This window comes from Peptoniphilus grossensis ph5 (genome assembly GCF_000311825.1).
Classification (GTDB): Bacteria; Bacillota; Clostridia; order Tissierellales; family Peptoniphilaceae; genus Peptoniphilus_A; species Peptoniphilus_A hominis.
Window position 1 is genome coordinate 415,826 of record NZ_HE978567.1, and the last position, 57,671, is coordinate 473,496.

Genomic DNA, 57,671 nt, shown 5'->3' on the forward strand with positions numbered 1-57,671 from the left:
TTTCTCTCTAACAGATTTATTTTTTTATAGGAATACTCCGCCGTATGCAACAAATAGTGGTGCAAATACAAGGGATACAACAGTAATAAGTTTAATTAGAATATTAAGAGAAGGTCCTGATGTATCTTTGAATGGGTCACCAACAGTATCTCCAGTTACAGCTGCCTTGTGAGCTTCTGAACCTTTACCACCGTGTGCTCCACCTTCAATGTATTTCTTTGCATTGTCCCAAGCTCCACCAGCGTTTGACATGAAGATTGCCATTAGTACGCCTGTTATAAGAGCTCCTGCTTGAAGTCCGCCTAGGGCTTCTGTTCCAAGTAGTATTCCTACTAGTACTGGAACTATTACTGCTATAAGTCCTGGTACGATCATTTGCTTTAGTGCTGCTCCTGTTGAGATGTCTACACATCTTGCATAGTCAGGAGTTCCTGTGCCTTCCATGATGCCAGGTATTTCTTTAAATTGTCTTCTTACTTCGTCGATCATTTCTGATGCTGCATTACCTACTGCTGACATTGTTAGTGCAGAGAAGGCAAATGGTAGCATACCACCGATAAATGTTGCAGCTATAACTTCTGGCTTAGAAATATCAATTCCACTTAGTCCAGTTGCGTTGATATAAGAAACGAAAAGTGCAAGGGCAGTAAGTGCTGCTGAACCTATTGCAAATCCCTTTCCTATTGCTGCTGTTGTATTACCAACAGAGTCAAGTGAGTCTGTGATTTCACGAACGTCTTCTGGTAGGTCGCACATTTCTGCAATACCACCAGCGTTATCAGCGATTGGTCCGTAAGCATCTACGGCAATTGTCATACCAGTTGTTGAAAGCATACCAACAGCTGCTAGTGAAATTCCGTAAAGTCCAATAACTGGATCTGCGCTTCCGCCAGCTCCAAGGAAGGATGCTATAATTCCAATAGCGATAACAATAATTGGTCCAACTGTTGACATCATACCAACAGAAAGTCCAGCAATAATATTTGTAGAAGCTCCAGTTTCTGATTCTGCGCCAATTCTCTTTACTGGTGCATAGTCATCAGCTGTGTAATATTCTGTGAATTTAGAAATAATTAGACCAACTGCAATACCAATAATTACTGGTGCAAAAGGTGCAAAGCTTCCGAAAATTACATTTGATAAAATAGCTGAAGCAATCATAGTAACAGCTGCTGCTACATATTCTCCTGCGTTAAGAGCCTTTTGTGGGTTCTTGTCTCCCTTTACAAAGAAGGCAGCTACAATTGATGCTAAGATACCAACTGTTGCAACAAGAAGACCAAATTTAACTCCATCTTCTCCATAAGCTACTACTCCAAGAGTGATAACTGATAGAAGAGCTCCTACATAAGATTCAAATAAGTCAGCGCCCATTCCAGCTACGTCCCCAACGTTATCTCCTACGTTATCAGCGATAACTGCAGGGTTTCTTGGGTCATCTTCTGGGATACCAGCTTCAACCTTACCTACAAGGTCAGCTCCAACGTCTGCTGCCTTAGTGTAGATACCTCCACCTACTCTTGCGAAAAGTGCAATAGAAGATGCTCCAAGTGAAAATCCTGTAATAATTTCAGTTTGTCCATCTGTAAAGAAGTATGCGCAAGTAATACCAATGATTCCTAGACCAACAACGCACATTCCCATTACAACTCCACCTGAAAAGGCTACGTCAAGTGCTTTACCTAGTCCACCCTTCCATGCTGCGTTAGTTGTTCTAACATTTGCCTTTGTGGCAACTTTCATACCAACATAACCAGCAGCTACTGAAAAGATAGCTCCAACAACGAAACAAATAGCAGTTGGGATTGATTTAAGTCCTACTGCCAAGATAATTGCAAGTACAATGACAAAAACAACAAGAGCCTTATATTCCCTTGTTAAAAATGCCATAGCTCCTTCTGAAATGTAAGAAGAAATTTCCTTCATTCTTTCATTTCCGGCATCTTGTTTTGACACGAAGCTTGCCTTATAAAAAGCAAATAATAGTGCCAAAACGCCGACTATAGGAGCTAAATATAAAGTATTCATTATAATCCTCCTTAAATTTTAATTGCAATGTATTTATAAAAGACTCGCCAACAAAAATACAATTGCAATAAAGACCACTATAGGAAGTAGAAAAAATATCATTTCTATTTTCTTCCTAATTTTAATTAAATTGCAGCTAAAATAATAAGTGCAAGTGCAAAAACGATGCTTGAAATCATTACAATTTTATTTTGGATGTCTTTTTTACTAGAACCTTTATGTGAGCCCCACATAGTAGTTTCTTCACCTTGAAGAGTTCCAAGACCAGCTTGATCTGATTCCATTTGTGCTACTACAGCTATTATAATAATGCTTGTAATAATAATTATAATAGATAATAAAGTTTGCAAACAACTACCTCCCTTAAATTTCTATAACATATAAATTCTAACACAGCAAGCCATTCTTATCAACGAATTTATACGATTTTTGACGATTTTTGGCAATTTTTTAAGAGCTTAGCTCATTTTTTAAAGAATTTTCAATTAAATCTTCCCTATCTTGCATGGCAAGAAGAGTTTTTTCTATTAATTCATCAAGTTCCCATCCTAAATTTTCTGCTCCTCTTTTAATGACATCGCGAGAGCAACCTTCAGCAAATTTTTTATCCTTGAATTTTTTCTTCACACTTTTTAAATTCATGTCCTTGGTGCTCTTAGAGGGTCTCATGAGAGATGCAGCGTAGATTAAACCTGTAAGCTCATCTACTGCAAAGAGGACCTTTTCCATAAAAAGCTCTGGCTCAACACTTGAACATAGTCCGTGACCGTGAGATAAAATTGCGTGGACTAATTCATCACTTCCACCTGCGCCCTTTAAAATCTCCGGCGTGTTTTTTAAATGCTCTTCAGGATATTTTTCATAATCAACATCGTGAAGGAGGCCTGCCATCTTCCAAAAGTCCACATTGTCCTTGTCAAATTCCTCTGCAAAATATCCCATTACACTTTCAAGAGTTAAGGCATGTCTTATGTGAAATTCTTCCTTGTTGTATTCCTTTAAAAGTTTTAGGCCATCTTCTCTACTTATTCCACTATTCATATCGCCACTTCCTTTTTACCTATATTATCACAATAATTTTTGAATTTCACTTTTTTCTACTTGTGTTATAATGAATATAAGAATGCAATGATTACGGAGGTTTTTTATGAAAAAAAATGTTGGCATAATGGGATTTGGAAGAATTGGCAGAGATGCTCTTAGAATTTGGGCTCTAAGAGATGATTGTAACTTCGAAGTTACTCATGTAGCCGTTAGAAATTTAGAAAAAACTTTAAAGGAAAGAACTCACCTATTTAAATTTGATTCTATTTATAGAAGATTCCCTGGTGAAATTGAATTTACTGATGACGGAATGATTATAAATGGAAAGAAAGTTACTTTTGTTGAATCAAAAACTCCTGACCAAATGAATTGGAAGGAACTTGGCGTTGATATTGTCATCGACTCTTCAGGTGCCTTCAAAGATGAAGACAAGGCTAGGGGTCATCTTACTAGCGGAGCAAAAAAAGTTGTCTTAACTTCTCCAGGCAAGGGCGACATGCTTACTGTTGTTATGGGAGTTAACGACGACAAGTATGATCCATCTGTCCACGACATTATTTCCAACGCATCATGTACTACAAACTGTCTTGCTCCAGTTACTAAAGTTATTTTAAAAAACTTTGGCATCAAGAAGGGACTTATGTCTACAGTTCACGCCTACACTAATGACCAAAATATTCACGATGGCGTTCACAAAAAGGACATGCGTCGTGCAAGAATGGGCGCTGAAAATATTATTCCTACTTCAACTGGTGCAGCTAAGGCTGTTGGAAAAGTTATTCCAGAAGTTGACGGAATTTTAACTGGCTTTGCCCTAAGAGTTCCTGTTCCAACTGGCTCTCTTGTTGATGTTACTTTTGAACTTGAAAAGGAAGCTACTGTTGAAGAAATCAATGCAGCAATGAAAAAGGCAGCTGAAAATGAATTAAAGGGCATCCTTGAATATTCTGAAGACGAACTTGTTTCATCTGACATCATAGGCAACACTCACTCTTCTATTTTCGATTCACTTCTTACAACAGTTAACGGAAAAATGGTTAAATTAATTTCTTGGTACGACAACGAATGGGGTTATACTGAAAGAGTTATTGATTTGACAGAAAAAATTGCAGAATCTCTATAATTTTTAAAAAGGCTTGCTGGAGCCAGCCTTTTATTTTAAAAGGAGCCAAAGTTTTTACACTCTGGCTCCTTTTTTTAGTCTTTAATAACTGTTCCATGATTTCTAGGATTATTTGTGTTTAAAATTTTTATGGTAATATTTTTTTCTTCAACGGGCTTTATGGCATCGCCTTGGTAGACCTGGGCCCCCTTATCTATTATTTCCTTTAGCTCCTTAAAATTTAGCTTGTCAATTGTCTTAGCGTTAGGGTCCTTATTGGGGTCTGATGTCATTATTCCATTTACATCAGTCCAGTTTTCGTAGACCTTGGAATCCAGTGCGTAGGCTATAAGGCTTCCTGTGTAGTCGCTACCGCCCCTTGTGAAAGTTACAATGTCGCCATTGTTGTCGCTGCCATAAAAGCCTGGCACCACTGCCTTTTGGTTGTCGCCAATGTGGATTCTTATTGCCTCTCTTGATTTTTTTAAATCAACTTGTCCTTCCTCGTCAAAAATTATTATGTCCTTGGCATCTATGAAGTCGTAATCTAAATATTTTGACAAAAGTTTTGCATTTAAAAACTCGCCCCTGCTGACAATGAAGTCCTTGTTATTTGAATTTTTTATCTGATCAAAGACAAATTTTAATTCCTCATCCCAAAATTCTTCAAGCTTTAAGTCCTCTGCAATTTCAGAAAATCTTTTTTCAATTTTTTCCAGTTGGATGTCCCTATAGGCTCTTTGGGCAGCTAGCTCTTCTTCAAGAGACTTTATAATTTTTTCAAGGTCCTCAATTTTTGAATTTTTATCAGATAGAGAAATTAATTCGTCTGTTACCTTTGTGTCTTCTTTAAATCTTCTTCCTGGTGCAGAAACTACAATTACATCTCTGTCTTCTTTTGAGAAAATAATTTTTTTCACCTTGGCAAATTGTCCCGCGTCCTTTAAGGAGCTGCCGCCAAATTTTGAAACAGACTTGCCTTCTATTGTTTCAATGGCAAAAGGTGTCTCTTGATATACGCAATAGTTTAGCCAGTTGGAGAAGAACAAGTTTCCTGCAGACCTCCACCTGATTTTTATTTCCTTCTTAGGGTCATTGTCCTCATAATAATTTTGTGGTGGGGCAATTTTCTTGCCCTGAGAAATATCTCTAATGTATTCACTGTGTAGGGTGTCCTTATCATATTCCCAGTGGCCAAAGTTAAATACAAAGCGGTTGTCCTTTGTAGTGGCAAGGGAAACTCCAGTGTCAGGTCTTGCTGCAAGGACTTCTAAGTCTTCTATGTCCTCTAAATCTTCTGCCTTAACATAAGTGTGCCTTGATGTAGGAACTAAAAATGTGTCGTCAAAACCCTTGACGATTTTATTGTCCTTTAGCTTGTCAAATTCAAAGACGCCAAATATTTTTCCATCAGCCACCTTGTGGTCAATCTTGTAATAGTGATAGAGGGCTGCTTGAGCTGACCAGCATATAAACATTGTGGAGTAGACATTTTCCTTGGCAAATTCAAAAATTGTCTTTAATTCCTCCCAATACTTTATTTTTTCATAGGCAATAGTTTCAATTGGTGCTCCAGTTATTATCATTGCGTCATACTTCTTGTGCTTAATGTCCTCATAGGTTTTGTAGAAGGCCCTTAGTCTTTTCAAATCGCTATTTGCTGGATTGTAGGACTCCATTCTCACAAGGTCAATATTTATTTGAAGGGCTGTGTTAGATAACATTCTCAAAAGTTGAAGCTCTGTCTCTTCTTTTTTAGGCATTAAATTTACAATGGCAATGCTAAGGGGTCTTATGTCCTGCTCCTTGGCAGATGAATCTCTCATTGTAAAAATATTTTCTCTCTCTAAAACTTCTTCAACTATTAAATCTTTAGGTATTATTAAGGGCATTTTTTATTCCTCTCCTCTATAAAATTTGTACTTGTGAGTAAATTTAAATTTTTAGGTGTCTTTATAAAATAAAAAAAAGCTCCCGTCCCATAAGGACGAAAGCTTCGTGTTACCACCTTAATTCTCCCTTATCTCGCAATAAGGGACTCTTCAAGTACTAGCATACTCTATCGCTATAACGGGCGATCCCGTACTCATCTAAATATCGACAAGCACTCGAGAAAGACCATGTTCACTTATTTTTCTTCTACTTCTTTCACCAAACGAAGCTCTCTGTAATCAGTCCAACAAGTTACTCTTCTCTCTGTTGAGTTTAAATTTTATACTATGATAGCATCTAATATTATTTATGTCAAATAATTTGTTTCACTTTTGCTTTTAAAATTTTTGAGACCAAGAACTTCTTATAAAAAGTCAAAAAAAGAGAGACCGCAGTCTCTCTTAATAGTATAGTTAGATTTTTTTCTTTAAGCTTCCTTTTTAATTACATCAATTATAGAACCATCTCTGTATTCTACAACGGCAACTACTTCGTCAGAGAACTTAATTTCTTCAGGTTTACCTGTAAGTTTTTCTGCCATTTGTTGCAATTCTTTGATGTCTTTAATTTCAAGTCCAGCTTCTTCAAATTTTTCGATTAAATCTTTTCTCTTTGGATTAACAGCAATGCCGTAGTCTGTACATACTACATCAACAGATTCGCCTGGTGTACAAACTGTTGTAACCTTATCCATGATAATTGGATTTCTTGACCTTACAAGTGGTGCAAGGATAAGTGACATCTTTGCTCCAGGTGCAGTGTCTTGGTGTCCACCAACTGCTTGGTTGATTACTCCATCAGACCTTGTCATTACATTGACATTGAAGTCTGTGTCGATTTCTAATGCGCCAAGTAGTACGAAGTCAAGAGTGTTAACTGCAGGAGTTGGGTTGTTTGGATTTGCATAAGATGATGCTGTTTGTTCAAAGTGCTTTGGATTTTCACGAATTGATCTTACTGCATCAAGGTCAAAGGATTGTGTATCGTAAATACCATCAATTAAACCTTCTTCAAGCATTGTTACCATATATCCAGTGATTCCACCAAGTGCCATTGATGCCTTAATCTTGTCCTTCTTCATTTCTTCACGAAGGATTTTTGCAACTGCAAGTGTTGAACCTGCAGCTCCAGTTTGGAATCTAAAGCCATCTTTATAAAGTCCAGATGCCTTAATTGCCTTTACAGCATTATTTGCAATTAATAAATCTCTTGGGTTGTCGTTAAATCTAATTGAGCCAGAAACAATTCCCTTTGGATCTCCAATTGCGTCAACTTCAACTACATAATCAACATACATCATGCCTATTGATGCAGGAATGTTAGGGAAAGGTACAAGATTATCTGTGATTGCAATTACGCAGTCAGCATACTGTGCATCAACAATGGCATAGCCTAGTGAGCCACAAGCAGCTTTTCCCTCTCTACCATTCATGTTGCCATATTCATCACAAGATGGTGCAGCTAAAAATGCTACATCAATGTGAAGTTCGCCATCTTCAATTGCTCTTGCACGACCACCATGAGAACGAATTATACATGGTTTTTTAAGGATTCCTTGTGAGATTTTTTCTCCAAGTTCTCCCCTAAGTCCTGATGATTGAATGCCAGTGATTACACCTTTCTCAATTAGCGGAATTAGTTTGTCGTGGCAAGGTGATAGTGATGATGGAGCAAGAGTTAAGTCCTTAATGCCCATATCAGCTATAACTTGCATAACCATATTTACAACATAGTCACCATTTCTTAGGTGGTGGTGGAAGGAAATTGTCATTCCATCTTTAAGTCCACTTTTCTTTACGGCTTCTTCAATAGAGCCTAAAAGTTTACTTTCATCTCTTCTTCCATATCTAATTTTGGGAGAAGCCTTTCTATCAGTTCTAAGATATTTGCCTTCGCCTTTAAAAGGAACAAGTTCGCCAATGCCTTCAAGGTATTCAGGGATATCTCTTCCTACTGCATTTTTATTATAGTTCATCAATATCCTCCTTCTTTAGCACTCCACTTGCTACTGCAAGGTCAAGAACTCTTTGTGCTCCAGCAATAACTGGATAGTCAACCATTTTTCCGTCAACTGTAATAACTCCAGAGCCCTTTCTTTCAGCTTCCTTTGAACCAGCTATAATTCTTAGTGACTTAGTAATGTCCTTTTCAGTTGGTGTGTAAACTTCATTTACAACAGCAATTTGTTTAGGGTGAATAACAGACTTGCCATCAAAGCCAAGGTCCTTTATAAATTGAACTTCTTCTCTAAAGGCATCCATGTCGCTTAAGTTTGTGTTAACTGTATCGAAACAAGCAATACCTGCATTTCTTGCTGCAAGTACAATTTGACTTCTTGCTGCAAAAAGTTCCCAACCATGCTTAGACCTTTGTGTCTTTAGATTTGTAACATAGTCAGCAGCTCCAAGGGCAATACCCATCATTCTAGGTGATGCCTTTGCAATGTCAACTGCATTAATTACACCAGTTGGAGATTCAATGGCAGCCATCATAAGAGTTCTACCAAGACAACCCATTTCTTCTTCCACTTCTGTAATAATTTCGTCTACATCTTTTACATCTTGTGCAGTTTCTGATTTTGGTAATCTAATTACGTCTACTCCAGCTTTAACCACTGCCTTAATATCTTCGCGTCCAAAAGGTGTGTCAAGGGCATTTATTCTTACAACAACTTCAGTTTTTCCGTAGTCTAAAGTTTTAAGTGCATTGTAAACTAAAAATCTTGCCGCATCTTTTTGATTGATACTCGTTGCATCTTCAAGGTCGATCATAATTGAATCAGGGCCATAAATGTGAGCATCAGTGATGTTTGCAGGGTTGTTACCTGGAAGAAACATCATTGTTCTTCTTAATCTCTCTTTCAAAATATCAGCTCCAATTATATTCTGTACTTTCAGCTGCTCTAAAGCATGCTGCTTCTACTCTTGCTTTAATAGTGTAGTCCAAGGCTCCCTTGTCTACTGCTGTAACTTTTGCGTTTTCTACCTTTAATTCTTCTAAAGTTTCTCTAATAACTTTTTCAATTTGTTTGCCAAATTGTTTTTTCACTGAACTTTCTAGTTCAATGGAAATGCCTTCGCCGTTGTCAACTGTTATTAAAATATCATTTGACTCAAGAGTTCCAGCCATTGCTTCTTTTTTTAGTTTCAAAAATATCCCTCCTACTACATGAGCGTTCCAAAGAGTATTGATCCTATAACAAGTATTATTCCTCCACCAAGTCTTGATGAAAGTTGTGCATAAGAAATTAAATCCATTCTGTCAGCTGCTCCAAGAACTGCCAAGTCACCAGATCCACCTCTGTTTGCCATACAAAGTCCTGCAGTAACAGCAGAGTCAACAAAGAAGAATCCTACAAGGTGTCCAACAAGTCCTGAACCAATAACAGCGCCAACAACAATTAAAAATGACATAACAACATTTCCAAAAGTGATAGCGTCTCTTAGTTCAACTAAGTCAGTTTCAACACCAACCCCAACCATAATTAAGATTACAATGTTTTTTGTAAAGAAAGATTGAACTTCCTTAGCAGCTTGTCTAAGTGGTCCAGGAACAATTCCAAGTCCATTAGCAAGAGCAACAATAATAATCATAAAGGCAAAGGGATGAATTGGCACTGAAGGAACTAGTGGATCCCAAACTTTATCAGCTACAAGTCTACCTAATTGATAGAAAGTAAGAGCCATTAAAATTGCTCCAGCGTAGTCCTTTAATTGTGTTGTGAATTTTTCTTCATTTTGTTCAATTTCAGGAGCTGATCTCATAAGAGTTTTCTTATCTCCTGTAAGGCCTGGCTTACTGTTACCAATCTTATTTAAAATACCACCAGCAATAATAGCGAAGATATTTGCAATTGTAAGAATTGAAATAGCAAAACCATAGTAGTTTGCAGCGGCATCTCCAGTAACTCTTTCATAAATTTGACTTAGAGGAACTGCACCGGCACCGTTACCTCCACCCATTACAGGAAGAACGTATTTTTAAACAGTTTCAGATGGAGAAACTCCAAAGAAAAGTCCCCCAATAATACCAAGAATGGCAGCACCTAAAACTCCACCAAGGATTGCTGGAATATATCCTGCAAAAGACTTGATCATAAGATCTCTATTAAGTCCTAGAAGTGAACCAGAGATAAGCATTATGATAAAGAAGTTTAATAGTCCCATAGGCTTTGAGTTAACAGATGAAATAAGTTCTACATATTCTTCTGGTATAACATTTAGATAAACTAAAACTGCTGTACCCAAGAAGGCAAGAACAAGTCCACCACCAACATAAGTGTTCCAGATTGGAATAATCTCTCCAATTTCATATAAAATAATACCTATTGCGAACATAAGGGCAACGCCGCCCGCTAAATCTTTTGACAAAACTCCCGTGTAAGTTGCTATGAAAACAATTATTGCTAAAACCAATAACATTGGAAGATTAAGTCCAAAATATTTTTTCTTCATCGAAAAACCTCCTTTACATTTACTTTTATAATACCCTAAAAACTCATTGTTACGCAATAAGATAAAGCCTATTTCTCGCAGTTTTCAGCAAATGTTATGTTGTAGGTCCAACAAAATTATTTTGTGGTAACGCTTTTAAAGTACTAATTAATTTTAAAAAAGCAAGACTATAGCTTGCTTTTCTTTAAATTTATTAGCTTAATTTATTGAATTATTTTTAATTTAAAAAAGAAAGGGTTCTATAATAAAAGGAGTCCTTAAAAATTAAATTATTTTAAAAATTTTTTTACCTCTTCTATAAAAACTTTAGTAGCTTGAGACTTGTATATGTCTGGGATTGTTAGAATTGCAGTGTACCAAATATTTTCTTCTGTCCCAGATAAATTAAAGCTGTCATAATTTTTATCTTGGCTAAAGATGTTTAAATAGTCCTTGGGTATTATAGTAATCCCCATTCCATTGGCAGCAAGTCTTTTTGCAGTTTCAAAGTTTTTTGTAGTAAAGACAACTTCTGGGTTTATTCCATAAGATTTTATCGTTCTATCTTGAACCTTTCTTATGCCCTTATTAATATCAAGAAGTATAAATTTTTCTCCTTCAAGATCTCTCAAATCAACATAACTTTTTCCATCTTTTACTTTTATTTTGTCTGAATTCATTAAATAACTCTTAGGAGTTACTAAAAGAAATTCGTCTTCCTTGAGGATTTCATAATTTATTTTCTCATTCATTTCCTTTTTATGAACATGAGTGAGTGCAAAATCAACATTTCCACCTAGTACCAAGTTTTCAAGTACTCTTGTGTTCTCTTCTCTAATAATAATTTCGATATTCGGATAATTTTTATTGAATTTTGGCAGAATGTTTGGAAGAATATTCATCCCCATATATCTTGCTATGCCTATAACTAGTCTCCCAGCCTTTAACTCATTTATATGAGTAATTTCAGACTTGAAGTCGCTGTAAATATCTAGTATTTCCTTTGCCATGAGATAATATTTTTCTCCTGCATAGGTTAATTTCATTCCCCTTGGCTCACGAATAAATAAATGTGTGCCCAATTCCCTTTCTATTCTTTGAAGGGCTTGACTAAGACTTGGTTGAGCAATAAAAAGCTCCTCTGCCGCCTTAGAAATTGACTGTGTATCAGCTATTGTTTTTATGTAAAGAAGTTCTCTTTCGTTCATATTATCCCCCTTTTCATTCTACCATTATTGAATTAAAAATTCCCGTTTAAAAATTTCTTTAAAACAAAAGGACTGTGCAATAAAATACACAATCCTTTTCCATAAAATATTATAAAATTAACCCTAAAATAAAATTGAAAAGCGTAGATGATATTACACTTATTGGTACAGCAATAAATAAAAGTCTTGAGAACATAGTCTCTCTTTCTTCTTCTTCTGAACATGATCCAAGAACTAAACTTCCCCCTGATGAGAATGGTGAAATTGCAGAACTTTGAGCTCCTATCACTATTGCTGTGAATAATATCAATGGGCTTATTCCAGTTTCTTGTGAAATAATAGGAACTATTGGGAATAAAGCTGGACAAACTACACCCAAAGTTGAAGAGAAGAAACTCATAATAGCTCCAATCAATGAAAAAGCTAGAGGAATTATCCATACCGGTAGATTTCCACTTGCCCAAGAAGCTAACAAGTCTATAGTGCCTGCTTTTATAGCAATACTAATTAACATTCCAACCCCACAAATCATAATTATAGTATTCCAAGGCACCTTAGAAATGGCTTCTTTTTCGTCTGCCATCTTTGTGAATAGTGCTATTAGTGAGAATATTATCGCTACTAATCCTACATCCATTTTTGAATTTATGTAAGATATTAATTCAGAATTTGGTAGTAATATATTTAGTATAGGGAAAGAAAGTAGTATGATTATCATGAATATCATTAACCATAAATTTAATCTTTGTTTTTCAGTAAATTTTTCTGGTTTAGTGAAGTTTTCTGAATTAATTTCACCCATTTTCTTTTTACCAATAACCATAAATAAGGATATTAAGAGAAGAGAAAATATAACACTAGAAATAAATATTACTATGCTTATACTAAATGAATCATTTAGCAAACCTGTTTCGTCTATTAATCCTCTAAAAATTACTCCACTGCCACTTGTCATAAAATTGGCTCCCGAAAGAGCTCCACAATTAACTGCTACAGCTCCAATAAGCTCATCCATCTTGGCTTCTTTGCATATTAAAAGAGTTATTGGCGCCATGAATGCCATAACTGTGAAAAATCCTGCCCCTAATGCCGCAATTATAGCGCTTGCAAAATATAAAGCAAAGGGCAACAATGCTGGAAATTTTCTGCATGAATATAACAAAAATCTTGCCGTTTTTTCAAGAGTTCCATTCAATAATGCAAAATTATAGAATAGTGAAACTGAAAATATTACAAACATAGTTGTTATTGGCCATCCGGCTATTATTTCTTTTGGTTTAAGTCCCATTATAAATGCTCCTATTATGTAACTAAAAGCCATTGCGACTAAACCTGTATTAATTTTTGTTTTATATCCTACTATTACAGCTACTAATATAGCTAAAACTATTAATAAACTAAGCATAATATCACCTTTATAAATTTAATAATCTCTTTTGATTATTCCTTGTCATAGTAAAAATATCTTCCTCTGAAATTCCATTCTCATATAAATATGTTATATATTCATTAAGTGCAATTTCCCAATTTGGATTTTCAACTTGACCGCCATCTGTTGATACTATAACATTTTTTGCTCCAACCTCTTTAATACATTCTAGATTAGAAGGTAAATTGCTTTTATACTTACCTCCACCCATATTTGATGCATAACACCTTTCTAAATAAACATCATAGTCTTTTACGATTTTTATTTGATCTTCTAACGTCATGTCAACAACCCACCACTCAGGATGAGTAACTACAATTTTATCTAGTCCTTGTTTCTTTGCTTCTTCAACGACAACAAAGCATTCTTCTGGTGAAACATGTGCTGTTGCCAATACAGCATCATGATCCTTTATTAATTTAAATACATCTTTTAGTTCTTCGATTACTTTTCCATCTCTTATCACATCAACAGCATTTGTTAAATCACCCTTCATTTTATATATGTGATTTCTTGCAGAAGCTGTTGGTAACCATATGACCTTGGCACCTAATTTCAAACCGCTTTCTACAGCCCAAGGATTTATTCCACCAATTTGCCTATTTAGTGTAACACTCCCAAGCATTGTAAAGTCATCGCTATCTTTATAAACGATTTCCTTGTACTTATTACAAAGATATGCTCTATCCACTGTAGTGCCCTGATGTGTTTTTATTACTATAGCTCTAGCCCCAACTTTTACAGCAGCATCTGTTAGCTCAAAGTCGTCGTACCTTCTTTTTCTCAAGTCTGGATTAGAGTGAACATGCATATCTATAACACCCTTCATAAAGTCCATATAATTCCTCCTTTGTTACATAATATACTTTCATAAGAAACTATTAAAATATGTATTTTCAATAGTTCATATAAAATTATCCTATACATATAAATATTTTTAGCCTGCTCTCATAATTTATAGAGACTTGTCTAAAAATTCTTTTACCTTTTCTATAAATTCAATGTAATTTACTTTTACGTAATCTTTTTTATTATAACTTGATATTAAATCGCCTGTTATAAATCCATTTTCTATAGTGACTCTAACAGCTTTCTTTAATTTTACACCAAATTCTTCTAATTCTTTATTTCCATCAAGTTGGCCCCTCTTTTCAATGCCAGACGCCCAAGTAAATATTAGTGCAACTGAATTTGTTGAAGTGATCTCACCCTCTTGATATCTTCTGTAGTGATCAGTTACTGTTCCATGTGCTGCTTCATATAGATAAGTTCCGTTTCCAATTATCGAAGATTCCATCAGTGATAGTGATCCATAAACCGCAGAAATCATATCACTCATTACATCGCCGTCATAATTTTTTAGAGCCCAAAGAATGTTGCCCTTTGATTTCATTATTTGTGCTATGGCATTATCGATTAAGTAATAATTGTAAACTAATCCATTCTTTTCGAATTCTTTTCTATATTCTTCAAAAGTTTCGTTAAATATTTCTTTAAAAACAGAATCATAACCTGGAACTACTGTGTCCTTAGTTGAAAAAATTAAATTCATCTTTTTTTCAAGTGCATATTTAAAACACTCATGTGCAAAATATTTTATTGACTCAACTTTGTTATATTGAGTTAAAAATATTGCATCGTAATCTGGTTTATATGAATATTTATTTTCTCCATTAATTGAAACATTTAATTCTTCGCCTTTTTTTAGGCTAAAAGATTTTGAAACATAAATATCTCCAAAGGAATGCCTTGCTATTGCTATTGGTTCCTTCCATGTTGGGATTAAAATGTCCAAACAATCAAAGGTAATAGGTTCTCTAAACATTACTCCGTCAAGATATGCTCTTATTGTAGCATTTGGCGATGGATAGATTTTTTTTAGGTCAAATTCCTTTACTCTGTCTTCGTTGGCTGTGATAGTAGCACACTTAACGCCTACCTTGTGTTTTCCTACAGCCTTTGCAGAATCAAGCGTAATCTCGTCATCAGTGTCATTTCTATTTTCCATTGATAAATCATAGTAATCAAGATTTAAATCAATGTAAGGTTCAAGTAATTCTTTTTTTATGTCTTTCCAGATGACCCTAGTCATCTCATCTCCATCCATTTCAACTATTGGATTTTTCATTTTAATTTTTTCCAAAATATTCACCTCTTGTAAAAATTCTATCAAAACACCCCTTATAAAACTAATATTAAAAAACAAGTGTAGGTATAGAGTATGCCTATATGTATTTTTATTCCTTTGTAAATTTTCCTTCTTCATCAAATACTACAAGTTATTCCATTTCTATTTTAGGTTGTTATTTTCTTGAAAATATTTTTCTCTTTTTTATATTTATTAGCTTATTTTGTGGCATAAGTTTCTCAAATCACTTATACTAATATCAAGGTTTTAAGTGATTATTTTCTATTAATGCCCTTGAGTCTGGTAAAAATATTTATTTATATAAGTCAAATTTTAAGGAGAATTTAATGAAAAAATTTTGTAAAATCTTTTCTGTAATTTTGTTGTCTACAAGTCTTTTGATTCCAAGTTCAGTCCTGGCATCTGAAAGAAATGATAAAATTGATGCTTTAAAAAGTTCTGGCGTGGTGAAGGGTTATCCTGACGGAAGTCTTGGTCTAGAGAAAAACATTACTCGTGCAGAAATTGCTGTTGTCCTTACGCAAATAAAGGACGTAAATGCCAAGGCTAGTGGCAAGCAAGTTTTTAAGGACCTAGACATGGATCATTGGGCTAGGTCCTATGTTGAAGCTGCCTGTCAAATAAAAAATCCACAAGGCATTCCTGCCCTTGCTGGCTATCCCGATGGAAGTTTTAAAGCTTCTAATAATATTACCTATGCTGAAATTTTAAAAATTTTAGTTGCTGCTAACAAAGCTGACTTGACTAAGTCTGATGTGGATAAGGCAACATGGCCATCTTCCTGGATAAATTGGGCAAATTCCATGGGAATTATTGGACCAAATAGTGGCATTGGAAATTTTAATCCCAATGATTATGCTCCTCGTGGCGATGTATTCGTCATGATTTTTAATTCTTTATCAAATGAAGGCAAGCCTTCACAGTTAAATTCCTTGGAAAATTCTAAAAAGAATGGGAAGGAAACAATTGAAATAGACTTACCTGGATATATTGGCACAAATCCATCAGAAAATCCTAATCCTGTTACTAATAATGCTGAAAATAAAAAAACTGTTGGAAAAAGCAATATAGAAACAATAAATTCCTTTAACAGTGGCGAAAGTTTTAACCACGATAAATTTCATCAAGAGTTTTTAAGTCTGGTAAATGCAGACCGTCAAAGATTAGGCCTCAATCCTCTTAGCTGGGCTGATGATTTAGATAGGGGATGCATTGCTCGTTCTGAAGAGTTGGCAAAATATGGTTCCATTACTGTCAACGGAAGGAGTCATGTTCGCTTAGATGGAAGCAAGTGGGATACAGCTGTGGATTATTTAGAGCCTCAACTTAAAACAACTACTCGTGGTGAAAATCTCGCTAATCTGGCTTATTCCTATAGCGGCGATGAAATGATGGCAGATCTTAATAAGATATTGACTGATGAAAAGGCAATGGCAGAAAAGTTTTATACAAATTGGTGGAATTCTCCAGGTCATCGAGACAATATGATGGATCCTAACTATACTTGTCTAAGTGTTCAAGTCCGAGCAAGCAATAATATAAGAAAAGGCGGCCTTGGTAAAAATAGCTACTTTATTGTTGGGACAACTCTTTTTAGGGGAGACTATAGGGACTATGGTAAGAAGAATGACTTTGGCGACGATAATGGTTTTGGAAACTTTGACGGCTTTGACTGATTTGGAAATAGTAAATACTATATAGATTATTGATAAAAAACCCCCAAGATTATGTCTCTTATAATCTTTGGGGGTTGTTTTATTCTTTTTCACTTTTTAAAATTTCCCTTACTTTTTCCTTTAACTCATCTAGGCTGTGTCTTTCTTCCTTGATGCAGGTCCTTGCTATGTCATCACAAACTATGCACTTTCTCTCGGCAAGTCCCAGGCTTGACCTTGATATTTGTCTGAAGTCCCTGTCGTAGATGTCGATGTCGAGAAGTCTTCCGCCAAGGCTCTTTTCTTCAAGCTCAATCATTTTTTCTTTTATAAATTTTCCTTCTCCACCAAGGACTGCAAGGTATTCCATTCCAGTTTTTAGGTTTTGATATTCTTCAAATATAATTTTTATTTTGTTATCTTCTAAAAATTTTTTTATCTTCTTTATATATTTTTCATGAAAAGCCACTGCCTCATGAAAATTTTTTTCTTCGCCAGGAATATTAAGCATAAAGGATAGGACTGGCAGGTCATATTTTTCCGTCAAGGCTTTTATCTTGTAGTATCTCTTTTCCTTTGCCTCAAGCATTTCTCTCATGGCAATAATTTTAGAGTCTTTCATTTATTATCCTCTGCCCTTCCTCTGATTTTAGTGCCAAAATTGTGGCATCAGGCAAGTACTTATAGGCTTCTTCAAGTTTTCTCTCTTTTAAAAGTTTTCTAACCCGTGATGCAGAAATTACCTCGCCGCCACTTTCTATTCTAGGAATTTCTACCAACTCTACTCCATATTGTGGCAAAATTTTCTTCATTGTCTCATTGTAATGTTTTGTCACCACATCCTTGTCCTCTGTGCCCACAAATCTCTTTTTAATGTTTAAGGCTTTGACAAAGTAGCTTCCAAAAATTTTTGTGTCAAGCTCTGAATATGCCTTTAAAATTGTCTTCTCGTCTTTATAAAAATAGGTTGGGAAGGTGTTTTTTGAAATGATGTAGTCGTTGCCCCTGTGAAGAATTACATTATCAAGCTTAGAAACTTCCTCTGCCACGATTTTATAGCGAAATTCATAGGGAAAAGTTGACCCATCTTCTTCCACCATAAAAACATGGAGGAGGTCCGTCATCTTCCTGGCAGTCTCAATTAAGTAGAGGTGCCCCTTGGTCATGGGGTTTGCGTTTATTACTATTGCCCCAGACTCCCTATCATCTTTCATGCTTTTTAAAATTTGATGAAGTTCTTCTATTTTATTGTCAAGTAGCGCCACATCATCAGTCTCTTCCACAAGAGAAAAGCCGAAGTCAGAGAAAATTTTTATGTTTTTTGGCTTTGTGAAGATAAAGAGGTGACTCTCGCCCTTTTCATATTGATAAGCTATTAGCCTTGTTATAATTGCGTTGGTTATGCCCATGCCCTGGTAGGCCTCGTCAATGGCAAAGCACTTTAAGACTCTTCCAGCAGCTGAACCTGTGCCCACAATTTTGTCACCATCAAAGGCAGCAAGAGTGTAGTCCACATCTTTTTCATAATTAATGTCAAAGTCCTTTAAAAAATTTTCCACATTCTTTTTTTTCGAATTTCATCACTTGTCTATACTCAATCAATGTAATCCTCCAATAGATAAAAATAAAGACTTAAAATTAAAAAGTCGGCACAGCCACCTGGGCTTAAGTTTCTCCTTTTAAAGTCTCCATTAATTTTTTCAATCTCCCTCATGCCCTCTGAGGTCATGTAAAGCTTATTCCCAAGGACATACTTGGCACGTTCTTTTAAAAATTCAAGTCCTTCCATGCCGCCCCTCTTTATAATATTTGAGTCCTCAATAAAGGTCATGTAATAATAAAGGGTGCCTGTAAGGGCGTAGTCAAAGTTCACTTCTTTTTCAGCCTTCTTCAAAAATTCTAAGCCGAGAAGGGCCTTTGCAAAGCCCTCTTCAGCCTCTTCTCTTATGCCCTTGACGCCATACTTTTTAAAATTTTCTTCCCCATGACTTGTGGCAGATTTTTTATTTAACTCATCAGTAATTCCTCGGTTCAAATAGGCAACCCTGGCAATAATTTTTTCAAAGGAAAAATTTTCTTTTTTTATTTCTATGGCAGTGGCGTAGACCATAAGTCCCAGAGAAAAAATAATTCCCTTGTGGGTGTTGGCACCACCCGTCGCCCTTTTCATCTTCTCTTCATAAATTACTCCAAATTTTCTGAGCTCCCTATAGTCTTCGCCTGCCGACTTTTCGCCAAGCTCATAGGCGATTTTAAAGTAATCGTGAAGAACTAAAGCTGAATTTATAAAATCTATGTAATCCATGTCCACGTGGGCACCCTGATCTATTAAAGTGACAAGCCCAGGCTTTGGGCTGAGTGACACCTCATAGATGAGTGCATAGGTGGACAGTCTCGCAATAATATCTGAATTTATCATAAAGCCTCCAATTTCATTATAATAAATAAAAAAATTTTCATCTACCCTTTATTTTTGTAGGGTCGACAGCTTTATTTTGATAAAAAATTTTAAATTATATTTAATCAAATTTTTATGCCACAAAAAAACCGAGGTCGCCCTCGGTCTTAAATTATTCTTTTTAGATTATTTATGAATATTCTAATTTGTACTTATCAAGTTATAATTTTTCTAAATTTTTATAAAAGATTATTTAATTTCAATCTTTTTATTTTTCTTTTCTTCAGTTTTTTTAGGAATTGTAATTTCCAAAATTCCACCTTCAAGTTTTGCAGACATATTTTCTTCGTCTATATCTTTAAAGAACATCCTTCTCATCATCTTTGATGACTTTCTTTCTCTGTGAATGTAATTTTTTTCCTTGTTTTCTTCATTAACTTCTTCATTTTTTTCAGCTGTAATTGTAAGCTTGCCTTCCTCAAAGTCTATGTCGATTTCATCTTTAGAAAATCCAGGAAGTTCAGCTTCAACTTTGTAGTCCTTGTCTTCGTCAATAACATCAACCTTAAAAGTTGCAGCTCTCATTGCCTTTTGAGGTGTGAAGTCGTCGTTAAAGAAAGAATCTATCATGTCATAAAAATCATCAAATCTTGTATCTCTCAAATTATTTTTTTCATATGGTCTAATACTCATTTAAAAACTCCCCTTTATATTTAAATTATTAGCAGCCGATGAACTCATCTGCTAACTATTTATAGTATAGGGCATTGGTCAAAGAATGTCAATAGTATTTTTGACTTTTTTTGACCTTTCTTTAAAAAATTTTTTAACTTTTCTTGCAAAAGAAAAAAGAAGGCTCTCGCCCTCTTCCTCTTTAAGTTAATTTATTTAAAATTGTGTGTCGTTATAATTTGCCTTAAATACATAGAAGTCTTGGTTTAGGGCTGTGATTATTTGCTCTTGATGTGCCTTGTCCTTTGTGTCAATAACTAGGTTAACTATCATGGAATCAATTGTATCTCCAACTACATCTATGTTTTGACCAATTTTAACTATGTTTGCTCCTTCTCTTTCAAGAAGTTTTGTCATGCGAGTCATTTCTCCTGGTTGGTCATTTAATTTGATCTTAAGTTCCATTCTTCTGTTAGTCTTGTAAAGACCCTTTTCTATAACCTTTGAAACTCTTGTTACATCAATGTTGCCGCCAGAAAGTACGCAGCAAACTTTTTTGCCCTTGTGGTTAAATTTCTTATACATTAAGGCTGCTACAGTTGAAGCTGCTGCTCCTTCTGTTATAATTTTATTTTTTTCAAGAAGGGTAAGAATTGCGGATGAAATTTCTCCTTCAGTTACCAATACTATTTCGTCAACATATTCCTTAACTATGTCAAAAGTAAGTTTTCCTGGAGTTTTTACTGCAATACCGTCGGCAATTGTTGAGCCGCCCTTTACTGTTAAAATTTTTCCTTCTTTAATAGATTCATACATGCTTGGAGATATTTTTGTTTGAACTCCAATGATTTTTATGTTAGGGTTGATGCTCTTTGCTGCAAGGGCGATACCAGAAATAAGTCCGCCGCCGCCAATTGGCACAACTATAATGTCTGTGTCAGGAAGTTTTTCCAAAATTTCAAGTCCAATAGTTCCTTGACCTGCAATAACTTTTTCGTCGTCAAAAGGTGCTATAAAAGTGAAGCCTTCTTCCTTGGAAAGTTTTGCTGCATAAGCTGCTGCGTCGTCAAAGGAATCCTTAACAAGTTCTACTTCTGCTCCATAGTTTCTTGTTGCTTGAACCTTGGAAAGTGGTGCGTGATATGGCATACAAATGATAGATCTTATTCCTCTTTCAGTTGCTGATTTTGCAACACCTTGAGCGTGGTTACCTGCAGAGCAAGCTACAACACCTTTTTCTGCTTCTTCGTCAGTAAGTGTTGCAATTTTGTTATAAGCTCCTCTTAGTTTAAAAGAGCCTGTGTCTTGCAAAACTTCTACTTTTAAGTAAACATCTTCTCCTAGGTTTGGGGCATAAACTACTGGCGTTTCCTTAATGTGACCCTTTAATCTTTCCTTGGCATCATAAATTTCTTTTACATCCATTTTATTCTCCTTCTTTCTTGTGATGGATTATGCTAACAAATTTATCATCTTCTAAAATTTTTCTAACCCTTTTTTCAAAATCCATTCGGCTCATCCAAATGATTCTTTCGCAACCTAGGCACTTCAACTTTATGTCGGCGCCCTTTCTCACTATCTCCCATTTATTTTCGCCACAGGGATGTCCCTTTTTTAGCGTAACGATGTCACCCAAATTATAGTATAGCATCACTGTCCTCCCTTTGTATCAATTTATTTCTAATAATTGGCATTTTTATTTTTTCTCTTTGCATGGTTTTTAAAATCTCTGCTCTTATTGCATATTCAAGGTCGTATTGGTCGCCCTGCCTTGTATAGTAGACAAGACTCATCATGTAGGCGTCCTTGGCATTTTCAGTAACTCCCCAAAGATTTGGCCCCAATACCATGTCCTCGTGGTCCCTATATTTTTCTAGGGCTTCCTTTATTTTCTCACTTACCAAGGATGGGTCGCAAGAATTGTCCACATAAAAATCAATTCTCGTCCTCACATTTGCCCTTTCCTTGTTGGAGACAATGGAGATATTGCTGTTGGGAATTATGTGAAGAATTTTATTGAAGTCGCGAATCTTTGTAACCCTAAGACCCACATCTTCGACTACGCCTTCAATGTCTCCTATCTCAACTAAGTCGCCAACAGAGTACTGGTCCTCAAAGATAATAAAAAATCCATTGATGAGGTCCTTGACAAGATTTTGGGCGCCAACACCTATTGCCAGTGAAAAGACACCTAGAGTTGCAAGTATGGGCGCAATGGAAATTTCAAAGACGCTCATGATTATTGTTATGCCTATAAAAATTAAGACAACTTTTATTATTCTCTTTATTAAATTTGCAACTGTGACAATCCTGTTGTAGGATCCCTTTTCCTTTATCTTTTCCGAATTTAATTGTCTATTAATAAAACCATCTATAATTTGTAAAATTATAAAAATTCCAATAATTATGGCGGCAACTACAGCAAACCTCTGCCAAGAGCCCAGTCCTCCAAAGGTAGACTGAAGGGCTGCATCAGCTTCATTTGCAACAGCGCTTGTATTTTTCTCTAAATTCACCTTACACCTCTTTATAAGTGGTTTCTATTCTATTTTCATCTTCTCTCACTGTATTTGAATTGACAACGGAATAAAGATTTAGCTCGCCATTTCTAAGGGCGCCAATTAAAAGTCCGTTGATTTTTATTTTGTCAAGAGAGTAGCCAAGTCTCGTGTAAAACTCTCCACGATTTCCTATCTCTCCACCAACATCGCTAGGTCCATAGACATAAATTGAGCCAGAGACATTTTCCATTTTGTTGACATTGGCTGCAATTATTTTTTTCTCGCCAGGCTTTAGGGCATAATCATACTTGGTGATAATGCCTGAGTGAAGAAGATAAGTGTCCCTTCCCTCCACTAAAACATCGGAGACATTGGGGATCTTCGCCTCATATATTTTGCCTGCGTCCATAAACCTATAAATCGCCTTGTCTGTAAGGGCGAGGACAGACCTCTTGTCCTTTTTCACAAAAAATACTATCTCGTGATTTAAGACCTGGCTCTTTTTATTTCCCTTGTGGAGAGAATAAAGAAGGGAAGAGTAGCCACTGGCGTCATTTTTTATCTCAGCAACAGAAAGATTTTTTGAATCTAAAATGTCGTGAGTTAAAATTTGATTTCCCGTCCTGTAAATTTCTGTGAGAGTGGAGTCGTTGCCCATTAAGTATAAAATTTCATTATTCTCGTCAACTACATGAAAGATAATATTTGCATTTTCGTAGGAAATATTAAAAACTTCGCCCTTTACATCAGTTGTAGAAAGGAGCTCGCCCATTTCAGAATACATGTGGACCTTGCCCAAGTCCTTTTCATACAAAAAAGCGTAGTTGTTGGCAAAAAATGCCTCGATATTTTCGTCTTCTCTCTGAATTTTTTTTATAATGTTGCCGTCTCTATCTGTTATGTATAAAACAGGATCAGCCCACAAAAAAACTGACTTAGATGAAATGGAAAAGTCCTCTATGGGCTCATTGACACTTACACCCTTAAGCCTAACAATGGTTCTGTCCTTGGAAAAATTTTTGTGGTTAAAATATATAAATCCAAAAAATATTAATAATAAAACTAAAATAATTGCGTGATTTTTCTTTAATTTCAAAATATCACTCCCGACTTAATTATAACATTTATAAAATTATTTTTACATTTTTTTGCAATTAAAAAGAGATGCCTTAAACATCTCTTAATCCTTTATTTTTTATTTAAGACCACTGCGCCAAGTAGGACAAAAATTAGTCCAAGTATTATATATATTGTGAGCTCTTCACCGAGGACTAGGACAGATAAAATCGTCCCGAAAATCGGAATAAATAATTTATAAACTCCAAACTCACTAGCGCTGTGGGTCTGTAGGACTGATGTCCAAATTGTAAAGCTAGTGGCTGATATAAAGGCGCCGTAAGACAGCATGAGAAAGAGCTTAAGGTCAAAGTTCACAAGGGATGTGTGAGTCAAGGCACCAATGATTATAAGGGGAGTCGCTCCAAGGAGAAATTGTGTCCCCGTCATCAAAAAGGAATTTTGGTCTCTTCCATATTTTCTTATTAAAACTGACGCAAGAGCGTTAAGTGTTGTGGCGATTAAAATAAATCCTTCACCTGTAAGCTTAAAATGAAAGCTCCCTCTATCCTTTAGGTTTATTATGATTAAGCCAAGAGAGCCAATAATTAGGGCTGCAAGCTTTCTTCCCGTAAGTTTTTCGTCGGCAATTAAAATTACAGAAATTATTACAGTTATAAAGGCATTGGATGCCTGAATGACTGCTGCCAGTGATCCTAGTGTGTTGGAAAGACCAATGTAGTAGGTGCTGTACTGGAGTGTGGTCTGTATTAGCGCCAAAATTATTATGAATTTGAAATTTATTTTGTCCCTCTCAACTTTTTCCTTGTTGAAAATAAAAAAGTATATATAGGTCAAGAGTCCCGCCATAAAAAATCTAATTCCTGCAATAAAAATTTTTCCACCAGGATCATCGGGGAGGATGCCTGCGTGAAGGTAGGTCAGCTTTATGAGGGGAATGGCAGAACCCCAAAGGAGCATTGCCATAAGAGAAAAAATTATCGCCCATCTTTTTTCTTTAATTAAGTTCATCTTTACCTCTCAGTTTTTCCTAAATAAAAAAGGAGGTCGCCCTCCCTTTTATTTTTTATTTTAAAATTCTTCTATCTTTCTCTTAATATTTTCTGCTGTGAAGCCAAATCTTTCAAAGACTTCTGATCCCTTGCCGCTTGCGCCAAAGGTGTCAATGGCAATTGCCATGCCCTTTGTGCCAATGTACTTGTGCCAGCCAAAGGATGAAAGTGATTCAAGAGAAATTCTCTTTTCTATTTTTGAAGGAAGGATTTTTTCCTTGTAATCAGAAGATTGCCCATCAAAAAGTTCCATAGAAGGCATTGAAACCACACGCACTCCCTTAAGTCCTTCTGCTGCTTCTAGAGCAAGAGAAACTTCAGAGCCTGTTGCAATTACAATTTTTTCTAGGTCGCCCTCTTCTTCTTTTATAATGTAGGCTCCCTTCATGATATCCCTTGATGAATTTTCTAGTTGTGGCAAGTTTTGTCTTGAAAGGGCAAGAACAACAGGTGTGTTCTTAGAGTTGAAGGCAAGGTTAAGTGCTGCTGCAGTCTCTCTTCCATCAGCTGGTCTCAAAACAATGATGCCAGGAATTGATCTTAGCATTGCCAAGTGCTCAATTGGTTCATGAGTTGGTCCGTCTTCGCCAACTCCAATGGAGTCGTGAGTGAAGATGTAGACATTAGGCAAGTTCATTAGGGCAGCAAGTCTAATTGTTGGCTTTAAGTAATCGCTAAATACTAAAAATGTTGCCGCATAAGTTTTTAGTCCGCCGTGAAGTAGGATTCCATTAGTGATGGCTCCCATGGCATTTTCGCGAACGCCAAAGGTCAAGTTTCTGCCGGCTCTATTTTCTGCTGAAAAATATTCTTCGCCCTTTAACATAGTCTTATTTGATGGACCTAAATCTGCTGAGCCACCAAAAATGTGAATATTATCTTTTGCAATTTTATTTAAAACTTCTCCAGAAACGCTACGAGTTGCCATGTCCTTAGTGAAAGAATCGTAATAAGAATCTTCTAGTAGTTCCTTCTTTTCTGGATTAAAGGAAGCCTTGTAGTCCTCATATTCCTTTGGATATTTTTTAGCGTATTCTTCTTCAAGATTTTTCTTTTCAGTAGCTTTTCTTGTATTTTCTTCTACAATTTTTTTGAAGTGGTCTCTCACATCATCTGCCACATAAAAATCTTGGTCAGGAAGTTCAAAAAACTCGCGAGTTGACTTTCTATTTTCTTGACCAAGTGGTTCGCCGTGAGCCTTTGCAGAGTCTTCTCTAGGTGATCCGTAGCCAATTTTTGTCTTCACTTCAATTAGTGCTGGTCTTTCTGATTTTTTTGCCTCTTCAATTTTTTCATTTATTTCTTCTAAATTATTTCCATCTTCTACAAGGAAAGTATCCCAGCCAAGAGCTTGGTATCTCTTGCGAACATCTTCTGAGAAGGCAAGGTCAGTTGAGCCTTCAATGGAAATTTTATTTGAATCGTAAAGGACAATTAATTTACTTAATTTTAATGTGCCTGCAAGGGAAGATGCCTCGTTGGAAATTCCTTCCATTAAACATCCATCGCCAACTAGGGCATAAGTATAGTGATCTACAAGTTTTAAATCATCTTTGTTGTAAAGGGCTGCAAGTTTTTCTTCTGCAATAGCCATACCAACTGCCATAGCAATACCTTGACCAAGGGGACCAGTAGTTGCCTCAACACCCCTAGTGTGACCATACTCTGGATGACCTGGAGTCTTTGAGTCAAGTTGTCTAAAGTTTTTTAAATCATCAAGGCTTAGGCCATAATCAAATAAATAGAAAAGTGAATATAAAAGAGCAGACCCATGCCCTGCAGACAAGATAAATCTGTCTCTATTTTTCCAATCTAAGTCCTTAGAATCTCTCACTAAATGATTTTTAAAAAGTGCGTAAGCCATTGGGGCAGCGCCTAGTGGAAGACCAGGATGACCTGAGTTTGCACTTTCAATTTGATCCACTGACAGCATTCTTATAGTATTAACTGCTTTATTTTCGATATTCAAAATTCCACTCCTCACTCAACTGAATTTTTATCTCTCATAACTGCTAACAAAAACTTTGGCAAATCAATTTGCCTCTTTATCCTAGATGGATTTTTTATAAGCCTGTAGAGCCATTCCAGCCCAAGCTTAATAAAAATCTCTGGCGCCCTATTTGCCCTGCCAGATAAAATATCAAGGACGCCACCATTTCCAATAATAACTTTTGCCTTTAAATCATCTTTAAATTCGTCAATCCACTTTTCCTGACGGGGAAAACCAAAACCCACGAAGATGATGTCAATATCCTTTGAATTTATCTCTTCAATTATCTTTTTTTCTTCCGGCGAAGTTTCGCCATCTATCCTAGAGTTAAAATAACCATTGTGATAACCTGCCACATGAAGATTTTTATACTTTTCATTGACGGACTTTGCAGCATCCTCTGCTACGCCTTCCTTGCCACCTAAAAAATATAAATTAAGTCCCATCTCATCTGCCAGCTCAAGAAGTTTAATAGAAGTATCAAAACCTGTGACCCTTTCCTTTAAAGGCTTCTTTCTCATTCTCGATGCGTGGATGAGACCAATGCCATCAGCCAAAATTAAATCGCCAGAATTAATTAAATGCCTAAGCTCTTCGTCTCTCTTGGCTGCCATGACAATCTCAGTGTTTGGCGTGTAAATTTTTTTAAGACCCTCTGTCTTTAAGAAGTCCCTTAAAATATTTTCACACTCTTTATTATCAATATTAAAAATTTCAACTCCAAAAATTTTTACTTTTTCCATATATCTCTCCGCTAATAAGTTTATCACATAGGTAGCTCTATTTCTATAAATAAATAATTTTACAAGGATTATAAATTTTAAAGATTTTCTGTAAAAGAAAAAGGCTAGATCAAATGAGACCTAGTCTTTTAAATATGTATGCTGTTCAATATTTCATCGCTAAACTTACTTTTACTGCAGCGTCAACCTCATCCATAACGTCTTTGCCGAATTTACCGATTTTCTCTCTCAACCTCTTTTTATCGATTGTCCTCAACTGCTCCAAAAGAATTACAGAATTCTTTGGAAGCGGAACATCTTTAGCTCTCACATTAACATGGGTTGGTAACTTCGCCTTGTTAAGTTGAGATGTAATTGCCGCAACAATTGTAGTAGGCGAGTATTTATTACCAATGTCATTTTGAACAACAACTACGGGCCTTACTCCTCCCTGTTCAGAACCAATAACTGGCGACAGGTCGGCATAGAATATATCCCCTCTTTTTATCATCATAATTTTTCACCTTTTAGGCGAGAGAGATTTTAAAGATTGAACTATGAACAACCTTTATATTATTCTAACACAATTTTCGTAAATATATACTAATAATAGAAATTAAATTTATTTTTTACAAATATTTAATAATTTATTTCAAATACATTGGCATGACAAAATTTATTGCAATCATAATTAATAAAGGAATGGTATATTTCTTTGTTTCCTTTAAATTATATTTTGTTCCTCCTGGTAGGTAATGAACAATTGATGGCGCAAAAACTACTACAAACCAAAGCACTTGTACATAGATTGGTCCTCTAAACTGGTGAAAGAATTCTGCCACTCCAGTGATTGCAAGATATGTATAAAAAATATCTAGAGCAAATAAAATTATAAAAAGTATTTTTCTATTTTTAAACATAATAACTCCTTTACATTGACATCCTAACCATGCTAATTGTAAATAAAATTAAAACTACTACATAAATACCCATGGCTATCTTGTATCCCTTGCTCCAATTGTCCCTTTCTTTTTTTATCCAAATCAAATTTAAAACAAGAGCCAACAAACCTGGCAAGGCTACAATTATTGGACTTCTATGATTTTTGACAGACTCTGACATTGTAATTAGGACAAAAATGTTTAGGATCTGCCAAAAGGCATGGACCTTAAATGGATATGATTTCATAAAATTTCTTCATCTACCTTCACTTTTATAATAAATTAATTTTCGGCTCTTTTAATATTTACATGTAAACATTTAATCAGAGTTTAGGTTACATTGCTTTACTTTTATTATAAATCTAAAAAAAGGAAAAACAAATTTATTTTTCTTCAAAATTTTTAAAAACTGTGCTTAGGTTTTCTATTAAGTCCCTTGCCCTTAGGCTGGTCTTGGAATTTTTTCTTGCGTAGATATCGCCTGCAAGTCCATGAACATAAACTCCAAGCCTTGCCGCGTCAAATAGGTCATAATTTTTCATAAAGGCAGAAATTATTCCCGTCAAGACATCGCCTGAGCCTCCACTTGCCATGCCAGAGTTTCCTGTTTTATTTATATAGACTTTTTCTCCATCTGTGACAATAGTCTTGTGCCCCTTTAAAACTAAAATCAGCTTATATTTTTTTGCGAAGTCTACTGCAAGTCTCTTACGATTATTTTTTATTTCTTCAAGAGATAAACCAGTGAGCCTAGCAAACTCTCCCTCGTGAGGAGTTAAAATTGTAGTGAAGTCTTTTCTCTCTTCCAAGAGATTTAGGTTTTTCGACAAAATATTTAGTCCGTCGGCATCTATTAAGATATTTTTTTCTGTCTTTATTATTTTTTCAAAAACACCTTTGGCATATTCGCCAAGACCCATGCCTGGTCCCATGGCTATGGCGTCTATGCCATCTAAAAATTTCTCCATTTCATCTAAATCATCAAAAGTCTTTGCTATTGGCTCGATGAATTTTATGGACATGATATCAAAAATTTCTCTGGGCACTATGTTATAGACTAGACCTGCCCCTGCTTTTAGGGCTGCATTTGATGACAGATAGGATGAACCTGTCATGCCAAGAGAGCCGCCCACTATGGCTATCTTTCCGAAGTCACCCTTGTGAGTGTCCTCATCTCTATTTTTCCAAAGGGCTTTTATCTCTGCATCTAAAATCATTTTTTCCTCAAAATTTTTTCCTGCAAAATCATCTTCACATAATTTTGCCACAGCCACTGCATAATTTTTCTCGTGGCTAATGGATAAATAAAATTTTTTGTCAAAAACTTCAGCATGAGGAAGATTTTTTATGTATTTTATTTTTATATCATGAAAGGAAATTTTACCAATGCCCGTTGTCATTGCCTTTGCCACTGCTTCTTTTGCAGCGTACATGCCTGCTATTCTCTCGTAGGGATTTTTTCTCTCTTCTATTCTCTTTATTTCATCTTCATTAAAAACTTTTGCCAAGAAATTTTCATGGTCAGTCATTATTTTTTTTATTCGATTTACTTCTACTATATCTATGCCTATCAAAGTCTCACCCCATTTGACAATTTCTTTATTTTCGATTATTATATCATAAATAGTATGAATATAAGACGGTGAAGATATACAGTAAGCGCAAGCTGAATTACAATATTGGAGTCTAATAAGTTTTGAGGCCTCGGCGAAGAAAGGTGGTACCACGAATGCGTCCTTTCATCCCCTGGTCTCTTTTTATTTTTTTGGAGGAATTTATGGAAAATGTATATGATATTTTAAGTGAGAGAGGTTACCTAGACCAATGCACTTATGAAGATGAACTTAGAGAAATGCTTGGCAGAGAGCCTGTAACTTTTTATGTTGGCTTTGATGCAACTGCAGACTCACTTACTCTTGGTCACTTCATTCAAATTAGAGTAATGCAACACATGCAAAGAGCAGGTCACATTCCAATAGCTCTACTTGGCGGTGGAACTACAACTATTGGCGACCCATCTGGCAAGAGCGACATGAGAACTCTCATGGACAGAGAAACTATCGACTACAATGCCAACAGATTTAAGGAACAAATTTCACAATTTTTAGATTTTTCTGAAGGCAAGGGCTACATCGAAAACAATGCTGACTGGCTTTTAAAGTTAAATTTCTTGGAATTTGTTAGAGAAATTGGCGTTCACTTCTCTGTAAATAGGATGCTACAATTTGACTGCTACAAAAACAGAATGGAACAAGGACTTACTTTCTTTGAATTTTCTTACATGCTTATGCAATCTTATGACTTCTTGTATCTATATAGAAAGCACCACTGTAAGCTAGAAGTTGGCGGCTCAGACCAATGGTCAAACATACTTGGCGGCTATGAGCTCGTAAGAAAATTAGAAAATGACAAAGTTTATGCCATGACCTTTAAACTTCTAACTACTGCAGCTGGTATCAAGATGGGCAAGACTATGGCTGGAGCAATTTGGCTTGATCCAGAAAAGACTACTCCATACGAAATGTTCCAATACCTAAGAAACTGTGACGATCGTGATGTAATTAAATTTATGAAGCTTCTAACTATGCTTCCACTTGATAAAATTGCTGAATACGAAAAATTAGAAGGCGCTGAAATAAATAAGGCTAAAGAAGTTTTGGCTTACGAAGTTGTAAAGGACATTCACGGCGAAGAAGCTGCTAAGGCTGCCCTTGATGCTTCACATTCACTTTTTGGTGGAGAAAAAGATTCTGAAGACATTCCTGCAACAGAAATGCCAGCAGAAAAATTTGCTGAACCTGTTGGAATTTTAAATTTAATGACTGAACTTGGTCTCATTAAGACAAATTCTGAAGGCAGAAGACTAATTACTCAAGGCGGAGTTTCCCTTGACGATGAAAAAGTAAGCGACCCTAAGCTTGAACTTACTAAGGATGATTTCAAAAATGGAGAAATAATAATTAGAAAGGGCAAGAAAGTTTACCACAAGGTTATTTTAAAGTGAGGTTAATATGAATTTAGAACCAAAAAAAGTTTTTGATTATTTTGAAAAATTATCACAAATCCCTAGAGAATCTGGAAATGAAAAAGCTGTCTCTGACTTCCTAAAAAAATTTGGAGAAGATGCTTGCTATGAAGTTTATCAAGACGATTCTTTAAATATAATTATGGAAGTGCCTGCTACAAAGGGCATGGAAGATAGAGAAAAGGTGATCTTGCAAGGTCACATGGACATGGTTTGCGAAAAGGGCAAGGACTCAGACCACAATTTTTTAACTGATCCAATTGAACTAATAGTTGATGGCGACAAGCTTCATGCCAATGAAACAACACTTGGTGCTGATGACGGCATTGGTGTTGCAATGGCAATGGCACTTGCAGAAGAAGAACATGGTCCACTAAAAATTATTGTAACTGTGTCCGAAGAAACTGACATGCACGGAGCAAAGGACCTTGAGGCAAAATATCTTGAAGGCAAGTATTTAATCAACATCGACTCAGAAGAAGAAGGCATCCTAACAGTTTCATCTGCAGGTGGAAAATTACTTCACTCAAAATTAAAGCTTGAAAGAGAAGACTACTCAGGCGAAGCTTTTGCACTTAAGCTTCACGGATTTTTGGGCGGCCACTCTGGCATGGAAATTGCCAACAACAAGGGCAACATGATAAAAGTCATTGCAGAAATTTTAAATAAGCTTGATGATGCAAAATTAATTTCCCTTGACTGCGGCACAAAGCAAAATGCAATCCCAAGAGAAGGTAAAGTTTCTCTAGTATGTGACGAAGATAAATTAAAGGATGCCATAGAATTTGTAAAGGATAAGTTTAATGGCGTTGAAGGGGAATTAATTATAGAATGCGAAAAAATTTCTCATGAGGGAAAAGTAGTGACAGCAGAATATACTGAAAAGCTTGCAAAATATTTACTTGAACTTCCAACTGGACCTCACACATTTATTGACGAGGCTAAAAAAGTTCTTGAATCATCATCAAACCTTGCCATAGCAAAACTTCTTGATGACACAGTAGATGTTTTCGTTTCACTAAGATTTGCATCCTCATCACTTTCTGAAGACTTTGGAAATATTTATATGGATATAGTGAAAAAATTTGGCGCAGAAGCTGAATTTGAAAACCCATATCCTGAATGGGAATACAAAAAAGAATCTCACTTTAGAGAAATCGTAAAGGACATTTACAGGGAAATGAAGGGAGAAGAAATGGAAGAAGAGTTCACTCACGGTGGACTTGAATGTGGCGTCTTCTTCGAAAAGAATAGGGACCTTGACATTATTTCTATTGGACCAGACATTAGGGGAGCTCACTCACAAAAAGAAAATCTTTCAATTTCTTCAACAAAGAGAGTTTATGACCACCTTGTAAAAGTTTTAAAGGCTCTTTAATAAAAAAAATTATGGCTGTCATGAGGCAGCCATTTTTTATTGCCTTAAAATTCATCTAAGGGCAAAAAAAGAAAGCCCTAAGGGCTTCTCTGTAGTAAATATGTATTGGTTTATAATTTTTTTATTGCTATTACTTCGTTGTCATTTAAAATCAATTGGTCAGTAAGGGCCTCAACTATTAAAAGTCCCCTGCCATTGCATCTTTTTTGAGTACAGTCATATAGAGCCGTGTCGAAGTCCACGCCCCTGCCCTCGTCCTTTACAATTATTTTTAAAGAATCAGAATCTAAAATTAATTTCAAACAGACTTTTTTATCTAGGTCTTCTTTGTTGCCATGCATTGCTCCATTGACAACTAGTTCATTTAAAATAACTTTTATATCAAATAATTTTTCTTGGTCTCTTATATAGGGATTTAAATCCTTCATAGCTGAATCCAAAAAATTTTTTATTAAAGATAAATCGCTATTAACAAATCCTTTAAATTTATATAAAGTATCCATAGTTCTCACTCCATCTACCTAGAAATTACCCAATACTTCTTCCCTTTAAACTCAAAAGATTTTGTCTAATTTTATTAATTTTAAAATTTTACTGTATTATATTTATCAATTTGTTATAATTGAATTAGGCTTGAAAGAGCAAGAATTTTATTAGGAGGAAGATAGAATGAAAAAATACGAATGCTCACTTTGTGGATATATTTATGATCCAGCAGTAGGCGACGAAGACAATGGAATCAAAGCAGGAACACCTTTTGAAAAACTTCCTGAAGATTGGGTATGCCCACTTTGTGGAGCTGAAAAATCTGATTTTGAACCAGCTGAATAATAATATTAAAGGAGGCTCACGCCTTCTTTTTTTTGTGTAAGTTTTTACAAATTTATAAAATATTTTAGAGTTTTGCAAAAAAACCTCTTTACAACTAGTAAAGAGGTCCCTTATTAATCTTCTTCTAAAATTTTTTTCCACTTGTCTAGGCTGTCTAGTTCTTCCTTTGAAAGCACAGGAAACTGTGGATCCATTTCCCTTAGTTTTTCCACAATAACTTCGGACACCAAGTACCTTGAGAACCATTTTCTGTCGGCTGGCACAATATACCATGGCGCTCTCTTTGTAGATGTTTTTACAAGCATATCGGCATAGACCTTCATGTAGTCGTCAAAATATTTTCTCTCTGTTATGTCAGAGGAGGCGAACTTCCAATTTTTTTCTGGCCTATCAATTCTCTCCATTAATCTCTTCTTTTGTTCTTCTTTAGAAACATGGAGGAAAAATTTTACAATTGTAGTTCCATTGTTGGAGAGATAGTCTTCAAAATTATTAATCTCTTCAAACCTCTTTTCCCAAATGTCCTTAGTGACTAAGTTTTTTGGGAAGGGTTGATCTAGAACTAGGTTGTGAACTCTTGACACAAGGACATCTTCGTAATGACTTCTGTTGAAAATTCCAATTTCGCCACGAGGAGGAAGTTCCTTGGCAACTCTCCAAAGATAATCGTGGTCTAGTTCGCCGTCACTTGGCTTTTTAAAGGGAACAACCTTGGTGCCCTGTGGATTTACTCCCGTCATAATATTTTTTATGAGGGAGTCCTTACCTGCAGCGTCCATGGCTTGAAGGACTATGAGTAGAGATTGATTGTTTTCTGCGTAAAGCCTTTCGTGGTATTCACGCATCTTTGCAATATTTTCTGGAATTAAAACTTCCTTTACCTCTTCCTTTTGTAGTTTTCCATTGTAGGAAGTTGGCACATCGTACAAGTTTAATTTTTTCTTTTCACTTACTAAATATTTTTCAGTATTCATTAGAAGCCCGCCCTCTCCTTTGAAAATATAATTGCTGCTTCCAGCATTTGCGTCGTGATTTGATGGGAAGTCATGTCAAAAATTTGAAAGTCCAAAAGTTTTTTGTCGCTGTAAAATTTTTCGATTTCCCTTGCAAAGGACTCTTGCCCTCTTGGGTCAATTACATCGTCATCTTTCCCGTTGTATAAAACCATGGGTCTGTCCTTAAAAATTTCTGGGCTAGCCATGGGATCCATGTCTAGGAAAAATTCATTGATTCTAAATTCTTCTTCCTCTATCTTTTCTTGGTCCTTAATTTTATTTACTGAATCAACAAGGGCCTGCCAGTTGTTTACTCCATTAAAGATAAATGCCATCTTCAAATCCTTTTTAAAGGCATAGAGACCACCAGCAGTTATTGCTCCCATGGAGTGACCACCCACTGCAATTTGACTTTCTGGATATTTTTCCTCCACGAAATTAAAAATTGAGGGCGCCTCTTCAATATTGTGCATAATGACCCTTAAAATATATTTTGCCTCCATGGACTTGTCCTCGTAATCCAGGTCAATGTCATTTCTCTCTCCGTGATATCTTGCTTCAGGAAGGATTACCCTATAGCCATAGCTGGCAAGAATATTGCCGCGAAAAATTTGATTTTTCATGCATGAGCCCCAACCGTGATAAAAAATTATGGTCTTATTAGTTTTTTCCCTTGGCTCAATTATAAGGGCAGGCACATCGCCTATCTTTACCTTGTCTATATTTGAATAATTCATTTTTAAATACTCCATAATACACCTCACCTACATTATATCCAAAATATTCTTAAAATAAAATTTTTCCATATTTTATTTTAACCGCCCCCATTAAGTGATATATTATTAGCGGTGATACTTTGAAATACGAATTAAATTATGAAGAACTTCATGAAATGATAAAAGGCGGCAAAAAAATTATCTTTGTGGACATGAGAAGCCCCAAAGAATTTTGCGACTATAGAATTCCTGGGGCAATAAACCTTCCCATACTTGAGGATGATGAGAGAGAAGTTGTTGGAAGGACTTATGTAAAAGAAAGCGTGGAGAAGGCAAAGTACCTGGGCATAAATTATGCCAAGGACAAACTCCCAGCCTACTACGAAAAAATTATTGATTTGAAAAAATCTTGTGACGACCTAGTCCTTTACTGCTCTCGCGGTGGCTATAGGTCCAATGTGTTTTTTACTTTTCTTAGAGCTTTAAATGTTGATGTAAAAAAATTAATTGGCGGCTACAAGTCCTACAGAAAATATATACGCGAAAATTTAGATTCTTCCATTTCTCAAAAGGAATTTATAGTTCTCTGCGGCAAAACTGGCGTGGGAAAAACTGAAATTTTAAATAAATTAAAAGGTACTTATCCTGTCCTTGACCTTGAAGAGCTTGCCAACCACAGAGGCTCAAACTTTGGTGGCATAGGACTAGATCATCAGCCTTCCCAAAAATATTTTGAGTCCCTACTATTTGATACCTTAAATGGATTCGGTGAAGATGAAAAAATTATTTTCACTGAAGGAGAAAGCTCAAAAATTGGAAATATTCAGCTGCCAAAAACTTTAATTGAAAAAATTTCTTCTGGCAGAAAAATAATTATTGAAGACCCTATAGATAGTCGCATAAAAAGAATTAAGAGAGACTACAATTTATCAGATAGAGATGAAATTTATAAGTCCCTTTTGGAAATCAAAAAATTTATTTCTCCTGAAAGGGAAAAATTATATTTAGAAAAATTCCAGGAGGGCGACTACGATTTTTTAATAAGAGATCTTCTAATAAATTATTACGACCCCCACTACAAAAAAAATTACAGCAAGGATGACTTGCACTTGGCAAATGATTCTGCTGTAATAAAAAATATTTTAAATTTTAAAAATTCTATTTAACTTCCCATGAAGGTGGCGTAACTCCTCTCTCCAATAAAAATTTATTGGCACGGGAGAAGGGCCTTGAGCCAAAGAAACCTCTGTTGGCAGAAAGTGGTGATGGGTGGACGCCTTCTATTATGAGATGATTTTCATTATTTATAAATTTTTTGCGAGCCTTAGCATGATTGCCCCAGAGTATGTAAACTACAGGCTCTTTTTTTTCACTAATTTTTTCTATAACTGAGTTGGTAAAAATTTCCCAGCCGATTTTTGAATGGCTCATGGGTTCATGTGCCCTTACAGTTAGGGTTGTGTTTAAGAGCATGATGCCCTCATCTGCCCAGGACTTTAAGTAGCCCGTTTTTGGTATGGCTAGTCCTAAATCAGAATTTAATTCCTTATAAATATTTTTAAGTGAAGGTGGAATCTTCACTCCATCTTTTACAGAAAAGGCAAGTCCATGGGCTTGACCCACATTGTGATAGGGGTCTTGACCAAGTATTAGGACCTTTAAGTCCTTGTAAGAAGTGTAGTGAAAGGCGTTAAAAATATCCTGAGCTTGTGGAAATATTTGATGATGTCTGTACTCTTCTATTAAAAGTTTTCTCAGGTCCTTGTAGTAGTCTTTTTCAAATTCTTCCTCCAATATTTCTTGCCAGTCATTTTTAAAAATTTCCTTCACAAAATCACCTCCTGAAAAAATCAAAAATACTTTTCTTCAATGTTGGGTCGATGAGCTCTTCCAATTCCTTTCTGCTTTCATTAGTTGAGAAGATGACAAGTCTGTCGCCCTTTTCGATTTTTGTGTTGCCCCTTGGTATTACTGCCGAGTTGTCGTATCTGATTATTCCGCCAATAATAATTTCTTTGTGAAGATTGATTTCAGATAATTTTTTGCCAATGTATAAAAAGTCGTCGGGGATTTTTATTTCATAAACTTGAGCCTTGCCGCCAAACATATAATTTATTGAGACCTTCATGTCAGTGTTAATTGCTTTTATAATTTCATTTGCCACAATGACCTTTGGGTCCATGACCCTATAAATACCCATGCTCTCTAAAATGCTGTCGTAATTATTGTCACCTTGAATTATTATATTTCTTGAAATGCCATGGCTTCTCGCCAAGAGTCCAAGAACTATGTTTAACTCGTCAGAATCCGTCATAGAAATAAAAACTGCATCCCTTGAAATATTTTCTTCCTCAAAAATTTTGTCATTCTTCAAACTTTTATTGACGACAAAGGCTCTTGGAAGATTTCTTCTAAGGTCTTCAAATTTTTCTCTATTGGGTTCAATTATTTTTAAATTAATATTTTCAAGGTTGGAAATCATTCTGTTAAAGGTCATATCACCTGATGCAATGACTACATCGCGCACTTCTTCCCTTTCCTTTATCTCAAAGTGAGAGTATTTGAAGTTTCTTATGTCAGAAGAAAGGCCCATGAGATACATATAATCGCCGCTCTTTAAAGTAGTTTCGCCATCTGGCACAATTAAGTCTCCCTCTCTTAGTATTCCAACGACTAAAATCGTGGAAAGAGAGCCTATGTCCTTTATCTTTAAATTTTCAAACTCTTCGTCCATGTCAATGTAGTGGCCTGTGACTTCAATCTTGCCCTTGCCAAAATAATCTGCCTCATAATAATTTGAAGAGCCAATTAATTTTGTGGCAAGTTTTGCTGACTCAAGGCTTCTGTTAAAAATATTTACAACATTTGCTAGAGAATTTTTTATAATGCCAATTTCAGAAATATTTTCCATTTCGTCAAGACGCAAAATAATTTTTACATCAAGACCCTTAAAAAGTGATGCCATTATTAAATTTGTCTTGTCGCTATCTGTTGCTATAATTGCGTAGTCATATTTTTCTAAATCAAAATTTAACATAAAATTTTCGTCTAATACATCGCCTTTTATTTTTGTCACAGTGTTGGTGATACTTCCAAAATTTAATTCATCTCTATCAACTATATCTATGTCGAACTTTTCTAGGCTAAGAGTATTTGCAATTGTAGAGCCAACTTTTCCTGAACCGATAATTAAAATTTTCATTATAATTTAATAATTTCCTTTCTTCTTCTGCCCTTGGAGAATAGTGCGAGAATAGTAAAGAATTCAAGCCTTCCAAGTAGCATGAGAGCACTAAAATATAATTTAAAAAAGTCATTATAAAAAGCAAAATTTTTTGTTGGACCAATGTCGCCAAAGCCTGGTCCCACATTGGAAAGTGTAGTTGCAACAGAAGAAAATCCTGTTATTACATCTACACCAGAAAGTGTAACTACTGCAGTGGAAGCTAAAGCTATAACAAAGTAAGTCCCAAGATAGGCGTTTATGCCAAGGACAACTTCATCGGACAAGGTCTTTCCATCGGCAATAATTGGAAGGACTGCCTTTGGGTGTGTCGCCTTTCTCATTTCCCTTTTGATTAATTTTAACAAAATAGAAATTCTCGTAACTTTAATTCCACCACCTGTGGAACCTGCACAGCCTCCAAAAATCATGAGGATTAGCAAAATAAATTTAGAAAAACTTGGCCACAATTCATAATCTGCATTGGCAAAACCAGATGTTGATGATATTGATGTAACTTGAAAGGCTGAATCTCTAAAGGCCAATAAAAGTGATGGATAACCCTTGGAGTATAAATCAAGAGTAATAAAAAAAATGGCAGCAAGAGTTATTAAAATCCAAAGTTTTAACTCGTCGTTTTGTAAAACTTCCTTGAATTTTTTTCTCGAAATAAGAGAATAAATTGTAAAGTTTGTGGCACTTAAAAACATAAAGACGGCGAGGATAAAGTGAACTGCATTGCCCTCATAGGACATGAAGGAGTCGTTGTAAGATGAGAATCCTCCAGTTCCAAGTACGCCAAAGGTATGAACAAAGGAGTCAAAAACTGGCATACCTGCAATTTTTAAACAGGTAAAAAGTGCCGCTGATAAAATAATGTAGATAATATAAAGTCTCTTTGATGATTGAGAAATTGTGGACTCAATCTTTCCTGCCACTGGTCCCGGTGACTCTGCCTTAAAGATTTGAAAACCACCTATGCCAAGTTTTGGCAGTAGACCAACTGTAAAGACAAGTATTCCCATACCGCCAATCCAGTGGGTGATAGATCTCCAAAGGACAACTGACCTTGGGAAGGACGCTATGCCTGATATAACTGTGGCACCTGTTGTGGTAAAACCTGATACAATTTCAAAAAAGGAATCTACATAGGTCATATTAGCTGCAATAAAAAGTGGAATTGCCCCTACAATAGAAACCAATATCCAAGATGCTGTTACTATTAAGATTCCATCCCTTGGCGAAAGTGATCTGCTTTTAACTTTTAGGTTAATTAAAATTAATCCCAATAGGATAGCTATTGCCATTGGGATTAAAAAACCAGGGGCACTTCCATCCTTCTCCACTAAGCTAAGTATGAGTGATGGTGCCATAAAGGCTGTCTCTATTAATAAAATATAACCCAGTATTTTTGATATTAGTTTATAATTCATCTACTCTTCCTCGATTCTTAAAAGACATTATTGCGTCCTTAATTTTTCCTTCAGAGGAGAAAATCTTTTGCATTCTCGGTGCAACTTCGTGCATTGAGAATAAAATAATTCTGTCGCCTGCTTCAAGGACTGTCTTTCCATTAGGAACTAACATTTCATTATGCCTTATGACTGCAATAATTAAAATTCCCTCAGGAAGATTTAAGTTTTCAAGTGCCTTGCCGCAAACCAAGTGCTTTTCCTTTATAATTAATTCAATACATTCCACTTGTCCATTTAAGAGAAGATTAAGTGAAAGGGAAGACTTACCCCTAATTTCCTTTAATATTTCTGCAGCAGTTATATAAGCAGTGTTAAAAACTGCATCAATGTCTAATTTGTCCAAAATCTTGTCGTAATTAGTTCTGGAAATTTTTGCAACAGACTTATAAATCCCCGTTTGCTTTGCCACAAGACTCATAAGTAAATTTGCCTCGTCAATACCTGTAGATGCTACAAAGGCATCGTAAGTGTGGACCATTTCCTCTTCAAGAATGGCAAGATCTGTTCCGTCGCCATTAATTATCTCTGCACCTGGAACCATTTCCTTTAGCTCCAGACATCTCTCTCTATTTATTTCAACTATTGTGACGCGAATATTTTCCTTTAATAAAAGCATGGCTAGGTAAAGGCCAGTCTTTCCTCCGCCTAAAATCATTGTGCTTCTAAGAGTTTTTGTCTTATTTACACCTGTGTGCTCTTTGTCAAAAATTTCTATATTTTCTGACTTGCCCGCCAAGATTATTACATCATTTTCTTCAAGAACTGTACGACCATTTGGTATTATTGCATCTCCACTTCTTGAAATTGCTGAAATAAGTAAGTCGTTAATATTTTCAATGTCCATAATTCTCTTGCCAATAAAGTTTGGGTCCTTGCCAATGTTAAATTCAACAAGAGAAACTTTTCCGCCTGCAAATTCGTCGGAGTAAAGTTGGTATCTTTTCATGAGGTATTTTACTATGGACCTTGCAGTGGCATTGTCTGGGTTTATAATTTTATCTATCTCTAATTCTTCAGATATAAAGTCTAAATGCTTTCTGTATTCTGGGTCTCTGACTCTGGCTATGGCATATTTAGCACCAAGTTTTTTTGAAATTGTGCAAAGTATTACATTAGCCTCGTCATTAGTAGTAGTTGCAATTACATAATCAAATAGAGAGATGTCTAGCTCTTCCAAAACGCCAAAGTCTAGTGCATTTGCACATATGCTAAGGACATCTAGTGAGTTGGAAATATGCTCAATTACATCTTCATCATTATCTACTACAGTTACTTCGTAATCTTCATCTATAAGTGCAGCTGCAAGCCTATAACCTAATTTTCCAGCACCTACAACTAAAGCCTTCATATTCCCCTCCTAAAAAATCGCATCAAGAATTATTTCGAAATCATAATCCTTGTAAATTGATTTTAATTTATCAATAAGTTCCTTTTTCAGCGCGTCCTTTTCCTTTGCATTGGAAACAGCATCGGCATTGTAATCAATGTCGATGTAAATTTTATTATCTTCAAGCACTATGTCGTGAAAAGAATAAATATTTAAGCTACCCCTAATAATTTTTTTGAGGTCTTTAGAAACTGATCTAATAATATCTGAACTAGAGCCCAGTGGGTCAGCGTGAATAATGAGTTTTATGCCTAAAAGTTCAGATACTTCTCTTTCTACCTTATCTACTATATTGTGTGCCTCTTCCAGTGTCAAATTATAATCAAGGGCAGCATCAATTAAGACTATAATATTGTCCGGTCCAAAGTCTGTCACCATCATATTGTGGACATTGGATATTCCATCATAAGTTGATACCTTGGACTTTATCTCGTGTTTAGTCTCTTCACTTAAGCCTTTGCCAAGTATAATGGAAATTGTTTCGTAGATGAGAGAAATTGCAGTGTATAAAATAAATAGGGCAACCAAAACTCCCACATAGCCATCTAAAATTTTTCCAGTAAACTTTTCTATAACTATAGCGACAATTACAACGAGAGTTATAAGAGTGTCGCTAAGTGAATCCTTCTCCTGTGCCTTTAGGGTTGTTGAGTCAATTGCCCTTGCCACATGAGCATAAAATGAGGCTTGCCAAAATTTTATAAAAACAGTAATTATTAAAACTACTATTGTAGATTTTGGATAACTTATCTCTACGGGGTGAAGAATTTTTCCCACAGAAGTCCTCAAAAATTGAAAGCCAACGCTAAGCACGATTCCACTTACAACAAGTGAAATTAAATATTCAAGCCTGCCATGACCATAGGGGTGGTCTCTATCTCTTGGCTTTGCAGCAAGTTTTATGCCAAAAATTGAAATAATTGAGCTCACGCAGTCTGTAATATTATTTACTGCATCGGACAAAATAGAAATAGAGCCTGTAAAAGTATATAAAATAACTTTTAAAAGAGCTACCATTATATTTGATATAAGTCCAAGAAAGGAAGTCTCCTTGGCAATTTTTGACCTGTCATAGCCATAGGCGTTGTGACCTCTTTTTAAAATTAGCTTTGCTAACATTAATCCTCCATAAATAAAAACAGGCTATCCGCCCATCTTTAAAGATTTATTTTAGTTACAGTTATTATAACACTGAAATATGAGTAATAAAAGGAAAAGAAGACACTTTAGCTTTTGATAAAGTTTTATATTTGAAAGTTTTAAAAAATTTTTGCGAAAAAAATGTACCAAAATTTTTCTGGTACATTTAAAATATTTTTTTAATTTATTTTCGTCCCTTAATTTTAACTTGCAGCTTAAATAAATTTTTTAAGCTTAGGAAGAAGTAGTCCCTCTGAAACTTCTTCTGTCTTTTCCTTTGAGCCTAAAATTTCTACCAGCTTTACTCCAAGTAAAATTGCAAGGGCAGGACCCATGGCTGTAATTATATTATCTTCCACAACAACAGCTTCATCTAAGGGGTTATCTACCTTAAGTCTAGCTTCAACGCCTGGGTAGCAAGTGAACTTTCCACTCTTTAGAAGACCTGCTGCATCAAGAACTTGTGGACCTGCACAAATGGCAGTGACAATTCTTTCGTCGTCGTTAAATACATTGGCGCACTCAACAACTTTCTTGTCCCTCATTAAATTTGTTGCGCCAGGTTGTCCTCCTGGAATGTACATTGCCCTGTAGTCTTCAATGTTTATTTCGTCAAAAGTTTTGTCAGCAAGGACTCTTACATCGTGAGCTCCTCTCACTTCATTTCTGTCTGTTATTGAAACTGTATCAACTACTAAGTCAGCCCTTCTCAAAACATCTACAATAGTTAGCGCTTCAATTTCTTCAAAACCATCTGCCAAAAATACTAATAAATCTTTCATGTCGACCTCCTATTTATTCATAATAGAATCCACTGCATTTATAATTGCAGATCTAAAACCGTCTCTTTCTAAAGATTTTACGCCCTTAATAGTTGTGCCAGCAGGTGTAGTAACTTGGTCCTTTAACTCACCTGGGTGAAGACCAGACTCTCTTACCATCTTGGCAGAGCCTGCCACTGCTTGTGAAATTACCCTATATGCCATATCTCTAGTCATTCCATGAGACACTGCTGCGTCTGCTGCTGCTTCTATGTACATGTAGACATAGGCTGGCATGCAACCAGAAACTGCCTCATAAATTTTTATATTTTTTTCTTCCACGATTTCAGTTTCGCCAAAGGAAGATAATATTTTTCTGAGTTCACTTAGTTCATCTTCAGAAATATTTTCACCAGGACAAATTCCCGTCATTGAAGATAAAATTTTCGCAGGCGTATTTGGCATTGCCATTAAAAATTTTTTGCCTGGAAGTTTTTCTCCAAGTTTTTTCAAATCGTAGCTTGATGTAACTGAAATAATAATTTGATTTTTAACTTCATTTTTAATTTTATCTAGGACCTCGTCATAGACATAGGGTTTAATTGTTAAAATCACTGCGTCAGCATTTTTCACTACATCAACTTCTGAATCCATTATTTTTGCCTTTTCAAAATCCTTAAAGGCTTCTTTCTTTTCCTCACTCCTATCGTAAAGAAAAGTTTCTATATTATTATTTAAAAGACCATGGGCCATGGCAGAACCCATATTGCCAAGACCTATTATTCCCATCTTCATCTCTATCACTCCTTAAGTAGATTATACACGATATTACTTAAATTTTCATTTGTGTGCTATAATTAATGCGGTGATTTAATGAAAAATATTTCAATCTTAAAATTATTTTTAACATTTTTTAAAATAAATGCCATTACCTTTGGTGGCGGCTACACAATTGTGCCTGTCATAAAGGATATTTTTGTATCAGACTTAAATTTAATCGACGAAGATGAAATGATGGACATAGTTGCCATATCCCAAGGCGGACCTGGCGCCATGGCAATTTCTTGTTCAGTCTTAACTGGCTACTACCTAAGGGGACCTCTTGGGGCGATAACTTGTCTTGTGGCATCATCCCTTCCCTGCCTAATAATTCTATCTGTAATTTCAAATTTCTATCAAGAGTTTAAAAGTAATTTTTTTATAAACTCTGCCCTTGAAGGCATTAGCGGAATAATCTCTGCAGTTTTATTCATCACAGTTTTTCGCATGGGAAAATCTTCCTACAAGAAGAACCCAAGATTTAGTGCTGTTATGATTATTCTGGTCTTCTTAGTAGCATTCTTCACAGATATTAACACAGGACTTATTATTTTATTCTGTGCCCTTGCAGGAATTTCTTATTTTAGTGTAATGGAGAGATACAAAAATGTTTGATTTGTTTTTTATTTTCTTTAAAATTGGATGCTTTGCCTTTGGTGGCGGCTACGCAGTAATCCCTCTCATATCAAAATATGTAGTGGAAGAAAATGCCTGGATATCCACCAGAGAATTTATAGACTTAATTTCAATTTCACAAATGACTCCAGGACCCATTGCCATAAATTCTGCAACCTTTGTAGGTCAAAGCGTAGCCGGCATTGTTGGCTCTATTGTTGCCACAACTGGCCTCGTCCTACCACAGTTTATACTCATGATGATCCTGGGCTACTTTCTCTTTAGCAAGAATAAAAAATTTAAAATTATGGACTACTCCCTTCTTGGCATAAAGGCTGGAGTTGTTTCCTTAATTTTTATCACTACCTTAAAACTATTTCGTTCATCAGTTTTTCCTAAGGGAATTAACTTAGATGGCATGAGCCTTGCCGCCCTAATTTCTTTTGTCCTTGGCTTTCTTTTATACCTAAAAAAAATAGACCTATTTAAGTTAATAGGTCTCGGTGCAGTCATTGGCATCGCCGTCAATTTTGCACTAAATTATATTTAAGATTAATCCTCCCTAGTAATTTAAGGAGGATTTTTTTAAAATAAACAATCTTCAATTAAGTCTTTATTTTTTAACTTGTCTATCCAGTCCCTTGGAATTTCATCAAAGCCATAAATTATTCCAGCAAGTCCACCAGTTACAGCCCCCGTTGTGTCTGTATCATCGCCAAGGTTCACAGCCTTAAGGACTGCATCTCTATAACTATTAGTGTTTAAAAGGCACCACAAAGATGCATCTAGGGTGTGAAGGACAAAACCAGTGGATTTAATTTCCTCTTCTGACTTCTTTTTTAAATCATCAAGTCCCAAGCTTTCTAATTTTTCTCCAGCAATTAATTTTCTACCTATGTGTACATAGTCAAGGCAAGCCTTCCTAGAAATTTCGTGTGCGTGAGTTATGCTAGAAACTTTTTCGATTTCTTCATCGCTGACATCAGTAAAGGCAAGGGGCAAAATTCTCATTAGTGATCCGTTGCCATTGGAATAAAAATCATCCATGCCGCGATTTAAGACAAGGGCTTCTCTAGTTGTGCCGCCAACATCAAAGGTTTTTCCATCAGCTGTAAAGTCATCATCAAAGAGCCAAGCCTTAAAATTTTTCCTTATGTCTTCGATGTCCACCCTGCCCTTGTCCTTAATGGACTTGCAAGTGGCAAGAGTCATACTGGTGTCATCAGACCAAGTGCCTGCTTCCTTATTCCAAGTTCCAAAACCAACCATGTCCTGGCAAATAAAAGTTCCCCTCTCTTTAAATTCAAAGGGAACACCCAAGGCATCGTCAACAGCAAGGCCATATATGGCATCTCTTAACTTAGTCATAAAAACTCCTTTCATAAAAATTTTTCCATAAAACAAAAGCTAAGACTCAAAAAAAATCTTACTTTTTAAATATTTCTTCTTTGTCTCCTGTTAATGGCAAAAATCATTAATTTGTCGTCGTCAATTTTTGCAAGTAGCCTATAAGACCCTATCCTATAACGCCAAAGGCCCTTAAAATTTCCTGTAAGGGGTTTTCCAGAAAACCTAGGCTCTTCACAATTTAGCAAATTATTTTCTATCCAGTTAGTTATAATTTTTTGAGCTTGTATATCTAACTTTCTTAAACTTTTTAAATATTTTTTTTCATAAATTAAATCATACATATCAGAAGTCTAGTTCCTTCATCAACTCTTCATGAGTAATATATTCAACTTCGCCTCTAGCTTCCTTTTCAAGAAAATCTTCAGCCACCTTCATGTCGAACTCATCTTCAAGCTTCTCTTCCATCAATCTCTTAAAAAGAGTAGAAAGAGGCTCGCCCATAAGATCAGCATAGGCAGTAAAAGCCCTCTCCTCTTCAGCATTAAGTCTTACAGATACAGTTTTCATACCATCACCTCTAAGAGAATTGTATTACATTGTGTTACACAAATCAAGAAGAAGCTTCATTTTTCTAAAACTATCTTTGCATAAACTTTTTCTGTGAATTTATATATACCAAGATAAATAATTATATAAATCAACATCACAAAAATCATTGATTTTATAAATAATGGAATATTCATAAGCCCAATTATCATTAGCATATTTTTTAAGCTTGGAAATGCAAAAGATGTGTGAACTATACAAAAAATTATTGGTAAAAACAAAAGTGTAGCCATTTGTTTCTTTATACTTTTCTCTGCCTCAATATCTCCAAGACCAAGCTTTTTTAAAATTCTAAATCTTTCTACATCCTCATATCCCTCTGTTAGTTCTTTATAATATATTGAAAGCCCCATTGTAACTAAAAATGCTAAAGAAAGTATTAAACCAACAAAAAATATTACACCATACATTCTCAAAAATTCTAACTTGGTTTCGCCCCTATCTATGACTTTTATTTTTTGATTTTCACTTACTTTTATCTTATCTATGTTTTCTTTAAGACTTTCTGCAAAGTTTTCTTCATTTGCTCCATTAATCATTGTCTTAACTGATGGCTCTATGCTAAATATATTAGAATTTTTCACTTCATACTTTTTAATTATCTCTTCTGCAATTTTGTAGTCTTTTACAAATATTTTATTCTTTTCAAATATACTTATTACATTCTCAATGGGTACGTCATTTTCTTCTTCCCTTATGCTTTTTGCTTTATAATCTAATTCTCCTATCCAATCTTTTGTTCCCTCGTCTTCAAAATACAGTATATCTGCATCATCAAATTTTAAATTGCCATCTCTTGTATAAATAACTTGTAGGTCGACTAAATTATTTTTAAATGCTGCCTTATCTATATCTTCACTTTTTAAAGATTCTACTCCACTCTCTGTCTTTAAAAGTGGAACATTCCATTCCATTGTAGTAAATGGCTTTACATTAAATCCATTTTCATTAAGATATTTGTTTAATTTATTTCTATATTCTTCTAAGTTATCTATCCTTATAGGATTATCCTCTATCTCTAGAGTATAATCTGCTGGAAATAATCTATTTACTACATCATCTATTCCTACATATAAACTTATTCCCGAAGTTAAAACTACAGTAAAAGCTGTAGAAAGTATAGCAATACTTGCCAGGGACCTTGAATTATTTTTCACTCTATACAAAAGCCCTGATATTGCAAAAAAATTATCTTTTTTGTAATATAAATCTTTTTTATTTTTTATTATTTCTAAAATCAAACTTACAATAACAGAAAAGGCACAATAAGTTCCTATTATAACAAGCAAAACTGCTAAGAAAAATTTTATAAATGCTTCCATTGGATTTTTTGTTGTAATACTAATTGCATAACCTGACGCAATAAAAATTATCCCCAATAGAGCAATTAATTTTGTAAATTTATTTTTCTTCTCTCCTGCCTTGGACTCATTTACTAAATCAATTGGAGAATAATTTCTCATCTTAATAATTTGAATTGCAAATACAAAAATTAATATTGCAATAAATATTAAAGCTATGATGGCTACTGCTAAAATATTGTTAAAAAATCCACCCTCAAATATATTTATAGGAATATTTATTAGCTTTACAAAAATGCCTAGAGACAATTTATAAAGTACAAGACTAAAAATGCTTGCTGGTATTATGGAAAAAATAATAATAAAAATTATTTCCCAAAATAAAATTATTCGCAGATGTCTTTTCTCAAGTCCAAGTATTAAATAAAGTCCTTGCTCCTTTAACTTTCTCTTTTGAATAAAGGAGTACACGGAAGATAGCATTATTAGTGAAAAAATTGATAATACTACAACTCCATAAAATAGAATTATCTTCATCGTATCCATTCCACTTGCTCCTGCAAGAGATTTATCTAAGACAAGGCTTAAACAAATTGAATTAAGTACAATGAGAAAAATTATAGTTCCAATGAAGGGCATAAAAATATTTTTATTTCTCTTTATACCAGACAACGCAAGGTTCCTATAAAGTGATTTCATCTTCATAACTCCTTTGCAACATTTGCATTGTGTCTGCAATTTTCTTTTGCATATCAAAACTTTCTAAATTTCCTTTATAAAGTTGATGATAAATCTCCCCATCTTTTATAAATAAAACTCGATTTGCTTCAGATGCTGCCATAATAGAATGTGTAACCATTAAAATAGTCTGCCCCTCAAGATTTAATTCTTTAAAAACTTTTAAAAGTTCTCTCGTACTGTTGCTATCAAGTGCACCTGTAGGCTCATCTGCAAAAAGCATCTCTGGTTTTGTTATAAGTGCCCTGGCGATTGCTACTCTTTGTCTTTGCCCACCACTTATTTCGTAGGGATATTTACTTAATAAATCATTAATATTTAGTCTTGCTGCAATCTCTGATAACTTTTTTCCATTGATGAGACCTTTTCATCTGCTAATACTAAGGGCAATAAAATATTTTCTTTAACAGTAAAGGTGTCAAGAAGGTTAAAATCTTGAAAAACAAATCCAAAATTTTCTCTTCTGAATTTTGCCCTTTGGCTGTCCTTTATCTCTTGTAAATCTTTGCCTCTTAAAATTACTTTTCCAGAAGTTGGTCTGTCAAGTAGTGCCAATATATTTAATAAAGTTGTCTTTCCACTGCCAGATTCTCCCATTATGGCAATATATTCTCCTGCTTCAACAGTGAAATTAATTGACTTTAAAGCCTCCAGGTCATTTTTACCAAAGCGACTTCGGTATATCTTTTTTATATTTTGAACTTCTAACATCTTCAACCTCTTTCATAAATACGCTTAATCATTAACAGCAATTGGCTTTGCATAATAAACAAAAATCATTGCATCATATAAATCTTTTGGGACTTCCTTTACTCTATAACTTGTTGGAATAAATTTCATAAGTGGAGAATATCCTTCGCCCAAACTTCCCATATTAATCTCTTTATTTATAAATTCAAATGTTTCCCCTTCTTTAACTTTTGTAAAATCTAAATAATATTTTCCCTTAAATTTTCTCGCACTGTAAGCTAAAGGATCTGCAGATACAAAGACATGGTTTGCCCTCTTATTATCTGGACCAATCTCATTAATATTTACAATTCCCTTATAAAAGTCAGTTCCAATAATAAAATATTTTTCTCCAAAAATTTTCTTTAAGTGAGAACCCATAGGCTCATAAAACTTTCCACTTTTGGCAAGATGACCATTGTGACCAGAAATTAAAAGCAGATCATTTCCCTTTGACCTTTCAAAATCACTTATCCACTTAACATTTTCAGCCATAAATTTATCTCTCACATTGTTTACTTTTGCGTAATCACTAAAATCCATTTCATAGTATTTTACACTATCCAAGACATTTGTAAGCGCTCTTGAAACAAGCCTTGCAGAGTTAGAAGATAGGCTGTCGACATGAGCTTTTATTTCTAATAACAAATCTTCTCTATCTTTTATCTCTGAAATCTTAAATTTTTCATCTTTAATAAAGGAAAATTCCCTTTGCAAGTCTTTATCTTGTAGAATATTATTTTCTTCGCAAAAATCTAAAATTAACTCCATAGATTTTTCGGGATTTTGCATATCAAAGCCGTAAAAGGAAAGCTTGTCCTCATCCTTTGCCCTTTGGTTGTAGTCAAACATATAATTTATGAGGTCATTCATATTCTTTGTGTGATAAATATTAAAAGAAAAAACACTAGAAATATTTTCAGTTCTTTTGTTTCCATGAATGTAATTATTTATAATCATGCCTTCGCCAAAATCTGCTTCAAGGCAAAAACTTTTTAAATTATTTTTTTCAACTAAAGTTTTAAGAACCTCTAATTTTAAATCTTGAAAATCAGAATTTCCGTGAGTGGCTTCCCCTAGTCCAACAACTTTTATGTGGTCATCTAATTTTATTTGGCTTAGGTCTTTGCCATAGTCCTCTATATCTGAAATATTTTTTCTTGCACTTAACTCAGGTATTTTAATCCATAAAAAATCTCCAAGCCCTACAAGAAAAATAATAGTTAATATAAAAATTAAAAGTCCTTTAAATATTTTCTTTATCATTTTCTCACCTTCTTAACTACATTATAAATTGTTCAATAAAATAAATCCTTTTATTTACATAACAAATTAAGCTTTAATGTGACATTTTTGTAAGATATAAAAAAAGAGTGCCCAGCACCCTAATCCAAAATATTTTTTAAATTAATATACATCTTTGTGCCAATCTTTGGCTCTGATTCACATCTAAGTGTCACTCTTAAAGATTTACCAATATTTTTTGAAAGGTTAAGTCCCAATCCCGTTGACTTTTTCTCTAACCTTCCATTGTAACCAGTGTATCCTGCATCAAAAATTCGCGGTAAATCTTCTGGCATTATTCCAATTCCATTGTCCTCAATTACAAGTTCATCTTTCTTTAAATAAATTGCTACTCTTCCATTTTGCGTGTACTTTATTGCATTAGAAATAATTTGCTCCAATAAAAAAGAAAACCACTTGGCATCAGTTAAAATTATTTTCTTAGTTTCACAAAAGTCTAGGCTATTATTTTTTCCAATAAACTGAATTGAATATTTTCTTATTACGCCCCTTATAATTTCGTCTAATTTATATTTGCCAAAGACATAATCCGTGCTATCTGCATTCAGCCTTGCATAGCCTAAAATATTTCCCACATATTCTTCGATTTCAAAAATTTCTTCCTCGCATTCTATTTTATTTATTTCATCTTTTTTGAGTAGAAGCCTTAGTGCAAATATTGGGGATTTTATTTGATGAGTCCAAATGGTCAAATAATTTTTTACATCAGCTCTTCTTTTTTCTTCACTATTTCTAAATTTTTTATTTTCTTCTACGCTTTTATAAAGAGCTCTTGATAATGGAGAACCCTTTATTTCTAGAATTTTTTCGTAATTTTTTTGATTTAAAAGAGCAATTTCTTCTCTGTAATCTCTGTCCCTTGTAAAATAAAGAAAAATCATGTATATAAAAAATAAAAATAGATATAAAAAAGATATGTAAATAGATTTGTCTCTTTCAAATTCAAAAATTAAATAAATTCCTAGAATATAAAAAAATATAAAAATCCCAAAAATTATTGTGAATTTTTCTCTCTTTAAAAAACTTTTAATTGGCAGGTGAGACATAATAGCCTACTCCTTTCTTAGTTTTTATGAGTTCAAAAATATTTATATCTTCTAACTTTTTTCTAAGACGCATTACATTTACTGTTAAGGTGTTATCGTCAATATAAGAGTCCGTTTGCCAAATTTTATCAATAATTTCATCTCTATTAACAACTTTACCTGGCTTTTCCAAGAGAATTTCTAAAATTTTAAATTCATTTTTTGTCAGTTCTATCTCTTTGTTTTCTCTTGATATAATCATCTTGTCGCAGTCAAGCCTTATGTCTTTATAAAAAATATTTCTTGTCTCAATATATTCGTAAGCTCTTCTAAGCAGGGCTCTTATTTTTATTTGTAATAGCTCTAGTTCAAAGGGCTTAGTCAAATAATCGTCCGCTCCAAGGTCCATTGCCATTATCAAATTTAAGTTTTCATCGGCGGCTGAAATAAATAAAATTGGAACTTTAGAATTTTTTCTAATAATTTTGCACCAATGATAGCCATTGTAAAAGGGAAGACTTACATCCATCAAAACTAAATCAGGATGAAAATTTTTAAAGTCATCAAAAATGTTTTGAAAGTCCTCTGCTATTTTTATTTCATAATTCCAAAAATTGAGGTGCCTTTCAATTTCTTCTGCAATTACCTTGTCATCTTCAACTAAAAAAATCTTCCACTTTTTGTTTTCCATATCTTTACAACCTACTCTTTTCACCAAAATTTACTTGACATCATTATATATATTAAGGGCAAAAAAATAAAGACTCCCCTAAGGAAGTCTTTAAGTCAAAATTTAATTTATAGAACTGCTTGTGCTGCTGTTATGATTGCTAGTGAATATACTTCGTCTTCTGAGCAACCACGAGATAAGTCGTTTACTGGGGCATTAAGTCCTTGAAGGATAGGTCCAATTGCTTCAAAGCCGCCAAATCTTTGAGCGATCTTGTAGCCAATGTTTCCTGCTTCGATGTTAGGGAATACAAATACATTTGCGTGTCCTGCAACTTCTGATCCTGGTGCTTTTTTCTTTGCAACAGATTCTACAAAAGCTGCGTCAAATTGTAATTCGCCGTCAATTGCCATATCAGGATTTTTTTCCTTAGCCATTTTTGTTGCTTCTGCAACCATCGTTACTCTTTCGTGAGATGCTGAACCCTTAGTTGAAAAAGAAAGCATTGCAATCTTTGGATCCATGCCAAATTGTCTTGCTGTTTCATTTGATACTACTGCTACTTCTGCAAGTCCTTCTGCATCAAGGTCGATGTTAATAGCACAGTCTGCCATTAAATACATTTCTTCGCCTCTAAGCATAATAAATGCTCCAGAGCATCTCTTGTATCCTTCTTTTGTCTTTATGATTTGAAGGGCTGGTCTAACTGTATCTGCAGTTGTGTGTGCTGCACCTGATACAAGTCCCTTAGCTTTTCCCATGTAAATAAGCATTGTGCCAAAATAGTTGTGGTCTTTTAAGATTTCTGCTGCTTGTTCTTCGTTTACTTTTCCTTTTCTTCTTTCAACAAAAGCCTTAACCATTTCATCTTTAGCTTCATAGTTAGCTGGGTCTAGGATTTCAAGGTCTCCTAATTTTACGCCTTCTTTTTCTGCTAAAGCTTCAAGTTCTTTTTTGTCTCCAAGAACTATTGGTTTAATATCTCCATCTTCATTAAGTCTAATTGCTGCTCTTAAAATTCTTGCATCATCGCCTTCAGGAAATACTATTTCTGGTTTTGATGCTCTTACTTTACTTCTCAAATTTTCAATTAATGACATAATGTCCCCCTTTTTTATTTATGCTTATATTATATATCTTATAAAAAATAATTTAAAGTGAATAAGGTTTGAAATTCACATCTTCTATAACTTCATTTAGCCTTACAGAGTCTGCAACGAGCTTTGCAAGTCTGTGATGCTTCATTGTGTGGACTCTTAAAACTTCTACACCCTTGTAGGCTGCTAGAGTTGTAAGAGCTGCTGATGCTTCATCTCTATTTTCAAAGCCTTCTTCATTATTTCCGTCAGCGTCAATATTATTTTCTGTCAAAATATTTGTAATAAATCTCTTTCTTGATACTCCTAAAAATGTGAAGCAGCCCATTTCTCTTATAGCGTCAATTTTATCTATTAGTTTTAAATTTTCCTTTTTTGTTAAGGCAAAGCCAATACCTGGGTCAAGCATAATTCTATCTCTTTTTATGCCATTTTTTTCTGCCCTTTCAAGGGATTTTTCTAGGTATTTTTTCATGACTTCAATAATATCCATATCTTCAAAGGATTTTAACTCATCATCAGTAAAGGCTCCTTCGCCACCAAAAGATGGGAAGTTGGCAGATGATTTGTGATTTGGTCTTGCAATTTTTGGATTAAACATTAAAATTGCGCCAACATCACTTTTCCCTACTACTTCTGCCATTTTTGGATCCCCTAAAAAACCTGTGATGTCATTTACAAAGTCAACGCCTGCTTCTATTGCTGCTTCTGCAACATCAGCCTTCCATGTGTCGATGGATAGAGGGATATCAGTCATAGTCTTTAATTCTTTTATAACTGGCACAACCCTACTAATTTCTTCTTCAATTTCAACATAATGGGAACCAGGTCTTGTGGATTCACCGCCGAGGTCAATCATTTTTGCGCCGGCATCAATAAGATCCATTGCCCTTTTGATGGCCTTGTCCTTACCATACCATTTGCCGCCATCAGAAAAAGAATCAGGCGTAACATTTACTATGCCACATAAAATTGTTTCCTTGCCACTTTCTAAAACTTTGTCTTTATACTTACAAATTAAATTATTCATTTTTCACTCCATTTTTTATTTTTCTCGTCAAGTTAATTCTATGTCTAAGGCCTTTTAAAATCAAATAAATTTTAAATCGCGTAGTAGTGCAAAACTCCATCTTGGTCTTTTTCAAAATCAGCCTTGCCTAGAGCCCTTAGGCCTTCAAGGTGAGCGTGAGCTTCTCCTGCTGCGAAAAACTTTTGCGTGTTTGGAAATTCAGAAAAATCCCTTGCCCTCATGTCCCAAGACATATTCATGGCAATGTCACGAACTGTGCACCTGCCCCTAGCCTCTAAAGTCTTTAACGCCTCGCTAATTCTCTTTTCGTGATGAGCCTTTAGCTCGTCAATCCTCTTTGGCACATCTTCAATAAGTGCCCTGTGAGATGAATAAAGGTGGTCAATGGGAAGATTTCTTAATTTCTCAATGTTTTTAAGATATCTGCCAAGGCTGTCGCCCACAGTAAAATTCCAAAAAGTAATATTTGGAGTGATGTCTCCCAAAAGGTGGTCGCCGCAAAATAAAATTTTTCGGTCCTCTTCATAGAGACCGACCATGCCAGGAGTGTGACCAGAAAAATCCATACCCTTAAAAGTAAAGTCGCCAAGCTTTAGGGTGTAGTCAGGATTAAAGGAAGTGTAGGGAAACTCTGCCTTAGGTCTATAGCGAAAGCCTGCATGCTCCTCAATTTTTAAATTGTCCTCATCCAGCCCTTGAAGGTGGGTAGTCGCCATAACATCTTTCCACCTCTTAGAATTTGCATCAGCCATAGAAGACATCATGCGGTAGTCAATGTCTCCCATATAAATTTCCACGCCAAGCTCTTCATGAAACCAAGTTGCAAGACCTGTGTGGTCAGAGTGAAGATGAGTCAAAAATAACTTTGTCCTCTTTAAATCAATTTCCATATCTCTTATAAAAGATAACATTTCACTCCTGATTTCTTCAGTGTTAAAGCCTGTGTCGATAATAAGAGCCTCGCCCCTGGACTTTACCATATAAATGTTTATGCTCTTTAGGGGATTTCCCTTTAGGGGAATAATTTTACAATAAACGCCATCAGAAAGTTTTTTAATACTAGACATATTTCCTCCCACAGCTCATTTCATGTATAATAAATACGAGGTGAATTATGAGCGATTTTTTATTAAAACTTTTTAAAGTTGAAACCATTAACAAACTGCCTATTGATAAATTATACCCTATTATAGAGAGTTTAGACGGCGACCAGAGACAACTCATTGCATCTTCCTATGATTTAGACCTTGAGGGACTAAGTTTGTCAGAAGAAGTAGAAGAAATACATAAAATAATTACCAGTGAATTTAAAAACACTCTCATGAACTTTGACGAAAAAGAGCACAAGTCCTTTTACGATTTTTATAATGGCGCCGTAGATTATTCCGACGAAAATGTCTATGTAAACATGAAAAAATTCACATCCCTGGGACTGATGTATCTCTTCCTATCAAAATCCGGCACCTATTTTAACTTCGTCATACCAGAAGAATTAATAGAGATGTATGAAAAACTTTTACAATCAAGCTAAAAAGTCAATTAAAATATAATTTAATAAACAAATTAATAATTGGACTGGCTAAGAATTTATAAAACATAAAAAAACCGAGAACTCAAAGTTCTCGGTTAAAAAAAACTATTTAGTTTTTCCCTTTGTGGTTATATTATATAGCATTGTCACAAAATAAGTCAATTACTTTCTTAACAAATTTATAATCATCTATTAAAATTTTATTTTTTTCGTACTTATCTTTATTTCTTATAACTCTAATGTCAAAAAATTCTTTTATCTCTTTAAATCTATGTGTTTTTATTTCATCACTTTTAACATATAAGTTAAAAGCATAAAGCAAACAAATAAAATCATGTATAAATAAATTTCTCAACTTTCTTTTTATAAAAACTCCATTGTATTCATCTAAATTGGTCTTTAAAAATTTATATATATCATCGAGATAATATCCTCTCTTGTCTGGGAGATTGTGAATAAGGCAATTACTATGTGCAGATGCATTTCTTATGTCTCTAACACGAAATAAAATATCACAATCTGCAAAATTATCTTCATAATTCTCTACATAAAACTTTATAAATTTTACTAAAGTACCAAAGGATATGACTTCAACAAAGGTCCATATTGGATAATTGGGATGTGTAAACTTATCTAACAGATTACCAACATAGCCTTTCCCTCTTCTTCTATATAATTCTTTCTTAATATTATATCCTGTATCCCCCTTGTTATTTCCTAAACTATCCAAAAATTCCAAGGTAAGATTTACATCGTCTAAACCATTGTTTTCTATTGATTTGAGTAAATTTACTTTTAAAGAGTGCTCTAAATTTAAAATCGTTTTTAAAATTAAAAATTTAAGATGCATATCAATTGTAGATAAATCCTTTAAATGAAAAAAATCTAAATCTTTATACTTTCCCTTTTCATCTTTTTTAAAATTATGTCTATAAGATGAAACTTTTACATAGTAATTATGCTCTTCTAAATAATGAATAGCTTGTTCCTTACTAACTTCGCAAAATTCAACACCCTTATCATTAAGTTTATTAACAAGCTCTATAGAGTTGAGCAATAAAATCACCCTCTTAAAATAAATTTCTTATTACAAAAATTATAACACAAAGAATTATTAGCAAACTCACTAAAATATCTTCAACAAGTCTTTTTTTAATATTTTAAAATTTTATTAAAGCAAAAATAAAAAGCCATCCATAAGCATGAATGACTTTAAATTAAAATTTTGGTGGAGGCGGCGGGAGTCGAACCCGCGTCCGAAGACTTCTTACAGAAAGATTCTCCGAGTGCAGACTCCTCTTAAATTTCCCCTGTATTACTAGAGTGTCAAACTCATACAGAGTATCGCCATTAACCCCCTCTGCTATGGCGCATTACAGAGTTCGTTTGCCCGCTAATTTGAAACCCGGTTGCAGTTCGCGGCGTCTGGCCGGATTGCTACCTAATTAGGCAGCTAGTGCGAAATTATTTTCGTCGTTTATTTTTTATAGACCATTTTAGCGTTGTGTGATCCATCAACGACTCGCTACTTAAAGCTCAAAATCCCCGTCGAAACCATTTTCGCCCCCATATGAAGTTAGACTAAAATTAT

The 57,671-nt window shown here is 34.8% G+C and carries 56 protein-coding genes, 1 other RNA gene and 2 pseudogenes; 9 read left to right on the plus strand and 50 right to left on the minus strand.

From position 1 onward, the window contains the following. Positions 1-24: 24 nt before the first annotated feature. The 3 genes from HGPG_RS06240 to HGPG_RS06250 all read right to left on the minus strand — a co-directional run bounded on the left by HGPG_RS06240 (position 25) and on the right by HGPG_RS06250 (position 3,069). Positions 25-2,028, minus strand: coding sequence for a sodium-translocating pyrophosphatase (locus HGPG_RS06240; RefSeq protein WP_019125202.1), 2,004 nt, complete (start codon positions 2,026-2,028; stop codon positions 25-27). Positions 2,029-2,153: 125 nt separating this feature from the next. Continuing rightward, a complete protein-coding gene (locus HGPG_RS06245; protein ID WP_019125203.1) occupies positions 2,154-2,378 on the minus strand; it encodes a preprotein translocase subunit SecG in 225 nt (74 codons plus the stop codon). A 100-nt stretch (positions 2,379-2,478) separates the two neighbouring features. Next, on the minus strand, positions 2,479-3,069 hold the full coding sequence (locus HGPG_RS06250) for an HD domain-containing protein (RefSeq protein ID WP_019125204.1): 591 nt from the start codon (positions 3,067-3,069) through the stop codon (positions 2,479-2,481). 106 nt (positions 3,070-3,175) lie between these two features. Between HGPG_RS06250 and gap the strand changes: the two genes are divergently transcribed. Continuing rightward, positions 3,176-4,195, plus strand: coding sequence for a type I glyceraldehyde-3-phosphate dehydrogenase (gene gap / locus HGPG_RS06255; RefSeq protein WP_019125205.1), 1,020 nt, complete (start codon positions 3,176-3,178; stop codon positions 4,193-4,195). A gap of 74 nt (positions 4,196-4,269) precedes the next feature. On the opposite strand, the gene HGPG_RS06260 is transcribed toward gap, so the two are convergent. The 9 genes and pseudogenes from HGPG_RS06260 to HGPG_RS06300 all read right to left on the minus strand — a co-directional run bounded on the left by HGPG_RS06260 (position 4,270) and on the right by HGPG_RS06300 (position 15,319). Further along, positions 4,270-6,066, minus strand: coding sequence for a homoserine O-acetyltransferase/O-succinyltransferase family protein (locus HGPG_RS06260; RefSeq protein ID WP_019125206.1), 1,797 nt, complete (start codon positions 6,064-6,066; stop codon positions 4,270-4,272). Between the two features lie 467 nt (positions 6,067-6,533). Beyond that, on the minus strand, positions 6,534-8,081 hold the full coding sequence (gene citF / locus HGPG_RS06265) for a citrate lyase subunit alpha (RefSeq protein ID WP_019125207.1): 1,548 nt from the start codon (positions 8,079-8,081) through the stop codon (positions 6,534-6,536). Next, complete coding sequence (gene citE / locus HGPG_RS06270; protein ID WP_019125208.1) at positions 8,071-8,970, minus strand: citrate (pro-3S)-lyase subunit beta; 900 nt, start codon at positions 8,968-8,970, stop codon at positions 8,071-8,073. Before citE ends, citF begins: the two co-directional genes overlap by 11 nt. 4 nt (positions 8,971-8,974) lie before the next feature. Further along, positions 8,975-9,256: a citrate lyase acyl carrier protein gene (gene citD / locus HGPG_RS06275; RefSeq protein WP_019125209.1), complete on the minus strand. Its 282-nt coding sequence runs from the start codon at positions 9,254-9,256 to the stop codon at positions 8,975-8,977. 14 nt (positions 9,257-9,270) lie between these two features. Further along, a pseudogene (locus HGPG_RS06280) lies at positions 9,271-10,560 on the minus strand (2-hydroxycarboxylate transporter family protein). A gap of 269 nt (positions 10,561-10,829) precedes the next feature. After that, complete coding sequence (locus HGPG_RS06285; protein WP_019125212.1) at positions 10,830-11,747, minus strand: LysR family transcriptional regulator; 918 nt, start codon at positions 11,745-11,747, stop codon at positions 10,830-10,832. A 109-nt stretch (positions 11,748-11,856) separates the two neighbouring features. Continuing rightward, positions 11,857-13,152, minus strand: a complete 1,296-nt coding sequence (locus HGPG_RS06290) for an SLC13 family permease (protein WP_019125213.1) — start codon at positions 13,150-13,152, stop codon at positions 11,857-11,859. Between the two features lie 10 nt (positions 13,153-13,162). Beyond that, positions 13,163-14,014 carry a DUF6282 family protein gene (locus HGPG_RS06295; protein ID WP_019125214.1) on the minus strand — a complete coding sequence of 284 codons (852 nt, stop codon included), beginning with the start codon at positions 14,012-14,014 and terminating at the stop codon, positions 13,163-13,165. Positions 14,015-14,131: 117 nt separating this feature from the next. Continuing rightward, on the minus strand, positions 14,132-15,319 hold the full coding sequence (locus tag HGPG_RS06300) for an NADP-dependent isocitrate dehydrogenase (protein ID WP_019125215.1): 1,188 nt from the start codon (positions 15,317-15,319) through the stop codon (positions 14,132-14,134). A 332-nt stretch (positions 15,320-15,651) separates the two neighbouring features. Between HGPG_RS06300 and HGPG_RS06305 the strand changes: the two genes are divergently transcribed. Further along, positions 15,652-17,001 carry a CAP and S-layer homology domain-containing protein gene (locus HGPG_RS06305; protein ID WP_019125216.1) on the plus strand — a complete coding sequence of 450 codons (1,350 nt, stop codon included), beginning with the start codon at positions 15,652-15,654 and terminating at the stop codon, positions 16,999-17,001. 79 nt (positions 17,002-17,080) lie between these two features. On the opposite strand, the gene citX is transcribed toward HGPG_RS06305, so the two are convergent. The 15 genes from citX to HGPG_RS06380 form a co-directional block, all read right to left on the minus strand. Beyond that, positions 17,081-17,602 (minus strand): citrate lyase holo-[acyl-carrier protein] synthase, encoded by a 522-nt coding sequence (gene citX, locus HGPG_RS06310; protein WP_019125217.1) that lies wholly within the window; start codon positions 17,600-17,602, stop codon positions 17,081-17,083. After that, positions 17,589-18,539 (minus strand): [citrate (pro-3S)-lyase] ligase, encoded by a 951-nt coding sequence (gene citC / locus HGPG_RS06315; RefSeq protein WP_019125218.1) that lies wholly within the window; start codon positions 18,537-18,539, stop codon positions 17,589-17,591. Before citC ends, citX begins: the two co-directional genes overlap by 14 nt. Before the next feature lie 35 nt (positions 18,540-18,574). Further along, the gene (locus HGPG_RS06320; RefSeq protein ID WP_019125219.1) at positions 18,575-19,399 is read right to left on the minus strand and encodes a triphosphoribosyl-dephospho-CoA synthase; all 825 of its coding nucleotides are present in this window, start codon (positions 19,397-19,399) and stop codon (positions 18,575-18,577) included. 228 nt (positions 19,400-19,627) lie between these two features. Continuing rightward, positions 19,628-20,071, minus strand: a complete 444-nt coding sequence (locus HGPG_RS06325) for an Hsp20 family protein (RefSeq protein ID WP_019125220.1) — start codon at positions 20,069-20,071, stop codon at positions 19,628-19,630. A gap of 195 nt (positions 20,072-20,266) precedes the next feature. After that, entirely contained in the window at positions 20,267-21,475 is a 1,209-nt protein-coding gene (gene ilvA / locus HGPG_RS06330; RefSeq protein ID WP_019125221.1) for a threonine ammonia-lyase, read from the minus strand. 1 nt (position 21,476) lies between these two features. Continuing rightward, positions 21,477-21,701, minus strand: coding sequence for a DUF951 domain-containing protein (locus HGPG_RS06335; protein ID WP_019125222.1), 225 nt, complete (start codon positions 21,699-21,701; stop codon positions 21,477-21,479). Further along, entirely contained in the window at positions 21,688-22,566 is an 879-nt protein-coding gene (locus HGPG_RS06340) for a mechanosensitive ion channel family protein (protein WP_019125223.1), read from the minus strand. The genes HGPG_RS06335 and HGPG_RS06340 overlap by 14 nt, the downstream gene beginning before the upstream one ends. Before the next feature lies 1 nt (position 22,567). Then, the gene (locus HGPG_RS06345; protein WP_019125224.1) at positions 22,568-23,647 is read right to left on the minus strand and encodes a hypothetical protein; all 1,080 of its coding nucleotides are present in this window, start codon (positions 23,645-23,647) and stop codon (positions 22,568-22,570) included. 92 nt (positions 23,648-23,739) lie between these two features. Then, positions 23,740-24,639, minus strand: coding sequence for a DMT family transporter (locus HGPG_RS06350; RefSeq protein WP_019125225.1), 900 nt, complete (start codon positions 24,637-24,639; stop codon positions 23,740-23,742). 60 nt (positions 24,640-24,699) lie between these two features. Next, positions 24,700-26,649, minus strand: coding sequence for a transketolase (tkt, locus tag HGPG_RS06355; protein WP_019125226.1), 1,950 nt, complete (start codon positions 26,647-26,649; stop codon positions 24,700-24,702). 11 nt (positions 26,650-26,660) lie between these two features. Then, on the minus strand, positions 26,661-27,413 hold the full coding sequence (locus tag HGPG_RS06360) for a WecB/TagA/CpsF family glycosyltransferase (RefSeq protein ID WP_019125227.1): 753 nt from the start codon (positions 27,411-27,413) through the stop codon (positions 26,661-26,663). 145 nt (positions 27,414-27,558) lie between these two features. Next, positions 27,559-27,906 (minus strand): type II toxin-antitoxin system PemK/MazF family toxin, encoded by a 348-nt coding sequence (locus tag HGPG_RS06365; protein WP_019125228.1) that lies wholly within the window; start codon positions 27,904-27,906, stop codon positions 27,559-27,561. A gap of 133 nt (positions 27,907-28,039) precedes the next feature. After that, positions 28,040-28,312 carry a hypothetical protein gene (locus tag HGPG_RS06370; protein WP_019125229.1) on the minus strand — a complete coding sequence of 91 codons (273 nt, stop codon included), beginning with the start codon at positions 28,310-28,312 and terminating at the stop codon, positions 28,040-28,042. 10 nt (positions 28,313-28,322) lie between these two features. Further along, positions 28,323-28,580 carry a hypothetical protein gene (locus HGPG_RS06375; RefSeq protein ID WP_019125230.1) on the minus strand — a complete coding sequence of 86 codons (258 nt, stop codon included), beginning with the start codon at positions 28,578-28,580 and terminating at the stop codon, positions 28,323-28,325. A 136-nt stretch (positions 28,581-28,716) separates the two neighbouring features. Further along, entirely contained in the window at positions 28,717-29,907 is a 1,191-nt protein-coding gene (locus tag HGPG_RS06380) for an NAD(P)H-hydrate dehydratase (RefSeq protein WP_019125231.1), read from the minus strand. Between the two features lie 203 nt (positions 29,908-30,110). On the opposite strand from HGPG_RS06380, the gene tyrS reads away from it, so the two are divergent. Continuing rightward, positions 30,111-31,337, plus strand: a complete 1,227-nt coding sequence (tyrS, locus tag HGPG_RS06385; RefSeq protein WP_019125232.1) for a tyrosine--tRNA ligase — start codon at positions 30,111-30,113, stop codon at positions 31,335-31,337. A gap of 7 nt (positions 31,338-31,344) precedes the next feature. Next, the gene (gene pepD, locus HGPG_RS06390) at positions 31,345-32,736 is read left to right on the plus strand and encodes a beta-Ala-His dipeptidase (RefSeq protein ID WP_019125233.1); all 1,392 of its coding nucleotides are present in this window, start codon (positions 31,345-31,347) and stop codon (positions 32,734-32,736) included. 110 nt (positions 32,737-32,846) lie between these two features. Here the strand turns inward: pepD and HGPG_RS06395 are convergent, their stop codons facing one another. Beyond that, on the minus strand, positions 32,847-33,239 hold the full coding sequence (locus HGPG_RS06395) for an ATP-binding protein (protein WP_019125234.1): 393 nt from the start codon (positions 33,237-33,239) through the stop codon (positions 32,847-32,849). A 166-nt stretch (positions 33,240-33,405) separates the two neighbouring features. Here HGPG_RS06395 and rd point away from each other — a divergent pair, with 166 nt between their 5' ends. Continuing rightward, positions 33,406-33,567, plus strand: a complete 162-nt coding sequence (gene rd / locus HGPG_RS06400) for a rubredoxin (RefSeq protein ID WP_019125235.1) — start codon at positions 33,406-33,408, stop codon at positions 33,565-33,567. A 113-nt stretch (positions 33,568-33,680) separates the two neighbouring features. Here rd and HGPG_RS06405 read toward each other — a convergent pair whose 3' ends face one another. Both HGPG_RS06405 and HGPG_RS06410 read right to left on the minus strand, forming a co-directional pair. Continuing rightward, positions 33,681-34,541, minus strand: coding sequence for a polyphosphate kinase 2 family protein (locus HGPG_RS06405; protein WP_019125236.1), 861 nt, complete (start codon positions 34,539-34,541; stop codon positions 33,681-33,683). Continuing rightward, positions 34,541-35,314: an alpha/beta hydrolase family protein gene (locus HGPG_RS06410; protein ID WP_019125237.1), complete on the minus strand. Its 774-nt coding sequence runs from the start codon at positions 35,312-35,314 to the stop codon at positions 34,541-34,543. Before HGPG_RS06410 ends, HGPG_RS06405 begins: the two co-directional genes overlap by 1 nt. 104 nt (positions 35,315-35,418) lie before the next feature. Between HGPG_RS06410 and mnmH the strand changes: the two genes are divergently transcribed. Continuing rightward, a complete protein-coding gene (gene mnmH / locus HGPG_RS06415; protein ID WP_019125238.1) occupies positions 35,419-36,444 on the plus strand; it encodes a tRNA 2-selenouridine(34) synthase MnmH in 1,026 nt (341 codons plus the stop codon). Here the strand turns inward: mnmH and HGPG_RS06420 are convergent. The 7 genes from HGPG_RS06420 to proC form a co-directional block, all read right to left on the minus strand. Continuing rightward, a complete protein-coding gene (locus HGPG_RS06420) occupies positions 36,437-37,108 on the minus strand; it encodes a uracil-DNA glycosylase (RefSeq protein WP_019125239.1) in 672 nt (223 codons plus the stop codon). The genes mnmH and HGPG_RS06420 overlap by 8 nt on opposite strands. A 4-nt stretch (positions 37,109-37,112) precedes the next feature. Then, complete coding sequence (locus HGPG_RS06425) at positions 37,113-38,480, minus strand: NAD-binding protein (RefSeq protein ID WP_019125240.1); 1,368 nt, start codon at positions 38,478-38,480, stop codon at positions 37,113-37,115. After that, positions 38,480-39,934, minus strand: a complete 1,455-nt coding sequence (locus HGPG_RS06430) for a TrkH family potassium uptake protein (RefSeq protein ID WP_019125241.1) — start codon at positions 39,932-39,934, stop codon at positions 38,480-38,482. The genes HGPG_RS06425 and HGPG_RS06430 overlap by 1 nt, the downstream gene beginning before the upstream one ends. Next, positions 39,924-41,324: a Trk system potassium transporter TrkA gene (gene trkA / locus HGPG_RS06435; protein ID WP_019125242.1), complete on the minus strand. Its 1,401-nt coding sequence runs from the start codon at positions 41,322-41,324 to the stop codon at positions 39,924-39,926. Before trkA ends, HGPG_RS06430 begins: the two co-directional genes overlap by 11 nt. A gap of 9 nt (positions 41,325-41,333) precedes the next feature. Further along, complete coding sequence (locus tag HGPG_RS06440) at positions 41,334-42,482, minus strand: cation diffusion facilitator family transporter (RefSeq protein WP_019125243.1); 1,149 nt, start codon at positions 42,480-42,482, stop codon at positions 41,334-41,336. Positions 42,483-42,718: 236 nt separating this feature from the next. Beyond that, entirely contained in the window at positions 42,719-43,285 is a 567-nt protein-coding gene (locus tag HGPG_RS06445) for a DJ-1 family glyoxalase III (RefSeq protein WP_019125244.1), read from the minus strand. A 9-nt stretch (positions 43,286-43,294) separates the two neighbouring features. Then, positions 43,295-44,059 (minus strand): pyrroline-5-carboxylate reductase, encoded by a 765-nt coding sequence (gene proC / locus HGPG_RS06450; protein ID WP_019125245.1) that lies wholly within the window; start codon positions 44,057-44,059, stop codon positions 43,295-43,297. 78 nt (positions 44,060-44,137) lie between these two features. Between proC and HGPG_RS06455 the strand changes: the two genes are divergently transcribed. Both HGPG_RS06455 and HGPG_RS06460 read left to right on the plus strand, forming a co-directional pair. Further along, positions 44,138-44,698, plus strand: coding sequence for a chromate transporter (locus tag HGPG_RS06455; protein ID WP_019125246.1), 561 nt, complete (start codon positions 44,138-44,140; stop codon positions 44,696-44,698). Beyond that, the gene (locus tag HGPG_RS06460; RefSeq protein WP_019125247.1) at positions 44,691-45,248 is read left to right on the plus strand and encodes a chromate transporter; all 558 of its coding nucleotides are present in this window, start codon (positions 44,691-44,693) and stop codon (positions 45,246-45,248) included. Before HGPG_RS06455 ends, HGPG_RS06460 begins: the two co-directional genes overlap by 8 nt. A gap of 35 nt (positions 45,249-45,283) precedes the next feature. On the opposite strand, the gene HGPG_RS06465 is transcribed toward HGPG_RS06460, so the two are convergent. From HGPG_RS06465 to HGPG_RS06515, 11 genes and pseudogenes are all read right to left on the minus strand, one after another. Further along, positions 45,284-46,066, minus strand: coding sequence for an ADP-ribosylglycohydrolase family protein (locus tag HGPG_RS06465; protein WP_019125248.1), 783 nt, complete (start codon positions 46,064-46,066; stop codon positions 45,284-45,286). Between the two features lie 65 nt (positions 46,067-46,131). Next, positions 46,132-46,389, minus strand: a complete 258-nt coding sequence (locus HGPG_RS06470) for a type II toxin-antitoxin system RelE family toxin (RefSeq protein ID WP_019125249.1) — start codon at positions 46,387-46,389, stop codon at positions 46,132-46,134. A 1-nt stretch (position 46,390) separates the two neighbouring features. Then, on the minus strand, positions 46,391-46,615 hold the full coding sequence (gene relB / locus HGPG_RS06475; protein WP_019125250.1) for a type II toxin-antitoxin system RelB family antitoxin: 225 nt from the start codon (positions 46,613-46,615) through the stop codon (positions 46,391-46,393). A gap of 56 nt (positions 46,616-46,671) precedes the next feature. After that, positions 46,672-48,654: an FtsX-like permease family protein gene (locus HGPG_RS06480; protein ID WP_019125251.1), complete on the minus strand. Its 1,983-nt coding sequence runs from the start codon at positions 48,652-48,654 to the stop codon at positions 46,672-46,674. Then, a pseudogene (locus tag HGPG_RS06485) lies at positions 48,638-49,410 on the minus strand (ABC transporter ATP-binding protein). Before HGPG_RS06485 ends, HGPG_RS06480 begins: the two are co-directional and overlap by 17 nt. A gap of 18 nt (positions 49,411-49,428) precedes the next feature. Continuing rightward, positions 49,429-50,688: an erythromycin esterase family protein gene (locus HGPG_RS06490; protein WP_019125252.1), complete on the minus strand. Its 1,260-nt coding sequence runs from the start codon at positions 50,686-50,688 to the stop codon at positions 49,429-49,431. A 119-nt stretch (positions 50,689-50,807) separates the two neighbouring features. Further along, on the minus strand, positions 50,808-51,608 hold the full coding sequence (locus HGPG_RS06495) for a sensor histidine kinase (protein ID WP_245543894.1): 801 nt from the start codon (positions 51,606-51,608) through the stop codon (positions 50,808-50,810). A gap of 145 nt (positions 51,609-51,753) precedes the next feature. Next, positions 51,754-52,443, minus strand: a complete 690-nt coding sequence (locus tag HGPG_RS06500) for a response regulator transcription factor (protein ID WP_019125254.1) — start codon at positions 52,441-52,443, stop codon at positions 51,754-51,756. Positions 52,444-52,550: 107 nt separating this feature from the next. Continuing rightward, positions 52,551-53,522 (minus strand): phosphate acetyltransferase, encoded by a 972-nt coding sequence (gene pta, locus HGPG_RS06505; protein ID WP_019125255.1) that lies wholly within the window; start codon positions 53,520-53,522, stop codon positions 52,551-52,553. 52 nt (positions 53,523-53,574) lie between these two features. Continuing rightward, the gene (folP, locus tag HGPG_RS06510; RefSeq protein WP_019125256.1) at positions 53,575-54,549 is read right to left on the minus strand and encodes a dihydropteroate synthase; all 975 of its coding nucleotides are present in this window, start codon (positions 54,547-54,549) and stop codon (positions 53,575-53,577) included. A 71-nt stretch (positions 54,550-54,620) separates the two neighbouring features. Further along, positions 54,621-55,616 (minus strand): MBL fold metallo-hydrolase, encoded by a 996-nt coding sequence (locus HGPG_RS06515; protein ID WP_019125257.1) that lies wholly within the window; start codon positions 55,614-55,616, stop codon positions 54,621-54,623. Positions 55,617-55,663: 47 nt separating this feature from the next. On the opposite strand from HGPG_RS06515, the gene HGPG_RS06520 reads away from it, so the two are divergent. Next, positions 55,664-56,080 carry a hypothetical protein gene (locus tag HGPG_RS06520; protein WP_019125258.1) on the plus strand — a complete coding sequence of 139 codons (417 nt, stop codon included), beginning with the start codon at positions 55,664-55,666 and terminating at the stop codon, positions 56,078-56,080. A 133-nt stretch (positions 56,081-56,213) separates the two neighbouring features. Here the strand turns inward: HGPG_RS06520 and HGPG_RS06525 are convergent, their stop codons facing one another. Further along, positions 56,214-57,137, minus strand: coding sequence for an Abi family protein (locus HGPG_RS06525; protein WP_019125259.1), 924 nt, complete (start codon positions 57,135-57,137; stop codon positions 56,214-56,216). 169 nt (positions 57,138-57,306) lie between these two features. Then, positions 57,307-57,648, minus strand: a transfer-messenger RNA (tmRNA) gene (gene ssrA / locus HGPG_RS10120). Positions 57,649-57,671: the final 23 nt, after the last annotated feature.

What these genes read in the sequence shown, in the direction of transcription:
- HGPG_RS06430 (WP_019125241.1), bottom strand. Translation starts at nt 39,934, where the DNA reads ATGAATTATAAACTAATATCAAAAATACTGGGTTATATTTTATTAATA.
- citX (WP_019125217.1), bottom strand. Translation starts at nt 17,602, where the DNA reads ATGAAAGACTCTAAAATTATTGCCATGAGAGAAATGCTTGAGGCAAAG.
- HGPG_RS06250 (WP_019125204.1), bottom strand. Translation starts at nt 3,069, where the DNA reads ATGAATAGTGGAATAAGTAGAGAAGATGGCCTAAAACTTTTAAAGGAA.
- HGPG_RS06395 (WP_019125234.1), bottom strand. Translation starts at nt 33,239, where the DNA reads ATGGATACTTTATATAAATTTAAAGGATTTGTTAATAGCGATTTATCT.
- HGPG_RS06465 (WP_019125248.1), bottom strand. Translation starts at nt 46,066, where the DNA reads ATGACTAAGTTAAGAGATGCCATATATGGCCTTGCTGTTGACGATGCC.
- pepD (WP_019125233.1), top strand. Translation starts at nt 31,345, where the DNA reads ATGAATTTAGAACCAAAAAAAGTTTTTGATTATTTTGAAAAATTATCA.
- HGPG_RS06460 (WP_019125247.1), top strand. Translation starts at nt 44,691, where the DNA reads ATGTTTGATTTGTTTTTTATTTTCTTTAAAATTGGATGCTTTGCCTTT.
- HGPG_RS06500 (WP_019125254.1), bottom strand. Translation starts at nt 52,443, where the DNA reads ATGGAAAACAAAAAGTGGAAGATTTTTTTAGTTGAAGATGACAAGGTA.
- HGPG_RS06260 (WP_019125206.1), bottom strand. Translation starts at nt 6,066, where the DNA reads ATGCCCTTAATAATACCTAAAGATTTAATAGTTGAAGAAGTTTTAGAG.
- trkA (WP_019125242.1), bottom strand. Translation starts at nt 41,324, where the DNA reads ATGAAGGCTTTAGTTGTAGGTGCTGGAAAATTAGGTTATAGGCTTGCA.
- HGPG_RS06490 (WP_019125252.1), bottom strand. Translation starts at nt 50,688, where the DNA reads ATGATAAAGAAAATATTTAAAGGACTTTTAATTTTTATATTAACTATT.
- HGPG_RS06240 (WP_019125202.1), bottom strand. Translation starts at nt 2,028, where the DNA reads ATGAATACTTTATATTTAGCTCCTATAGTCGGCGTTTTGGCACTATTA.
- HGPG_RS06365 (WP_019125228.1), bottom strand. Translation starts at nt 27,906, where the DNA reads ATGATGATAAAAAGAGGGGATATATTCTATGCCGACCTGTCGCCAGTT.
- HGPG_RS06335 (WP_019125222.1), bottom strand. Translation starts at nt 21,701, where the DNA reads ATGCTATACTATAATTTGGGTGACATCGTTACGCTAAAAAAGGGACAT.
- HGPG_RS06425 (WP_019125240.1), bottom strand. Translation starts at nt 38,480, where the DNA reads ATGAAAATTTTAATTATCGGTTCAGGAAAAGTTGGCTCTACAATTGCA.
- HGPG_RS06515 (WP_019125257.1), bottom strand. Translation starts at nt 55,616, where the DNA reads ATGTCTAGTATTAAAAAACTTTCTGATGGCGTTTATTGTAAAATTATT.
- ilvA (WP_019125221.1), bottom strand. Translation starts at nt 21,475, where the DNA reads ATGGATGTAAAAGAAATTTATGATGCCAAGGAAAGATTAAAGGGTCAC.
- HGPG_RS06285 (WP_019125212.1), bottom strand. Translation starts at nt 11,747, where the DNA reads ATGAACGAAAGAGAACTTCTTTACATAAAAACAATAGCTGATACACAG.
- HGPG_RS06445 (WP_019125244.1), bottom strand. Translation starts at nt 43,285, where the DNA reads ATGAAAGATTTATTAGTATTTTTGGCAGATGGTTTTGAAGAAATTGAA.
- HGPG_RS06320 (WP_019125219.1), bottom strand. Translation starts at nt 19,399, where the DNA reads ATGATAAATTCAGATATTATTGCGAGACTGTCCACCTATGCACTCATC.
- HGPG_RS06305 (WP_019125216.1), top strand. Translation starts at nt 15,652, where the DNA reads ATGAAAAAATTTTGTAAAATCTTTTCTGTAATTTTGTTGTCTACAAGT.
- HGPG_RS06290 (WP_019125213.1), bottom strand. Translation starts at nt 13,152, where the DNA reads ATGCTTAGTTTATTAATAGTTTTAGCTATATTAGTAGCTGTAATAGTA.
- gap (WP_019125205.1), top strand. Translation starts at nt 3,176, where the DNA reads ATGAAAAAAAATGTTGGCATAATGGGATTTGGAAGAATTGGCAGAGAT.
- tyrS (WP_019125232.1), top strand. Translation starts at nt 30,111, where the DNA reads ATGGAAAATGTATATGATATTTTAAGTGAGAGAGGTTACCTAGACCAA.
- HGPG_RS06375 (WP_019125230.1), bottom strand. Translation starts at nt 28,580, where the DNA reads ATGAAATCATATCCATTTAAGGTCCATGCCTTTTGGCAGATCCTAAAC.
- relB (WP_019125250.1), bottom strand. Translation starts at nt 46,615, where the DNA reads ATGAAAACTGTATCTGTAAGACTTAATGCTGAAGAGGAGAGGGCTTTT.
- rd (WP_019125235.1), top strand. Translation starts at nt 33,406, where the DNA reads ATGAAAAAATACGAATGCTCACTTTGTGGATATATTTATGATCCAGCA.
- HGPG_RS06370 (WP_019125229.1), bottom strand. Translation starts at nt 28,312, where the DNA reads ATGTTTAAAAATAGAAAAATACTTTTTATAATTTTATTTGCTCTAGAT.
- citF (WP_019125207.1), bottom strand. Translation starts at nt 8,081, where the DNA reads ATGAACTATAATAAAAATGCAGTAGGAAGAGATATCCCTGAATACCTT.
- HGPG_RS06455 (WP_019125246.1), top strand. Translation starts at nt 44,138, where the DNA reads ATGAAAAATATTTCAATCTTAAAATTATTTTTAACATTTTTTAAAATA.
- HGPG_RS06325 (WP_019125220.1), bottom strand. Translation starts at nt 20,071, where the DNA reads ATGAGTATTAGACCATATGAAAAAAATAATTTGAGAGATACAAGATTT.
- folP (WP_019125256.1), bottom strand. Translation starts at nt 54,549, where the DNA reads ATGAATAATTTAATTTGTAAGTATAAAGACAAAGTTTTAGAAAGTGGC.
- HGPG_RS06495 (WP_245543894.1), bottom strand. Translation starts at nt 51,608, where the DNA reads ATGATTTTTCTTTATTTTACAAGGGACAGAGATTACAGAGAAGAAATT.
- HGPG_RS06480 (WP_019125251.1), bottom strand. Translation starts at nt 48,654, where the DNA reads ATGAAATCACTTTATAGGAACCTTGCGTTGTCTGGTATAAAGAGAAAT.
- HGPG_RS06410 (WP_019125237.1), bottom strand. Translation starts at nt 35,314, where the DNA reads ATGGAGTATTTAAAAATGAATTATTCAAATATAGACAAGGTAAAGATA.
- HGPG_RS06350 (WP_019125225.1), bottom strand. Translation starts at nt 24,639, where the DNA reads ATGAACTTAATTAAAGAAAAAAGATGGGCGATAATTTTTTCTCTTATG.
- proC (WP_019125245.1), bottom strand. Translation starts at nt 44,059, where the DNA reads ATGAAGATGGGAATAATAGGTCTTGGCAATATGGGTTCTGCCATGGCC.
- pta (WP_019125255.1), bottom strand. Translation starts at nt 53,522, where the DNA reads ATGTCATTAATTGAAAATTTGAGAAGTAAAGTAAGAGCATCAAAACCA.
- HGPG_RS06360 (WP_019125227.1), bottom strand. Translation starts at nt 27,413, where the DNA reads ATGGAAAAAGTAAAAATTTTTGGAGTTGAAATTTTTAATATTGATAAT.
- HGPG_RS06520 (WP_019125258.1), top strand. Translation starts at nt 55,664, where the DNA reads ATGAGCGATTTTTTATTAAAACTTTTTAAAGTTGAAACCATTAACAAA.
- HGPG_RS06295 (WP_019125214.1), bottom strand. Translation starts at nt 14,014, where the DNA reads ATGGACTTTATGAAGGGTGTTATAGATATGCATGTTCACTCTAATCCA.
- HGPG_RS06440 (WP_019125243.1), bottom strand. Translation starts at nt 42,482, where the DNA reads ATGTTAGCAAAGCTAATTTTAAAAAGAGGTCACAACGCCTATGGCTAT.
- HGPG_RS06405 (WP_019125236.1), bottom strand. Translation starts at nt 34,541, where the DNA reads ATGAATACTGAAAAATATTTAGTAAGTGAAAAGAAAAAATTAAACTTG.
- HGPG_RS06470 (WP_019125249.1), bottom strand. Translation starts at nt 46,389, where the DNA reads ATGTATGATTTAATTTATGAAAAAAAATATTTAAAAAGTTTAAGAAAG.